The sequence below is a fragment of the Cyclobacterium salsum genome (genome assembly GCF_010119245.1).
In the GTDB taxonomy this organism is placed as follows: domain Bacteria; phylum Bacteroidota; class Bacteroidia; order Cytophagales; family Cyclobacteriaceae; genus Cyclobacterium; species Cyclobacterium salsum.
Genome location: NZ_WNKG01000018.1, coordinates 1 through 57,671, shown reverse-complemented (window position 1 = coordinate 57,671; position 57,671 = coordinate 1). Strand labels below are relative to the sequence as shown.

The 57,671-nt window shown below is 42.7% G+C and carries 50 protein-coding genes and 1 tRNA gene (1 of these 51 running past the window's edge); 24 read left to right on the top strand and 27 right to left on the bottom strand.

The features are described 5' to 3' along the window. Both rpsB and tsf read left to right on the top strand, forming a co-directional pair. On the top strand, nucleotides 1-541 hold the 3' portion of the coding sequence (rpsB, locus tag GJS45_RS22645; protein WP_162344169.1) for a 30S ribosomal protein S2. The gene continues 221 nt to the left of window position 1, outside the view; 541 of the gene's 762 nt are visible here — the last part of the coding sequence; the start codon falls outside the window, past its left edge; its stop codon occupies nucleotides 539-541. Between the two features lie 107 nt (nucleotides 542-648). Beyond that, nucleotides 649-1,476, top strand: a complete 828-nt coding sequence (tsf, locus tag GJS45_RS22640; RefSeq protein WP_162344168.1) for a translation elongation factor Ts — start codon at nucleotides 649-651, stop codon at nucleotides 1,474-1,476. A gap of 1,038 nt (nucleotides 1,477-2,514) precedes the next feature. On the opposite strand, the gene GJS45_RS22635 is transcribed toward tsf, so the two are convergent. The 4 genes from GJS45_RS22635 to GJS45_RS22620 all read right to left on the bottom strand — a co-directional run bounded on the left by GJS45_RS22635 (nucleotide 2,515) and on the right by GJS45_RS22620 (nucleotide 5,463). Beyond that, nucleotides 2,515-2,928, bottom strand: coding sequence for an NUDIX domain-containing protein (locus GJS45_RS22635; RefSeq protein ID WP_162344167.1), 414 nt, complete (start codon nucleotides 2,926-2,928; stop codon nucleotides 2,515-2,517). Nucleotides 2,929-3,078: 150 nt separating this feature from the next. Next, a complete protein-coding gene (locus GJS45_RS22630; protein WP_162344166.1) occupies nucleotides 3,079-3,516 on the bottom strand; it encodes a hypothetical protein in 438 nt (145 codons plus the stop codon). A 164-nt stretch (nucleotides 3,517-3,680) separates the two neighbouring features. Beyond that, nucleotides 3,681-4,529, bottom strand: a complete 849-nt coding sequence (locus tag GJS45_RS22625) for a lysylphosphatidylglycerol synthase transmembrane domain-containing protein (RefSeq protein WP_162344165.1) — start codon at nucleotides 4,527-4,529, stop codon at nucleotides 3,681-3,683. Continuing rightward, nucleotides 4,510-5,463 carry a glycosyltransferase family 2 protein gene (locus GJS45_RS22620; RefSeq protein ID WP_162344164.1) on the bottom strand — a complete coding sequence of 318 codons (954 nt, stop codon included), beginning with the start codon at nucleotides 5,461-5,463 and terminating at the stop codon, nucleotides 4,510-4,512. Before GJS45_RS22620 ends, GJS45_RS22625 begins: the two co-directional genes overlap by 20 nt. Before the next feature lie 184 nt (nucleotides 5,464-5,647). Between GJS45_RS22620 and GJS45_RS22615 the strand changes: the two genes are divergently transcribed. Then, entirely contained in the window at nucleotides 5,648-6,742 is a 1,095-nt protein-coding gene (locus GJS45_RS22615; protein ID WP_162344163.1) for a Gfo/Idh/MocA family protein, read from the top strand. 78 nt (nucleotides 6,743-6,820) lie between these two features. Beyond that, nucleotides 6,821-8,476 (top strand): ArnT family glycosyltransferase, encoded by a 1,656-nt coding sequence (locus GJS45_RS22610; RefSeq protein ID WP_162344162.1) that lies wholly within the window; start codon nucleotides 6,821-6,823, stop codon nucleotides 8,474-8,476. Between the two features lie 73 nt (nucleotides 8,477-8,549). On the opposite strand, the gene hpf is transcribed toward GJS45_RS22610, so the two are convergent. From hpf to rpsU, 3 genes are read right to left on the bottom strand one after another with little or no spacing between them, the layout of a single operon-like run. After that, on the bottom strand, nucleotides 8,550-8,855 hold the full coding sequence (hpf, locus tag GJS45_RS22605; protein WP_092176807.1) for a ribosome hibernation-promoting factor, HPF/YfiA family: 306 nt from the start codon (nucleotides 8,853-8,855) through the stop codon (nucleotides 8,550-8,552). 31 nt (nucleotides 8,856-8,886) lie between these two features. Continuing rightward, nucleotides 8,887-9,771, bottom strand: coding sequence for a tyrosine-type recombinase/integrase (locus tag GJS45_RS22600; protein ID WP_162344161.1), 885 nt, complete (start codon nucleotides 9,769-9,771; stop codon nucleotides 8,887-8,889). Between the two features lie 56 nt (nucleotides 9,772-9,827). Further along, nucleotides 9,828-10,022 carry a 30S ribosomal protein S21 gene (rpsU, locus tag GJS45_RS22595; protein ID WP_162344160.1) on the bottom strand — a complete coding sequence of 65 codons (195 nt, stop codon included), beginning with the start codon at nucleotides 10,020-10,022 and terminating at the stop codon, nucleotides 9,828-9,830. 158 nt (nucleotides 10,023-10,180) lie between these two features. On the opposite strand from rpsU, the gene galE reads away from it, so the two are divergent. Then, nucleotides 10,181-11,203, top strand: a complete 1,023-nt coding sequence (gene galE, locus GJS45_RS22590) for a UDP-glucose 4-epimerase GalE (protein ID WP_162344178.1) — start codon at nucleotides 10,181-10,183, stop codon at nucleotides 11,201-11,203. 14 nt (nucleotides 11,204-11,217) lie between these two features. After that, on the top strand, nucleotides 11,218-13,497 hold the full coding sequence (locus GJS45_RS22585) for a GH92 family glycosyl hydrolase (protein WP_162344159.1): 2,280 nt from the start codon (nucleotides 11,218-11,220) through the stop codon (nucleotides 13,495-13,497). A gap of 27 nt (nucleotides 13,498-13,524) precedes the next feature. On the opposite strand, the gene GJS45_RS22580 is transcribed toward GJS45_RS22585, so the two are convergent. From GJS45_RS22580 to GJS45_RS22560, 5 genes are all read right to left on the bottom strand, one after another. Next, nucleotides 13,525-14,820, bottom strand: a complete 1,296-nt coding sequence (locus tag GJS45_RS22580) for a hypothetical protein (protein WP_235954923.1) — start codon at nucleotides 14,818-14,820, stop codon at nucleotides 13,525-13,527. Continuing rightward, a complete protein-coding gene (locus GJS45_RS22575; RefSeq protein ID WP_162344158.1) occupies nucleotides 14,817-15,746 on the bottom strand; it encodes a hypothetical protein in 930 nt (309 codons plus the stop codon). Before GJS45_RS22575 ends, GJS45_RS22580 begins: the two co-directional genes overlap by 4 nt. Before the next feature lie 261 nt (nucleotides 15,747-16,007). Continuing rightward, nucleotides 16,008-18,533, bottom strand: coding sequence for an ATP-dependent Clp protease ATP-binding subunit (locus GJS45_RS22570; protein WP_162344157.1), 2,526 nt, complete (start codon nucleotides 18,531-18,533; stop codon nucleotides 16,008-16,010). 84 nt (nucleotides 18,534-18,617) lie between these two features. Beyond that, nucleotides 18,618-19,253, bottom strand: coding sequence for a WbqC family protein (locus GJS45_RS22565; RefSeq protein WP_162344156.1), 636 nt, complete (start codon nucleotides 19,251-19,253; stop codon nucleotides 18,618-18,620). A gap of 63 nt (nucleotides 19,254-19,316) precedes the next feature. After that, nucleotides 19,317-19,946: an L-threonylcarbamoyladenylate synthase gene (locus GJS45_RS22560; protein ID WP_162344176.1), complete on the bottom strand. Its 630-nt coding sequence runs from the start codon at nucleotides 19,944-19,946 to the stop codon at nucleotides 19,317-19,319. A gap of 225 nt (nucleotides 19,947-20,171) precedes the next feature. On the opposite strand from GJS45_RS22560, the gene mltG reads away from it, so the two are divergent. From mltG to GJS45_RS22540, 4 genes are all read left to right on the top strand, one after another. After that, nucleotides 20,172-21,218 carry an endolytic transglycosylase MltG gene (gene mltG / locus GJS45_RS22555; RefSeq protein ID WP_162344175.1) on the top strand — a complete coding sequence of 349 codons (1,047 nt, stop codon included), beginning with the start codon at nucleotides 20,172-20,174 and terminating at the stop codon, nucleotides 21,216-21,218. Continuing rightward, the gene (locus GJS45_RS22550) at nucleotides 21,218-21,646 is read left to right on the top strand and encodes an acyl-CoA thioesterase (RefSeq protein ID WP_162344155.1); all 429 of its coding nucleotides are present in this window, start codon (nucleotides 21,218-21,220) and stop codon (nucleotides 21,644-21,646) included. The genes mltG and GJS45_RS22550 overlap by 1 nt, the downstream gene beginning before the upstream one ends. Further along, on the top strand, nucleotides 21,643-22,602 hold the full coding sequence (locus tag GJS45_RS22545) for a YihY/virulence factor BrkB family protein (RefSeq protein WP_162344154.1): 960 nt from the start codon (nucleotides 21,643-21,645) through the stop codon (nucleotides 22,600-22,602). Before GJS45_RS22550 ends, GJS45_RS22545 begins: the two co-directional genes overlap by 4 nt. A 150-nt stretch (nucleotides 22,603-22,752) precedes the next feature. Further along, a tRNA-Ser gene (locus tag GJS45_RS22540) sits at nucleotides 22,753-22,837 on the top strand. 964 nt (nucleotides 22,838-23,801) lie between these two features. Here GJS45_RS22540 and GJS45_RS22535 read toward each other — a convergent pair. Together GJS45_RS22535 and GJS45_RS22530 are read right to left on the bottom strand one after the other, a co-directional pair. Beyond that, nucleotides 23,802-24,647, bottom strand: coding sequence for an agmatine deiminase family protein (locus tag GJS45_RS22535; protein ID WP_162344153.1), 846 nt, complete (start codon nucleotides 24,645-24,647; stop codon nucleotides 23,802-23,804). Next, complete coding sequence (locus GJS45_RS22530) at nucleotides 24,634-25,176, bottom strand: uracil-DNA glycosylase family protein (protein ID WP_162344152.1); 543 nt, start codon at nucleotides 25,174-25,176, stop codon at nucleotides 24,634-24,636. Before GJS45_RS22530 ends, GJS45_RS22535 begins: the two co-directional genes overlap by 14 nt. Before the next feature lie 180 nt (nucleotides 25,177-25,356). Here GJS45_RS22530 and GJS45_RS23750 point away from each other — a divergent pair, with 180 nt between their 5' ends. Continuing rightward, a complete protein-coding gene (locus GJS45_RS23750; protein WP_202928156.1) occupies nucleotides 25,357-25,743 on the top strand; it encodes a hypothetical protein in 387 nt (128 codons plus the stop codon). 259 nt (nucleotides 25,744-26,002) lie between these two features. Here GJS45_RS23750 and GJS45_RS22520 read toward each other — a convergent pair whose 3' ends face one another. Together GJS45_RS22520 and GJS45_RS22515 are read right to left on the bottom strand one after the other, a co-directional pair. Then, nucleotides 26,003-26,698: a hypothetical protein gene (locus GJS45_RS22520; protein WP_162344151.1), complete on the bottom strand. Its 696-nt coding sequence runs from the start codon at nucleotides 26,696-26,698 to the stop codon at nucleotides 26,003-26,005. A 413-nt stretch (nucleotides 26,699-27,111) separates the two neighbouring features. Further along, complete coding sequence (locus tag GJS45_RS22515) at nucleotides 27,112-27,369, bottom strand: hypothetical protein (protein WP_162344150.1); 258 nt, start codon at nucleotides 27,367-27,369, stop codon at nucleotides 27,112-27,114. 803 nt (nucleotides 27,370-28,172) lie between these two features. On the opposite strand from GJS45_RS22515, the gene GJS45_RS22510 reads away from it, so the two are divergent. Beyond that, nucleotides 28,173-29,321 carry a hypothetical protein gene (locus tag GJS45_RS22510; RefSeq protein ID WP_162344149.1) on the top strand — a complete coding sequence of 383 codons (1,149 nt, stop codon included), beginning with the start codon at nucleotides 28,173-28,175 and terminating at the stop codon, nucleotides 29,319-29,321. Nucleotides 29,322-29,508: 187 nt separating this feature from the next. Here the strand turns inward: GJS45_RS22510 and GJS45_RS22505 are convergent, their stop codons facing one another. From GJS45_RS22505 to GJS45_RS22495, 3 genes are all read right to left on the bottom strand, one after another. Beyond that, nucleotides 29,509-29,766 (bottom strand): hypothetical protein, encoded by a 258-nt coding sequence (locus GJS45_RS22505; protein ID WP_162344148.1) that lies wholly within the window; start codon nucleotides 29,764-29,766, stop codon nucleotides 29,509-29,511. Nucleotides 29,767-30,282: 516 nt separating this feature from the next. Continuing rightward, complete coding sequence (locus GJS45_RS22500; protein ID WP_235954922.1) at nucleotides 30,283-30,960, bottom strand: SOS response-associated peptidase; 678 nt, start codon at nucleotides 30,958-30,960, stop codon at nucleotides 30,283-30,285. Nucleotides 30,961-31,161: 201 nt separating this feature from the next. Then, entirely contained in the window at nucleotides 31,162-31,461 is a 300-nt protein-coding gene (locus GJS45_RS22495) for a hypothetical protein (protein ID WP_162344147.1), read from the bottom strand. Between the two features lie 277 nt (nucleotides 31,462-31,738). Between GJS45_RS22495 and GJS45_RS22490 the strand changes: the two genes are divergently transcribed. From GJS45_RS22490 to GJS45_RS22455, 8 genes are all read left to right on the top strand, one after another. Then, complete coding sequence (locus tag GJS45_RS22490) at nucleotides 31,739-32,173, top strand: helix-turn-helix transcriptional regulator (RefSeq protein ID WP_202928155.1); 435 nt, start codon at nucleotides 31,739-31,741, stop codon at nucleotides 32,171-32,173. A gap of 526 nt (nucleotides 32,174-32,699) precedes the next feature. Then, nucleotides 32,700-33,473: a DUF2971 domain-containing protein gene (locus tag GJS45_RS22485; RefSeq protein ID WP_162344146.1), complete on the top strand. Its 774-nt coding sequence runs from the start codon at nucleotides 32,700-32,702 to the stop codon at nucleotides 33,471-33,473. Nucleotides 33,474-33,942: 469 nt separating this feature from the next. Continuing rightward, entirely contained in the window at nucleotides 33,943-36,384 is a 2,442-nt protein-coding gene (locus GJS45_RS22480; RefSeq protein WP_162344145.1) for a type I restriction-modification system subunit M, read from the top strand. Then, nucleotides 36,378-37,658 carry a restriction endonuclease subunit S gene (locus GJS45_RS22475; RefSeq protein ID WP_162344144.1) on the top strand — a complete coding sequence of 427 codons (1,281 nt, stop codon included), beginning with the start codon at nucleotides 36,378-36,380 and terminating at the stop codon, nucleotides 37,656-37,658. The genes GJS45_RS22480 and GJS45_RS22475 overlap by 7 nt, the downstream gene beginning before the upstream one ends. Then, nucleotides 37,658-39,469: a DUF262 domain-containing protein gene (locus tag GJS45_RS22470; RefSeq protein WP_162344143.1), complete on the top strand. Its 1,812-nt coding sequence runs from the start codon at nucleotides 37,658-37,660 to the stop codon at nucleotides 39,467-39,469. Before GJS45_RS22475 ends, GJS45_RS22470 begins: the two co-directional genes overlap by 1 nt. Continuing rightward, a complete protein-coding gene (locus GJS45_RS22465) occupies nucleotides 39,469-41,850 on the top strand; it encodes a DUF262 domain-containing protein (RefSeq protein WP_162344142.1) in 2,382 nt (793 codons plus the stop codon). The genes GJS45_RS22470 and GJS45_RS22465 overlap by 1 nt, the downstream gene beginning before the upstream one ends. Beyond that, nucleotides 41,847-44,993 carry a type I restriction endonuclease subunit R gene (locus GJS45_RS22460; protein WP_162344141.1) on the top strand — a complete coding sequence of 1,049 codons (3,147 nt, stop codon included), beginning with the start codon at nucleotides 41,847-41,849 and terminating at the stop codon, nucleotides 44,991-44,993. The genes GJS45_RS22465 and GJS45_RS22460 overlap by 4 nt, the downstream gene beginning before the upstream one ends. Continuing rightward, nucleotides 44,993-45,709: a M48 family metallopeptidase gene (locus GJS45_RS22455; protein ID WP_162344140.1), complete on the top strand. Its 717-nt coding sequence runs from the start codon at nucleotides 44,993-44,995 to the stop codon at nucleotides 45,707-45,709. Before GJS45_RS22460 ends, GJS45_RS22455 begins: the two co-directional genes overlap by 1 nt. Before the next feature lie 2,257 nt (nucleotides 45,710-47,966). Here GJS45_RS22455 and GJS45_RS22450 read toward each other — a convergent pair. From GJS45_RS22450 to GJS45_RS22420, 6 genes are all read right to left on the bottom strand, one after another. Continuing rightward, nucleotides 47,967-48,983, bottom strand: a complete 1,017-nt coding sequence (locus GJS45_RS22450) for a hypothetical protein (RefSeq protein WP_162344139.1) — start codon at nucleotides 48,981-48,983, stop codon at nucleotides 47,967-47,969. A gap of 212 nt (nucleotides 48,984-49,195) precedes the next feature. Continuing rightward, nucleotides 49,196-49,453 carry a hypothetical protein gene (locus GJS45_RS22445; RefSeq protein ID WP_162344138.1) on the bottom strand — a complete coding sequence of 86 codons (258 nt, stop codon included), beginning with the start codon at nucleotides 49,451-49,453 and terminating at the stop codon, nucleotides 49,196-49,198. 195 nt (nucleotides 49,454-49,648) lie between these two features. Then, entirely contained in the window at nucleotides 49,649-51,997 is a 2,349-nt protein-coding gene (locus GJS45_RS22440) for a tetratricopeptide repeat protein (RefSeq protein ID WP_162344137.1), read from the bottom strand. A gap of 13 nt (nucleotides 51,998-52,010) precedes the next feature. Further along, nucleotides 52,011-52,976, bottom strand: coding sequence for a TIR domain-containing protein (locus tag GJS45_RS22435; protein WP_162344136.1), 966 nt, complete (start codon nucleotides 52,974-52,976; stop codon nucleotides 52,011-52,013). 748 nt (nucleotides 52,977-53,724) lie between these two features. Beyond that, nucleotides 53,725-54,264 (bottom strand): site-specific integrase, encoded by a 540-nt coding sequence (locus tag GJS45_RS22425; protein WP_162344134.1) that lies wholly within the window; start codon nucleotides 54,262-54,264, stop codon nucleotides 53,725-53,727. 467 nt (nucleotides 54,265-54,731) lie between these two features. Beyond that, nucleotides 54,732-54,962 carry a helix-turn-helix domain-containing protein gene (locus GJS45_RS22420; RefSeq protein WP_162344133.1) on the bottom strand — a complete coding sequence of 77 codons (231 nt, stop codon included), beginning with the start codon at nucleotides 54,960-54,962 and terminating at the stop codon, nucleotides 54,732-54,734. A 183-nt stretch (nucleotides 54,963-55,145) separates the two neighbouring features. Between GJS45_RS22420 and GJS45_RS22415 the strand changes: the two genes are divergently transcribed. Genes GJS45_RS22415 through GJS45_RS22400 form a run of 4 tightly spaced genes read left to right on the top strand, consistent with a single transcriptional unit; the run spans nucleotide 55,146 to nucleotide 56,908 of the window. Then, nucleotides 55,146-55,472 carry a hypothetical protein gene (locus tag GJS45_RS22415; protein WP_162344132.1) on the top strand — a complete coding sequence of 109 codons (327 nt, stop codon included), beginning with the start codon at nucleotides 55,146-55,148 and terminating at the stop codon, nucleotides 55,470-55,472. Nucleotides 55,473-55,496: 24 nt separating this feature from the next. Then, the gene (locus tag GJS45_RS22410; protein WP_162344131.1) at nucleotides 55,497-55,850 is read left to right on the top strand and encodes a hypothetical protein; all 354 of its coding nucleotides are present in this window, start codon (nucleotides 55,497-55,499) and stop codon (nucleotides 55,848-55,850) included. Between the two features lie 6 nt (nucleotides 55,851-55,856). Continuing rightward, complete coding sequence (locus GJS45_RS22405) at nucleotides 55,857-56,375, top strand: stage II sporulation protein M (RefSeq protein ID WP_162344130.1); 519 nt, start codon at nucleotides 55,857-55,859, stop codon at nucleotides 56,373-56,375. Further along, nucleotides 56,372-56,908: a hypothetical protein gene (locus GJS45_RS22400; protein ID WP_162344129.1), complete on the top strand. Its 537-nt coding sequence runs from the start codon at nucleotides 56,372-56,374 to the stop codon at nucleotides 56,906-56,908. Before GJS45_RS22405 ends, GJS45_RS22400 begins: the two co-directional genes overlap by 4 nt. Nucleotides 56,909-56,920: 12 nt before the next feature. Here GJS45_RS22400 and GJS45_RS22395 read toward each other — a convergent pair whose 3' ends face one another. Next, on the bottom strand, nucleotides 56,921-57,211 hold the full coding sequence (locus tag GJS45_RS22395) for a type II toxin-antitoxin system RelE/ParE family toxin (protein ID WP_162344128.1): 291 nt from the start codon (nucleotides 57,209-57,211) through the stop codon (nucleotides 56,921-56,923). Continuing rightward, a complete protein-coding gene (locus tag GJS45_RS22390; RefSeq protein ID WP_162344127.1) occupies nucleotides 57,199-57,378 on the bottom strand; it encodes a hypothetical protein in 180 nt (59 codons plus the stop codon). The genes GJS45_RS22395 and GJS45_RS22390 overlap by 13 nt, the downstream gene beginning before the upstream one ends. Between the last annotated feature and the right edge of the window lie 293 nt (nucleotides 57,379-57,671).

Genomic DNA, 57,671 nt, shown 5'->3' with positions numbered 1-57,671 from the left:
ACAAGCCAAGGACCTGGTAACGGAAGAAGCCAAAAGGCTCAAAATGCCATTCGTTACAGAAAGGTGGCTGGGAGGCATGATGACCAACTTCGCCACCATCCGTAAATCCTTGAAGAAAATGTCCACCATCGACAAGATGTCCAAGGACGATGCTTACAGCAACCTGGCGAAAAAAGAGCGGTTGATGATCAGCCGTCAACGGGAAAAACTGGAAAACGTACTGGGTGGCATCGCCGACCTTACCCGTCTTCCCGCGGCCCTGTTTATCGTAGATATCAAAAGGGAACACATTGCCCTTTCGGAAGCCAAAAAGCTGGGCATTCCGGTGTTTGCATTGGTGGATACCAATTCAAACCCAAACCTGGTGGACTTTCCTATTCCTGCCAATGACGATGCATTTAAATCCATTTCACTCCTGGTGAAAGCCTTCGGTGCAGCCATTGAAGAGGGTTTGTCTGAACGAAAGAAAGATAAAGACGAAGCCAAACTTTCCGAAGAGGAAGAAGCAAAAAAAGCAGCCGACGCTGAAACCAACGAATAATCCACTTTGACATTTTATATAAAATTGGACACGGGCAATGGCCTCGTGTTCAATTTTTGTTTTACTGTCAGCACCTAATTTTCAATCAAAAAAAAATACATAGACCAATGGCTATTACTGCACAAGAGGTAAACAAATTGAGACAAAAGACCGGCGCCGGTATGATGGACTGTAAAAAAGCCCTTACCGAAGCAGAAGGAGATTTTGAAAAAGCTATTGACATCCTGAGAAAAAAAGGACAGAAGGTTTCCGCTTCCAGAGCAGACAGGGAAACCAAAGAAGGAGTGGTCGCCACACATGTCAGTGCAGATGGCAAAACCGGTACTCTTATCTCCCTTACCTGTGAAACCGACTTTGTTGCCAAAAACGACGAATTCGTCAGCTTTGCCAATTCCATATTGGAAGCCACCGTAAAAGGAAATGCGGATTCTATTGATGCGGTAATGGCTTTGCCGTTTGACGGAAGCACCGTCGGCGAAAAAATCACTGAAATGACTGGTAAAATCGGTGAAAAAATCGAAGTTTCTCATCTGGAGAAAGTTTCCGGTGAAGCGGTAGAACCTTACATCCATTCCAATGGCAAATTGGGTGTACTCGTAGCACTCAACCAGTCCGGAGATGTGGTAACGGAGGCTGGAAAGGACGTGGCCATGCAGATTGCTGCCATGAACCCCGTCGCCATCGACAAAGACGGCGTAGATTCCACTGTAGTAGAAAGAGAAATTGAGGTCGGTAAAGACCAGGCAAGGCAAGAGGGAAAACCTGAAGCCATGCTGGAAAAAATTGCCCTGGGAAAATTGAATAAGTTTTACAAGGAGAACACCCTGCTTAGCCAGACTTTTGTAAAGGATCCCGGAAAGACCATCGCCCAGTACCTGGAAAGTGTCAATAAAGGCCTGACGGTAGTGGACTTCAAGCGTATTTCCATTGGCTAATCGCTTTTAACAAAGCATTATCAAATCAAAAACCTGGCCCTTTGTGGTCAGGTTTTTTTGTTTTCGGGTAAAATCCCAATCGAATTCTTCCGCTGCACCGGGATTCCATCCATTTCAGCTTTGCCGGGTATTATCCCTGCCTCCTAGGTTAGGTTGGCCCGATTAACCAATACCTGATCAGCCTGATATCTCAATTAAAGCAAATCCCCCTTTCAAAGAGGGCTGGGGGATTTTTTTCGTTCTCAACTAGCCAATCAATCAAATGTGAAAAATCAGAAAGGTACTTGACCGCTTCGATTAAACAATTTTGCCCTTAAACAATGAGTGGATTTTATTATTTAAATTTAAAAAAATAAAATTTTTTTGTGAATTAAAATGTGCATATCCCCCTTGCCCCCTTAAAAGGGGGATTTAGTTACAGTACCAGAAAGCGCTGGCAGTCCACTATTGCATGTGAATCGAATGGACGTTTACCCAATTAAAGCTGAATAAGTATCATTGAAACGGGCTGAAAAAGCTACTCATTAATACCGTTCCCGGTAAACCGCACGAATCCAAATCCCCCTTTTCCTCCGCCGCGGAGGGATTCTATATGCATTCGGGTTTACGGAATTTAGTAACCTTGGCGTTTATTAGCCCGATTGCATTACCCAATTTTAGCAAAAAATCTCAATTTCAGCAAATCCCCCTTTCAAAGGGGGCTGGGGGATTTAAAGACGAAAATAGCCCCGTCCTGAAATAGGCTTACGCAAAAAATGCGGTAAATGGAAAAAAGAGTAAACCTAATATAGGATAATGGTGCGTGAGCCGGCCTGAAACTGGTCAAAATACAAAAAAATCCCCCTTGCCCCCTTGATAAGGGGGAATGGTAGCCGTTTGGCTTTACGGAATTCAAAACCCTAACGGTCCTTCAGCCCGATTACATTTTCTAATTTTAGCAAAAAATCCCATTTTCAGCAATTCCCCCTTTCTCAAAGGGGGCTGGGGGATTTTGGGACGAAAATTGACTCGTCCTGAAAAAAGTTTACAACATACGATTTAAATCAACCCCGCCTCCTGAAGTATTTTGCCATGGTCAAAGGCAAGTTCCGGAAGCTCGGAGAGCGAAAACCATGCTGCCTCGCTGCTATCTGACCCTGCCCGGGCGGCCAGGGTATGTTCGATGAGGAACAAGAAAGCCACACTTACCATCCAGCCTCTGGGATCCCTGCCCTTTTCTGCAAAAACGCCCAGCATTTTACCTTCCGGCAATTCCAGGTCTGTTTCCTCTTTCAGCTCCCTTTTGCAGGCCTGTTCGGGTAATTCATACTTCTCGACAAATCCCCCGGGCAAGGCCCATTTTCCTTCAAAGGGTGGGTTTTTCCGCTTAATCAACAAGATTCGGTTTTCTGACCGATCGTATACCACCGCATCGGTGGTCAGCGCAGGTCGTGGATAGTCATAACGATACATATGCAGAAACGTTTGTATGGGGAACTTTTATTTCAAAAATTGTGCAACCTTTACTCATGGGGAAGTATAAAAAAAGGTTTCCCGCTACCTCTGCAACCAAAACAAAAAAAACTACCTTTCCCAAATTGAGAAAGGTAGTTCATTCACAATCTATTGTTCTGTATCAAGGTCAATCTGAATAATGTACGGTTTTGGATCTCCTTCCGAAACCTGTTCAAGATCTTCGCCATCGGAATCCGTTGCTTCGTAGGTATACACGTCACAACCGCTGGCGTCAGAAAGGGTAACTATGAAGTCAAAAGTTACCGAATGATCATCAGCCAATACCAATTGAAATTCCGTTTGGCCATCCAGGCTCTCTTCTGCCGCCTCCAGGGACTTAATAAAAGGCTGCTCATCAGAAGTCTCGTCTGCCTCCAGCGTAAGTTCAGTCATATCTGTGCCGTCCTGATAGTAAAGCTTGAAATCGGCTAGTTCGTAATCCGAACCTTCGTCCAGCAAGTTATTATCTTCCAGATCGGTAACCATCAATTGCAAGGGTGTCAGTGTTTGATCCGTGCAGGGTTCCTCCTCTTCATTGCAGCTCATTAAATTTATAATAAGCAAGCCGGAGCTTAATAAAAGCGTCATTTTTCTAAGAATAGTCGTCATTTTTTGATTTTTTTTGGTTAACTAAAAACAATTGAGCGCTCATTGTTTCCCATACGAGGTGAGCATGCAAAGTGCTACAGCAGTACCCTAAAAAACTTTTTTTATTTCCGGTACTTAAAAAAAATCCCACTTAGAGAGGTCAACACGGTGATCAGAAAAAACAGCAGGCTAAAGGCAACCGCCACGTTCCGATCGATACCCACCAGATCGTGGGCATACACGAATACCAGTTCCCTGGCCCCTACCCCACCGATGGTCAGGGGCAAAACCGATACCGTGCTGGATACCAGGAAGACAAACAGGTAGGTTACGAATTGTTGTTCCACCTCCAGGGCGGTCAGGATAAAGTAGGCACTGAAGAGCTGCAAGACCTGGTTTAAAAAGGAGTACCCTGTACTTGCCGGAATGGAGGACATAAAGGGTCTAAAAAAAAGATACATCACCAGGTAAAAACCAAAAGGAAGGGCTAACATGGCCAGCAGGCCCAACCAAAATAAGGAAATGGGGTATTCCCATGGCAGGTCCAGAAATAGCATCAACCCAAACATCAGCCACAGGAGTACGGCAAGCCCGTTCCCCCGGTCCAGCAACACGCAATGAATTAACTTTTTCACGGGCGCCTTATGGATTTTGTTCAACAGATAGACCTTATACCCGTCCCCCCCAATGCCTCCCGGCAGGAAAAGGTTGTAAAACATGCCGATGGCATATAATTTCAAATTTTCGATTTGGGGTAGGTTCAGGCCAATATCCTGAAAATACCGGTTTAACCGAAAGGCACTAAATACTTTAGAGACGACAAAAAATATCCAGGCCAATGCCAACCAGCCAATATGTGCTGACTGAATGACTCGCCAGGTGGTCTTGGTATCGATTTTGTTAAAAACCAAATACAGCGCTGCTCCGGTTAGGAGTATTTTTAGTAAAAGTTTAACTCGCTTCCTGACCACCTTGATGGGTTGCTTTCACGGTATAGGTTTTTTTATTTTGTGACTCAAAATAGGTACGGACGATAATTTCGGCCACGATGCCGGTAGTGATCAACTGTATACCTCCCAGCACCAAAATGGAGCCTACCAATAATATGGGTCTGCCCCAGATGTCTTCTCCCATTAATTTTACCACTAATAAGTAAAAGTTCACCAAAACACCCAAGGCCAGGGACAGTAATCCCAGGGTACCAAAAATATGGATGGGGCGCTGAAAATACTTCTGAAAGAAGAGCATCAGAATGAGGTCAGCGATCACTTTAAAAGTGCGGCTTAGCCCATATTTGGAAGTGCCGTGAATGCGTGGATGGTGTTTGACATCCACTTCGGTCATTCGGGCTCCTTCCTGCCGGGCAAGGACGGGGATGAAGCGGTGCAGCTCTCCGTACAAGCCCATGTTCTGGGCAATTTGAGCCTTGTAGATCCGCAAACTGCAGCCATAATCGGAAAGGTACACTTTAGTAGTGGTACGGATAAGCCAATTGGCCATTTTACTAGGCAGTTTTCGGAGCACAAAACCATCCTGCCGGTTAGCTCTTCTCCCGGCCACCACGTCCCAATCTTCCTTTTTAGCCATTTCCAGCATCATCGGAATATCGCTGGGGTCGTTTTGAAGATCACCGTCCATGGTCACAATATACTGGCCGTTGGAATGGTCTATCCCGGCTGCAAGAGCGGTAGTTTGGCCGTAATTTTTATTGAATACCAAAATTTTTGTCCGCTCATTGGCCAGGGCTTTCATCTTTTCCAAGGATCGGTCGGTGGAGCCATCGTCCACCAGAATCAGTTCGTAGCTAAGGGAGGAGAGGGCGGCATAAATCGCCTCCAATAAGGGAGGAATATTGCCTTCTTCGTTAAAAATGGTGACGACTACAGAGATCTCTGGGTGGGCCATAGGACAAAATTTTACCAAAATTACGTTTTTTTGAAAACGGGGACAAAAGAAGTCCTAAAAACATTCCTGACTAAATCTCCATTTGAACTCATTCGTGTCTATTGGCCCACCGATTTAAAATTCCTATATTGATGATGAAAAGCCAGGAATTCCTGGAAATTATCAAACCAAACTAGTAAACCCAATGAACACGCATTCCAGAAGAAATGCCCTCAAAACCATGGCGCTGGGCAGCAGCCTTGCCCTGGTCAGCCCCCTACAACTTTTGGCCCGTTCCAAAAAAGAAAAAATCGGAGTGGCTTTGGTGGGGCTGGGCTATTACAGCACCGACCTGTTGGCTCCTGCGCTGCAACAAACCGAGCACTGCTACCTGGCAGGGATTGTAACCGGCACGCCGTCTAAGGCGGTAGCCTGGAAGGAAAAGTACCAGCTGCCGGAGAAGAATATTTACAACTACGAGAACTTTGACAGTATTGCGGACAACCCGGATATCGACGTGGTGTACGTGGTGCTCCCTCCTTCCATGCATGCGGAGTACACCATACGGGCTGCAAATGCCGGAAAACATGTCTGGTGTGAAAAACCCATGGCGGTGACCAGCAAAGAATGTCAGGATATGATCGATGCCTGTGAGAAAAACAAGGTACAACTAACCATTGGCTACCGGCTGCAACATGAGCCCAATACCCAGGAATACCGCTCCATCGTTCGGCAAAATAAACTCGGGAAGGTCAACTATGTGGAATGCGCTGCCGGTTACCGGGAAAACAGAACCGACCACTGGAAGCAAAAGAAAGAAATGGGCGGAGGGGTCATCTACGATATGGGTGTCTATTCCATACAGGGTGCCCGCATGGGTACCAATATGGAGCCCATAGCGGTCGTTTCAGCTAAGGCCATCTCCACGCGTCCGGAAATATACCAGGACGGACTGGCAGATGTGGTGGAAGCCAAATTGGAGTTCCCCGGAGGCGTGCATGCGGACATCAAGACCAGTTTTGCGGAAAACATCAACTTCCTAACCATTGACTGTGCAGAGGGAGACATCGAAATGCAACCCTATTCGGCTTATGCAGGTGTGAAGGGCAAAAGCCCACTTGGAGAAATCAACCATCCCTACCAGGTTCCCTGGCAACAAGCGAATCAGATGGATGACGATGCCCTGGCCATCTTGGAAGATAAAGCCCCCCTGGTTCCCGGAGAAGAGGGATTGAGGGATATTAAAATAGTGGAAGCTATTTTGAAATCCGCCAAAAGTGGAAGAAGGGTAACGATTTAATTGAAAGCCTGCTTTTGGGAAGAAATGCCTTCCCAAAAGCGGTAATTTTTTCTACTTTCGTACTTTCTTTTTGATCATATGGAACTAACCCGACAATGGTACGAAGGCTACCAGTTACCTTTGGTGGCATTTCTGCTTTTAATTGCTCCGTTTGCGCTGGATTTTCATTTGCATTATCCCGACGAAATGTATTATACGGATGCAGCCATTCAAATGATGCAAAACGGGGATTACCTGACTACCTATCTGGGAAATGGTGACTTGCGCTTTAAAAAACCAATACTTACCTACTGGACGGTGCTAGTGGGATTCAAAACCCTGGGGGTTTCTGCCCTGTCTTCCAGACTGCTGTTTTTGATCGCCGGTGCAGCCCTGATTCCCCTTGTGTACCGGATTGCCAGCCTGATCAGCAACAGCAGCCGTCTGCCTCAAATTTCTGCCTGGATAGTGGCGACGCATCCTATTGTAATTTTTAGCAGTACCCGCTCCATTCCTGACATCTTATTGGTTTTTTTTATGACTGTTGCCGCCCTCGGTATTGGGGGGTTGATTCGATACGGAAAACAGGCACCAAAAAAATACCTCTGGCTATTTTACCTGAGTCTGGGACTAGCGTTTGAAGTGAAAGGCCTTCCCGCTGCTGCACTGGGAGTGATCGCCATCGCCTACCTGCGATTCAATCCCTGGCAGCCTTTATCCCTGAAGCAACTGCTGTATCCTCCCGCTCTTCTAAGTGGTGTCGTCATTGGCTTGTTTTGGTTTGTGGCCATGTATTTTAAATTCGGGCCAGTGTACCTGGACTCTTTTTATGAAGACCAACTGGGCATGCGCGTTGGTAGCAGGGTCTGGCAAATTATCCGGCATTTTTCCCTGGCGCTGCTTTTAATGCTGGTTTTGTTTGTTCCCTGGTTCATTCCGGCTCTTAAAAAAGTAAAAAAAAACACCCTCTCCGTTTTTCATGAAAACAAGGTGTTTTTTGGGTTTGTAGCCGTTTGGGTGGCATCTATAATCGCCATGACCGGATTGGTATCCACTTTTTACGAAAGGTACCTGCTACCGGTCACCCCTGTAGCCGCCATTGGATTGGCAGGAATCCTTCTTAAAAAACAAGGAAATCCGCTACATGCCAGCCTGAAAGTAGCCGCATGGATCTTTCTGGGAATCAATTGGCTATTGCTGACGGTAGCCCTGTTGCCGGTAATAGGCCTGGAAAATCCATTGCCCATTTATTTTCAATGGGCCGTCGGGCTAGGCTTGAGTATCTTCCTGGCATTAAAACTTGCCATTCCTGCTTACCGGCTACCGGTATTGGGTACCTCTATTTTGTTGGTATTCTTCAACCTTTCCTTGCTCTCACATCCCCTTTCGATCCCTCATCAGGGAGTTCAGATCCGAAGGCATATGGAGCACGCATCCGTTCCAGAAAACAGCCAAATCGCCTTTTTAGGCCATCCACATTACGCCAGTAAAATCCGAATTGGACTGGGAACGGGATATCAGATGAAAACGTTTAAAAATCTGGCGGAAGTACCTGAACAATACCGGTACCTAATCTGTGATGAGCCCCAGCTAAAGGAACTGCCAAACGGCGCGTTTTCCAGCGAGCTAGCCAGCTTGAATTGGGATCCAAAATATTGGCAGGAAATGATAACGGCCATTTTCAGGGGAGAAACAAAGGCCGCAAAGAAGGAATGGGGTAAAAAATATTATTGGGTCGAGCGATTAGCTCCATAAAAAAACCCTACAGAACGGTTTAAACGAAAAAAAGCTGCCCGAGAGCAGCTTTTTTTTACTTGAAAGGCACTTTTTATTGCTTGGCGATTACCAGCTTTTCCTTGAATTTCTTAATCTGCCTTCTCAAAGCCTCCACCGAATCGTCGGCAGCAGCTTCGAAGGAATCGTTTTGACTTTTAGCAAAAAGTTGTTTTCCGGGTACATTCAGCTTGATTTCCACGATTTTATTCTCACTCTTATCATTTTTATCCAGCCTCATAAAAACTTCTCCGTCAATGATCTGATCGTAATAGGTATCCAGCTTGTCAGCCTTTTTCTGGATAAAGTTGATCAACTTCTGATCGGCGTCGAAATGAATTGAATGCATTTGTAATTTCATAATAATCACTGTTTAAAAGTTTGACTTTTATTTACGCTTTAGGATGTGCCTGTTCGTACACAGCCTTCAGTTTCTCGATCGAATTATGGGTGTATACCTGGGTAGCGGCAAGGCTTGAATGGCCTAAAAGATCTTTGACCGCATTGAGGTCAGCTCCTTTATTCAGTAGATGGGTGGCAAAGGTATGTCGCATTAGGTGAGGACTTTTTTTGGTGGTCTGAATAAAAAGATCAAGGTACCTTTTGACAATTCGGTAAATCATCATCGGATAAGCTGCTTCCTTGTTGTTTCTAACGATAAAATAGTCATTTCCGTCTGCAAATGAAAATGTTTCCTCGAATACTTTTTTATAGGAAAGGATATTCTTTTGAAGCTGAGTAGCTATAGGAATAATTCGGTATTTTTTTCCTTTTCCCAGTACCTTTAGCTGCCCACTTCCCAGGTCCACCGCATGCCATCTCAAACCAATCAGTTCGGAAAGTCGCATACCTGTTAGGTACAATACCTGCAGCACCATCCGGTCACGCTGCCCTTCAAAACCGGCATCGAAATTTGCGGCCTTCAGCAGCAGTGCCATTTCATTTTCCGGAATAAATGTCGGGAGCTTTCTTCCTTTCTTGAGGGACTGTATTTTCACCGTGGGATCCCGGGTGATTACTTCAGATTTGAGCAAAAAGGTAAAAAAGGTTCGTAGCGTAGCCATTTTACGGTTGACGGTAGCCTCCGAAAGCCCTTCCTCAATCAGATGCACCATCCAGGCCCTGATTTCCGCATGGCTCGCTTCCTCCAGCCTATTCATGGCAAAAGCAGTTTCTAAAAATTCAGAAACCTGCTCCAGGTCCTTCTTATAAGCCAGCACGGTATGTGCACTCGCTCTCTTTTCGTTTTCCAGGTAATTTATAAATGAAAAAAGCATATCGGTGATTTAATACACCAATATGCTTATAAATTTTATGAAAACGAAAGGTTTTCTTATTTCCCTTCCTGTTCCTGCATTCTTTGTTTGTAGGCGGCTTTAATTACCTCCGTCCTTCTGCTTACGGAAGGCTTTTCGAAATGCTGCCTGCTTCTCAACTCACGGATGACTCCGGTTTTGTCAAATTTCTTCTTAAAACGCTTCAGCGCCTTTTCGATTGATTCGTTCTCTTTTACGTTTACTACGATCATATAATACACCTCCTTTCAGCCCGCAAAGTTAAATAAAGTAAATGGAAATACAAAGAAAATTGGGATCCCAAAGAATAATGGATGGGTACCATCGGCACATTTACCAGGTTTTTCTGGGGATTATTTCTCCCCGACGGGATTTAACTTTATATTTGGTCATGGAAAAAATTTTGATTACCGGAGGAGCCGGATACATCGGGTCACATACCGCCGTCGCCCTGGTGGATGCTGGCTACCAGCCCATCATTGTCGATGACTTTTCAAATGCCGAAAAAAGCGTTTTGGGTGGCTTGCAAAAAATTACCGGCCAGACCATCCCTTGCTACGAAGGGGACTGCAACGATAAGCGTTTAATGGAAAGAATATTTTCGGAAAATGAACTGTCCGGAGTAATCCATTTTGCTGCTTACAAGGCGGTAGGAGAAAGTACCAAGCATCCGCTAAACTATTACCGAAACAATATCTTTTCGCTTTTGGTCTTACTGGAAATCATGGAAATATACGGGGTGGAAAACCTGGTATTTTCGTCTTCCTGTACCGTCTACGGGCAGCCGGACGCGCTACCAGTCAAAGAAAGTACTCCCAGAAAGGATGCGGAAAGCCCCTACGGGAATACCAAAAAAATCTGCGAGGATATCTTAACCGACCAGGTTAAAAGCAAGGCCAGGCTGGCCGCCATCGCATTGCGGTATTTTAACCCCATTGGTGCCCATCCATCGGGGCTTATCGGGGAGTTGCCGACCGGAGTTCCATCCAATCTGGTTCCTTTTGTCACCCAAACGGGAGCAGGAATCCGTAAAGAATTAACTGTATTTGGGGATGACTACGACACTGCTGATGGCAGTTGTGTCCGCGATTACATCCATGTAATGGACCTGGCAGAAGCACATGTAAAATCGATCAGCTATCTCAAAAATAAAACCGCTCCTCTCTACGACCTATTCAATGTAGGCACCGGGACGGGAAACACCGTTCTGGAGGTAATCCGGGCTTTTGAAAAAGTCAGCGGTCAGGCTTTGAATTACAAAATTGGCCCCAGAAGACCGGGAGATGTGGAAAAAGTATGGGCGGATACCGAAAAAATAAATCGTGAACTTAACTGGCAGGCAAAATATTCCCTGGAAGATTCCCTCCGTGACAGCTGGAATTGGCAGTTAGCCCTCTCTAAAAACCCCGCATAACCCAATAGTCCCTTATGAATATCCGCTGGTCCAGATTAGTCATTTTTATCGCTCTTTTACCTCTTTTTAGCTTTCAGCTAAAACCCGATCCACAGCCAGCAGACATGGTCTACCCGCTGCTGGATGCCGCTAATTCCCGGTGGTTTTATTTTAGCTCGGCCACCCGTCCCTTTGGGATGGTTAATCTGAGTCCGGACCACGAAATAGACGGTGCCTGGAACAGTGGCTACCGCTACGATGCCGACAGCATCAAGGGGTTCAGTCACATACATGCCTGGCAACTGTCTGGAGTTTCGGTGATGCCCCTGAGCTATACAGATGCGCCAGAGGCTTTGCTAAACGACTACTATTCTTCTTACAGCCATGATAAGGAAACCATCCGCGTAGGCTACCATCAGGTTTACCTGGACCGTTTTGATATCGAAGCTGAACTTACAGCCACCCATCGGGTAGGCATGCATCGTTATCACTTTCCTTCCGGGAAGCAATCTGGTGTTCTGTTCCACCTGGGAGGCCCGTTGGGTCCCAGTGCAATGTTGGATGGGCACCTGGAAAAACGGGGAAACCGAACGCTGGTAGGGAGTGTCACGAATGCCCCTACCTCCAGACGACCCAAACCGATCACGGTCCATTTTCAGGTAGCCTTTGACCAGGATATTCAGAGCTGGGTGGAGCATCCGGATTCCCCTCATATCATTGTAGGCTTCGGAAACCTCGAGGCTAAACCACTGCAGATGAAGGTAAGTATTTCATACACCCATCCGGACAATGCCTTGGAAAATATGCAGCAGGAACTTCCCCACTGGGATTTTGAGCAGGTGGAGTCGGAAACCCGGGCGGTCTGGAACGAAATGCTAGGCAGGATTCAGATAGAAGGAAATACCGAAGCACAGCGAAGACGATTTTACACCGACCTCTGGAAGGCCTTGCAGGGAAGGCGTACCATCAGCGATGTTAACGGTGCCTACCCCGATCATACGGGGAGCAGCCTGCGCATCGGACAGGTACCGCTGGACGAAGCGGGCAACCCGCGTTTCAGGCATTTTAATTCCGACTCTTTCTGGGGTGCGCAGTGGACCATTAGTGTGCTATGGGCGTTGGTCTATCCGGATATTGCCGAGGAATTTGCCCATAGTTTTCTGCAGTATTATCAGGATGGAGGCTTGATTCCAAGGGGCCCTTCCGGCGGCAATTACACCAATGTCATGACCGGAGCTTCTTCCACGCCATTTTTTGTCGGTCTGTACCAAAAAGGGATACGAGGGTTTGACGTGGAGCTGGCTTATCAGGGACTAAAGAAAAACCACCTTCCCGGGGGAATGATGGGCAGATCCGGATACGAACACCTTACAGCCAAGGGCGGCAACGTGGAAGATTATATAGACAAAGGATACGTTCCTTACCCCAACCCGAGGGGTAGGTTTGGCGGGCACGAGCAAGGTGCCGGGCAAACACTGGAATACAGTTTTCAGGACTGGACCCTGGCGCAATTGGCCAAGGCCCTTTCGAAAAAAGAAGATGCGGCCCGTTTTCTATCCCGATCAAACCATTATCAAAACGTCTACAATCCCGAATCCGGTTGGATGCGGCCCAAAAACGAAGAAGGAGAATGGATGGAGCCTTTCGACCCTTATGATTATGGAAAGGGTTTTGTGGAAGCCAATGCCGCTCAGTTTACCTGGTTTGTGCCGCACGACTTGCCTGGCCTGGCCGAACTTATGGGCGGAAAAGACAAAGCCGTAGAAAAACTTCAGGAACAGTTTTTAGCTGCAGAAAAACTGGGCTTCACCTCGGGCACTTCTCATGCCGTAGAAACGCATCCCGAATACCGGAGAATCCCAGTAAACTACGGCAATCAGCCTTCCATGCAGATGGCCTATGTCTTCAATTACCTGGACCGGCCGGATCTCACGCAGTATTGGTCCAGAAAAGTGTTAGACAAGGCTTTTTCTGCACTCACCCCCCACCTGGGCTTCAATGGCGATGAGGACCAGGGTCTTATGGGTTCGCTGGCAGTATTAATGAAGCTGGGCTTGTTTCAGATGAATGCGGGAACGGATGAAAACCCTATCTATGAATTGGGAAGTCCCATTTTTGACAAAGCCGTGATCCAGTTACATCCGGATTATTATCCGGGCGAAACGGTCACCATCCGGGCAGAGAATAATGGACCCGAACACTATTATATCCAAGGTAAACGTTTCAATGGAAAACCATTGCAAGAGATGGGCGTTCGTCACAATGACCTGGTCAAGGGTGGGATACTTCGATTGCAAATGAGCGAAAATCCTTAATTTTCCTAAGCGCTTCCAATGCTTTTCCTATGCGGAGTCGTGGGCCTGCAATTTGATCAGATCCTGAATTTCTCCCCAGGGTTTTTTCATTCTTGCGAGGGAATATACCTGCTGATCCTCGTCCAGGGCAAGCGAATTCACATAGGTGGGAATACTGCCATCCGAATAATAAACAGGACCGTGATCCGTATACTTCCCAGAAGGGATGTGGTAGGTTACCCAATGCAGGTTTTCTAGTTCTTTGGCCGCTCCTTTGGCAATTTTCTTTCTTTCGTACAGGCCGTCTCCTACAGGTCCTCCGGTGAGGTAGTGAAGGGTTTCCCCGTCGGGTGCCAAATCAAAGCCCAGGTAGCCATAACTAAACTGATCAAACATGCCACTTCTCTTCGAAGGCAGGGAACACAAGCGGTCGATAACCTCTAATTCTTCTTTTTTAGGATCAAAACGAAAGAGGTAACCCGAGTTCCCGTGAATGCCATAAGCTGCATTTTCTGACCGGTGCCAAAGAATTTTACGCCAGTGATATCCCATATCTCCGGGTATTTTAGGATCGTATTCGCCAAAGTAATCCCGGCGCATATGGACGTTTCGGAGCTTTTCAGGCCTGGATTTCAGGTAGGGACTATAGGAGAAGATATCGCCTTCCGCATTGGTAAAATATACCTTCCCATTATCGGGATCCACCAGCATGGAGCGACACAATACCCGGTAATCCTTGCCCGGAAACCCGGCTTCGCCTTTTTCTGAGACGGAGGCGACCTGCATGATTTCTTTGCTTTCCGGATCAAAATGGATGAAATTCCCGTAGGGCCAGGTAAGGGCGTACAATTGGTTGCGGTGGGTATCCATGGCCAGGGTTAGGATACCTTCTCCATTGGGAACCTTCCCCAGGTCTTCCAGCGTTTCCGTTTCCATATTCCAGCATAAAAAATGCCCACCTGGATACAATTTCAGGCCATTGGGAGGATTTTCCGGTAACCGTTCCATACCCTGAATCATTTCGTAGTGACCTACGTGGGTCCCAAAATACAGCTTCCTTCCGCTTTCGAAAAAGGGCACATGGCTTTTGCCCTGAGGGATCGCATTTAGTTTGGCTTCGCCGCAAGCTTCGGTCAAATCACCCAAGCGGTCTATTTGCTCCGTCACAGGATCAAAGCGAAAAAGCTGTCCGCCTTTTTCCAGTGATTCGGATGAAAGCACGTAATACAACCTGCCGTCGCTAGCCCTACTTAATGATTGGTAGGAATCGTGAGCCAGTTCAAAACCGGAATCGTACGCTTTGGCCGACAGGCCTTTTGGGGTATCGTTTTCAGTCAATTTCAATCTGTCTTTTTCATTTTCTCGTAACGGTAAAGAACCGGGTCCACTCGCAATTTCTTTTCGCTAAGGGTAAAATAACTTTTACCGTCGGGGCTAAATGCGAGCGCTTCACCCTGGGGTTCGGGATCGTAGGGAAGAAGCTTGGGTTTTTGCATCAGGCATTCTTCCAGGGACATACCTGGTGCTCTTTCCCAGTAATACACTACCCAATAGTTTTTGATAGCCACTTGTAAACCGTCCTGCGATATATCCCCACCTACCGAAAGCATTATGGGTAACTCCATCACTTTTTCCAATACCACGGTATCACCATCGCTCAGGTCTGTAGCCGACGCTTTATACAGCGTGTTTCGGGCATCTCTTTTGGTCAACACAAACAAATCCCCACTAATAGGATCTATTAGCAATGTTTCCGAATCTTTGGCTCCATCGGGATACCTCAGCATTATCTTCTCAGGCACGACCGTCGATTCGGCACTAAACTCCCTGGGCTCCGGAATTCTATAAATAATCAATTCTTCGTATTTGCCAAAGTTATCCCCAATATCTCCAATATACAGGTAGGATTCCTCCTCTTTGGGACCCGGGCCCATAGCAAGGTCTTCCCAATCCCGGTTAACCACACCTTCCAGCCGAATCTTCCCCTTATACTTGCCAAGCGTATCCAACACGTATATTTCGGGAGATCCATCGCTATCATTGTGTACGTAAATCAACTCCGGAAACCTTCGGGAGACCGCCATTCCACTGGTTTCGTCCATAAAGTTCTCCTCAATCCTGGCAACCTCTTTCGGCCCGGTAAAAATCGAATAAGCTACCTGGGGGTTGATTATTAGGTCATACTTCTGCTGAAGCTTTTCGGATAGCAAAAAGGGAATGATTGACAACAGGAAGAAAAGCTTCATCAATTTTTCAATAAAAATACTCATTTTCGTACTTGTTAATCGCGATAGGCCGTATAAGCGACAAAGCGTACACCAGCTATTGTTCTGCTGTACACCCAAACTTGCAGCTCACTGCTTAATTGCGTAATACCTGATTAAAAAACCAATCAATCGACCATTGATTTAACTTAATTTTACGAATAAAAACCCATCCATGTTTTTAAAATCGGCTCCATCTAAAGAAAAATGAAAGGACAGCCATAATGGCTGCCCCAAATAAATGAATCGTTATAAACTTCCACCGAATTAATCGGCCTTTTCTTTCTTCGTTACTTTGATTTCCAGTTCCTCTCCTTCTCCGGAATAATCTGCTATGATCACGTCTCCCTCCGAAAGCTCACCTTTTAGAATCTCTTCTGCCAGTGCATCTTCCAGGTACTTCTGGATGGCCCTGTTCAGAGGTCGGGCACCATATTGCTTGTCGTAGCCTTTTTCCGAAAGGAAGTCTTTGGCCTTATCTGTCAACTCGATGTCATAACCCAAGTCGGTAATTCGGGTGAACAATTTCTTCAGACTAATATCAATGATCTGATGAATATGTTCTTTGGTAAGGGAATTGAATATAACCACATCGTCCAATCTGTTCAGGAATTCCGGACTGAATGCTTTCTTAAGAGCATTTTGAATGGTGGATTTCATCACCTCATCCATGTTCTCTTCTTTGGCTTTGGAAGCAAAACCGATGCCCGCACCAAAGTCTTTCAAATCCCTGACACCAATATTGGATGTCATGATAATGATCGTATTTCGAAAGTCCACCCTTCTACCAAGTCCGTCCGTCAATACCCCGTCATCCAGTACCTGAAGTAAAATATTGAAGACATCTGGGTGTGCTTTCTCAATCTCATCAAGCAAAACGACAGAATACGGCTTTCTACGGACTTTTTCCGTCAACTGACCGCCTTCTTCATACCCCACGTAGCCTGGAGGCGCTCCAACTAACCTGGATACGGAGAATTTCTCCATGTATTCAGACATGTCGATACGGATTAGCGAATCGTCTTTGTCAAACAGGTAGGTCGCCAGCATTTTTGCCAATTCTGTTTTTCCCACCCCAGTTGGGCCCAGGAATACAAAGGAACCAATGGGTTTCTTGGGATCTTTCAAGCCTACCCTGGTTCGTTGGATCGCTTTGGTCAATTTCTTAATGGCTTCATCCTGTCCGACCACTTTTCCTTTCAGCTCCTCGCCCATGTTGAGCAACTTGGCTCCTTCATTTTGGGCGATTCGTCTGGCAGGAATACCGGTCATCATAGCAATCACCTCGGCTACATTATCTTCTTCTACCGTGTAACGTTTGGTCTTGCTATCTTCTTCCCACTTGGCTTTGGCATTCTCCAATTGTTCCAGAAGTTTCTTTTCTTTATCTCTGAGTTGGGCAGCTTCTTCGTATTTCTGACTTTTAACTACCCTGTTCTTTTCTACTTTGATTTTTTCTACTTCATCTTCCAGTTTCAGGATGTTATCCGGCACATGAATATTGTTGATATGCACCCGGGCACCGGCTTCATCCAGGATATCAATGGCCTTATCCGGAAGAAAACGATCTGAAATATACCGGTCTGACAGGTTTACGCATGCCTGAATGGCTTCATGGGTATAATTCACATTGTGGTGATCCTCGTACTTGTCTTTGATGTTTTCCAAAATCTGCACGGTCTCTTCAGGAGAGGTAGCATCTACCATCACCATTTGAAACCTTCGGGCCAGGGCACCATCTTTTTCAATGTACTGCCGGTACTCATCCAGGGTAGTAGCTCCAATGCATTGGATCTCTCCTCTTGCCAAAGCAGGCTTGAACATATTGGAAGCATCCAGAGAGCCACTAGCGCCACCGGCACCCACAATAGTGTGCAACTCATCTATAAACAAGATTACGTTTGGTGATTTCTCCAATTCGTTCATCACCGCTTTCATACGCTCTTCAAACTGTCCGCGGTACTTGGTACCAGCCACCAATGAGGCCAAATCCAGGGTTACCACCCTTTTATTGAACAGAACCCTGGAAACTTTTTTCTGTATGATTCTCAAGGCAAGGCCTTCGGCAATGGCCGTTTTACCCACTCCTGGCTCACCGATCAGAATGGGATTGTTTTTCTTTCTTCTGGAAAGAATTTGCGCCACCCGTTCAATCTCTTTCTCCCTACCAATAATGGGATCTAACTTATCTTCCTCTGCCATTCGGGTTAAGTCTCGACCGAAATTATCCAATACAGGTGTTCGAGACTTTTCCGCCGAACCTTTAGTACTTCCGGAAGAACCGCTGGAAGAGCCAAATAACTTGGATCCTTCCTCATCCGAATCATCTGCCTCGGTACCCGACCGGGGAGATTGATCTGTTTGAAATTCCAGCATTTCTTTTACCGAATCGTAGGTGGCATCAAATTTCTGAAGTATTTGAGTGGCGATATTATCCTCGTCCCGAAGGATCGAAAGCAACAGGTGTTCGGTACCTATCAGCTGACTTTTAAATATTTTCGCTTCTAAATACGTTATTTTCAGCACTTTTTCGGATTGCCTGGTCAAGGGAATATTGGCCAGGTTTTTAACATTATGGTTTGCTGTACCTTTTACAGCCCGCTCCACGGAATTTCTCAGTTCGTCCAAAGGGACTCCAAGCTTCTTAAGAATGGAAACAGCCACACCTTCTCCTTCGCGAATCATTCCTAACAAGAGGTGCTCTGTACCGATGTAATCATGCCCCAATCGCAAAGCTTCTTCGCGGCTGAGGGATATCACCTCTTTAACTCTGTTTGAAAATTTTGCTTCCATTATATCCTTTCTTATGGTATTATTTCAAATCGTTGACTAATGTTATCGAATTTGTTTTAAAAACACAATACTTTTGCATATTGTTCAATTACTTTTTTCTGACAAGTACAAAATGCGGTTGGCACCCGGACCTTCACAGAACAACAAATCCACAATAGACAAATCAGGCACAAAGTCTGCGCCAAATATTTGCTGATAAGGGTAAGGCGTATAGATGTTACCCCTATCTTTCAGCCGTTTAGGGTGAATAAGCCCCCGAATATCGCGACAGGAGAATTCCTCCCCCTTTTTTTCACTTACCTCCAATATGACATTCCATCTCAAAAATGTGAGACAAAGTGTCAGTAGTTCCCGATTCAAATCCAATAAATACGGGTGCTTTCGTAAATATACACGCTCCAGGTCAGCATAAAAATACTCAAAAAAAGGAGACTTTCCATAGGCACTCTGGATTCCCTTTAAGTGAACATTCAGCCACTTTTGCTGGTAATCGATCCGGACATCCCTGATCGGCTGCTTTTTCCGGACTCCATGCACCGGCACGCTTAGCACCTCCGTCTTATTTGCCAACAAAACTACGGTTTTATTTACAAACGATTGCCTTCTCATCAAGTCCCCACCCGGTAGAATAATTTTCCGGCAATCCCCTACCCCAACAAAATAGGAAAGAGGCGGTAAATACAAGGCATCTGTTAGAACTTCGGGCGATTCCTGATTCATTCAACTTGATTTCCCTAAAGTTAGGTCAAAGTCAGGCTTATCACAAAAGAAACGCCATATTCCTCAGACGATTTCACTCATTTCCCCCAGACCTTGCCGCACTACTTCGATTTGATCACCGGTACAATCAACGACGGTAGAGGCTACATTGTTGCCGTATCCACCATCTATGACCAGGTCTACCAAATCTTTGTACTTTTCGTAGATTAATTCCGGATCGGTACTGTATTCGATCACATCATCCTCGTCCCGGATCGAAGTGGTGAGGATTGGTTGCCCCAGCTCCTTTACCAACGTTCGGGGAATACTGTGATCCGGCACCCGAATACCAACGGTTTTCTTTTTGTTATTCAACATTTTAGGCACTTTATTATTGGCATCCAAAATAAAGGTAAACGGACCGGGAAGGGCCTTTTTCATCATTTTGAATACCGGGGTACTGAGCGCCCTGGTATACTCAGCAATATTGCTTAGATCATAGCATATAAACGAAAAATTTTGCTTTTTGGGTTTAACTCCTTTGATCAAACAGACCCTTTCGATCGCTTTCTGGTTGAAAATATCGCATCCCATACCGTAAATGGTATCGGTGGGATAAATAATTATCCCCCCCTGTCTCAGGACCTCCACGATTTGGTTAACCCTCCTGGGGTCTGGATTTTCCGGATATAGTTTGATAAATGCCGCAGCCATAATTTTTGGATAATAAAGCCCTTCCGGCAACCTTTTCCCGATGCCAAATAAACCAATAAAATAAATCATTTAATCTTCAATATGAAAGCACAGCAGCGTTTTTATCCTGATTTTATTTGTCCATAAAACCAAGTCCCTGTTTTAATAGTATATTTGTCGAAAACATTGAAAACAAGACCTGCCTGCGAAAAACACGCTATGCCAGCAGGTCAAGCAAAGGATCGCATGCTTACAGACAAAAAAAAGAAATACCTACTGGTGGGGTTAGTAGCATTTTCTGTTCTACTTACCTCGCTGAGTTTTTATTTTTATCAGGCTTTTTTTTCGCCAAATACCTTGGTAGACCGTGACAATCCGGAAATCTTTACCATTCCTACCGGTAGTTCATTCGACGAAGTGCGGGATCGCCTGATAGCAACAGGTGTCGTTAATGAAATCATCACTTTTAGCTTTGTGGCGAAGGTGATGAGCTATCCCGAATCCGTAAAACCGGGTAGGTACACCATTCAGCCGAAGATGTCGAACCGGGAGCTGGTAACCTTGCTGCGTTCAGGCAGGCAGACTCCCGTAAACATTACCTTTAACAACATCCGGCTTCCGGAGGAGTTGGCCGAAAAGATCACCTCCAATCTGGAAATGGATCAAGCTGATTTCTTATCCTTGCTGGAGGACGGAGCATTTTTGGGAAAATACGATTTTGACACTTTATCTGTGATGTCTATGTTTATACCCAATACCTATGAGGTATACTGGAACGAAAGTCCTGTAGCGCTATTTGATCGCATGTATCGGGAATACAATCAATTTTGGACGGAGGAGCGTAAAGCCAAGGCAGAACAACTCCAAATGAGTCCGTTGGAGGTATCCACGTTGGCCTCCATTGTGCAGGCCGAGACGAATAAAGCCGACGAGAGACCGGTAGTCGCAGGCGTATACATCAATCGACTGGATCGGAGCATGCCTTTGCAGGCCGATCCCACCCTGCTATTTGCCTTGGGTGATTTCAGTATCCGACGGGTATTGAATGTGCACAAAGAGGTGGAAAGCCCTTATAACACCTATAAATATGCTGGCCTGCCTCCTGGCCCGATTAATCTTCCGGAAATCAGCTCCCTGGAAGCGGTGCTTAATTACCAGGAGCACAATTATTTGTATTTTTGTGCCAAGGAAGATTTCTCCGGTTACCATGCCTTTGCGAGGACCCTTCGAGAGCATCTAAACAATGCCCGACGATACCAAAACGCGTTAAATGCTTCAAAAATCTACCGATAATGTTTACAAAAGACCATCAACTCCGGGTTAGGTATGCGGAAACAGATCAAATGGGCTACGTGTACTATGGCAACTACGCCACGTACTACGAGGTAGCCCGCGTGGAAGCCTTGAGAAGTATTGGGTTTTCTTATAAAGAAATGGAAGAAAACGGAATCATGATGCCCGTACTGGAAAACCAGAGTCGGTTTATTTTACCGGGAAAATACGATGAAGAGCTGACCATCCGTACCAGCATCCGGGAGATCCCGGGAGTACGCATCCGGTTTCATTACGAAATTTTCAACGAGCAGCAGGTATTGATCCATATTGGAGAAACCCTGTTGACTTTTCTCAAAACAGATACGCACCGCCCCTGTCGTCCTCCCGAAAAACTGCTGGAAATGATGCGACCCTATTTTGAAACCTCAGTCAAAAATAACTCGTGAAAAAGCGTATTGACGGATTTCTGGATAATCTACACGAGCAGGCCTTAAAACTCCGGCCGATCCATTTTGGCAATCCGGACCAGAATCTTTACGATGTGGGGAAGATCTTTTTTTACCATCTCCAAAAAGACGATGTTTTCGAAAGGGCCAGTGCAATGGCGTTTAATTTTACGGTGGCCATGTTCCCCTTGCTGCTATTTTTGCTAAATACCATTCCTTTTATTCAGTTCTTTTTTCCGGAGGTAACGACAGCCAACATATTGTTATTTGTGCGCGATATTTTACCGGATAATATTTACGATGAAGCCGCTCCCACTATTATGGATATTGTCAGCAAACCCAGGCAAAGTTTATTGTCCCTGGGTTTTTTCCTGGCCTTATACCTATCGACCAATGGCGTGATATCCATGATGAATGCCTTTAATGCCGTATACCGGACCAAAGAATACCGGGGCTTTTTCCGCACCCGGATGATAGCCGTCAGTATCATTTTGGTATTGGTAGTGAGCATTTGCGGGGCCGTTTTGGTGATGTTGGTGGGTAGCGAATTATTACTACGAATCTCTGAGTTCGACTTTGTAAGCAACAGCATTTATTACTACTCCCTTGCTTTTTTCCGCTTTTTCGTGTTGCTCACCTTATTTATGATTGCCACGGCCTTTATTTTCCGTTTTGCGCCAGCCGTGCACGACAAATGGAAGTTTTTTTCTACCGGGTCGGTGGTAGCTGGCTTATTGATTACGCTGGGGTTTTTCCTATTTACCTTCTATCTGAACAATTTTGACAGTTATAATAAATTATACGGGTCGATTGGCACCATGATCGCGGTCATGTTTTGGTTATGGATCACTTCCATTCTGGTATTGATTGGTTTTGAGATCAATGTGAGTTTGGATAAGGCCAGCAGCAAAAAGCGGTCGAAAAAGGTCTTATTGCAAGGAGAAAAAAATAACTGATTCAGCTATTTTTTCAGCGGTAATTATTTGTAAAAGCTAGAATATGACCTACCTTTGCAGACCGAAACCTGATAAATTGTTCAGGAAGAGTAAAAATCCGGCGAATTGTGGCGGTTGTGCTGAGGGGCTGGAACGAGTTATTAAACAATTAGAGGAGTGGCAGAGTGGTCGATTGCGGCGGTCTTGAAAACCGTTGAACCGCGAGGTTCCGGGGGTTCGAATCCCTCCTCCTCTGCACAAAAATAGCCAAGCAGACTGCTTGGCTATTTTTATTTCGAGTCGTCGGGAGCCGCCCTGCAGCCTGGCCCTTCGCTAAAACAGTCCACCGGACTGTTTTTTAACGCTCAGTCCTCTCCTCCTCTGCTGAGCAAAACCCTAACTACTTGAAATATAGTAGGTTAGGGTTTTTATTTTTTAATCAGGGGCGAATTCAGGGGCGATTTTGCTTATCTTTTAGACTCTAAATCTTAATAAATTAAAATTTCCGCTCATTCAAATCCTCCAGGAATGAATGTTGCCTCTTCAAGTTTCAGCCCTTTTGTGTTTATCTGAAGTAGTCTGTAATCTGACAGACTTTATCAGATATGTCAAAATAAGGTAACCTCTCCCCTGCCCTGATCCTTTCATCCAAGCTTTTTGCCTCTTTAGTCCTTTTCTGTGTAATGTTGGGGTGGTTTTAAAATATAATCGCTGCTTAATATATTTTGTGATTATTACTTTTTGCTGCAGAGCGTGTCCCGGGCAGCGAAGCGAGTCGGGATCAAAAAGTAATCAACCTGTCCTGATAACTCAGGGAAACCCCGCCCGGCCACGGCGGACACGCGCTATTGTGCATCTTCAAATCCAGACACCACCCGCACAGAGGCAAACTCCTCATGGTTTTGGTTTAAAGGATTTTTTAATTAAAAGGTTTATCTTCCCAAAACCTCTCGTCAAATTGCCTTTGCCAACCCGCAGTCTTGATTTCTTAACGCCAAAATCTGCAAGGCGGAAGTGAAAAGCGCTCTCCTATTCTTGTCACAACCTTTATGGTAATTATTTTGGGAGGACTCCACTTTCCAGTCAAGTATAAGCGTAGTGAGGGATTTCGGAGCAATTCACTGCCCGCCCTACGGTCAGTTTCTTAGGAGCAATGCTCAATTTTAGCAGTTCAGCCCCCATTACCCTAATACAATTTTATTGTGCGTTTTTATTCATTTTCAGTCTTTTATCGTCCACGTTGTACAGTTCAATAGACCGCCAAGAAGTCCGATTTCATAGCAATTAATCGTCTCAATTTTCCTGTCTGGAAAAATCTCCTTGAACTTGTTGTAAACTTCTTGGTCTTTGTTTTTTTCTGTTTCAAATATTGGCAGTACGATCAGGTCATGGACTTCCAAGTAGTTTACATAGCACCCAATTGCATGGTCAGGGTAAGTTTTTTCTTTGTGGTCAAGAAATGGAATATCGATATAGTCAATTCCTTTCTCTTTTAGGACTTTGTTAATTCCGTCCTTCCAATATTTATATTCTTGTTCTCGGTCATTTCCAAGTAGTGTATTTTTGTCAACGAATCGAACCATCCCATCTGCATGACCTGTCATATCAGATCTAATTTGTGGAATAACGATTATTTCGACTTCAAGAAGTTTTTCAATTTCAGCAATTAGGCCGTTTTTACTTGAATATTCTGGGTTCTCGTCAAAAATTCGGTCAGTAATAATTGCTCTATCTGACCAATTCACGACATTTCCACCGTCAAGGTTGATTTTGGAAAATTGAGGCTTCAGGTTGTTGGCGTTACAAACTACTTTTGGATTTGATTGAAGTTCTAACTCGCCTTTTAGGTAAGAGGGTTCATAACGGAATTGTAAAAACTTTCCCTTTTCAATCTGAATAGGCATATAGTCTCTGCACCAAATATCTTTTGTGGCTTTTAAGAAATCATACTTTATTAAATGCTTTTCAAGAAGGTCGGTTAAAGTATTGCAGGTCTTTGTAAACCTCCTGTCAACCAGCAGATTTTCTGAAAAATAAACCGTATCTGTTTCTTTACCTGTGACCATTCAAGAGAAATTTTGTCCATTCGGTTTGTTTGTCTTCTCGGTAAAATCTGGCTGGAGTGGTTAAAGCCTTGAAAGCAATCCCTTTGTTGTCACAATGCTTTTGGATGTTTAAAAGCCGGCTTTTCATGTTCGGTATATCAGAGAACGTTTTTCTTGTAAAGCAAACCCTTTTCAGGTTTGGAAGAGTGTCAATAAGTGCTATGATGTCTTTCCATCGAGTTACTTTGTTATCGATGTAGCCGTCATAGTAATTGGCTTCTTGACCTTCTTCAACTTTAATTTCATCAATCAGGTCAGTAAGGTCAATTTTATGTTGCTTAATAAAATCTAATTTTTCCTGCTTAGAAGCACCTTTTAAGTCTGCCTTGCCAAAAGCTGTTGGAAGGAGTCTCCACAAATAGTTTCTGGTTCTACCATAGAAAAATTCAGCGTCATTGTCCGCTGTTTCTGGATTAAAGGTTCCGATTATCAGCGTTTCTGCTTTTGGATTTATTTGGTGGTCTAAAAATCTATGTTGAACTGTAATCATGTCGTTTCTTTAAATGCACTACAAAATTCAAATTTAATACAAAATAATTAACTAGCCTTGAGCAACGAATAATTTTAAATCATTGATAACAAGATATTTATATACATATTATCAACTAAATTACTTTTAATTTATCGAAAATTTGGTTAAATTAAGGTATCATTTTTAACTGTCGAAGCTATGAGATTCCTAATCAAATTAATCCTTGTATCCTTTATTGGCACTGTCGCCATGTTCGGTGCTTTGGGCAGTGATAACGAATGGCCGGGTCTGATTGCGGCCATTACCGTTTGGGTCTGGTTTATTTATTCCCTATCTAAACCGAAGGAATACAATTCCGACAGAAAGATTAGAGAGCTGGAGCGCAGAAACGAGGAACTTCTAAGGGAACTGGAACGAAGAGGTCAGCGATCATATATAATTTTGCCTTCAAAACTCCAAAAAGCGGCAATACCATCAAAAATCCAGATTCAAGCCCTCAATTTCCAATTCCTTGATATGCATGCCTGCCAGGATCAAGTCGTCTCCTTCAATGGCTTGCAGGATCTTATGAATCAATTCATTTAGCTTTTTTCCTTTTTCCAACCTTTCATATGATCCAGGTTCTGGTCTATCAGCTGGTTTATTTTTCGGACGACCTGGGTTTGCCTGTTTTTTAATTGCATTACAATCAACGAGATGTCCTTCATTGTCTATTAAATTAACATTTTACCGTTAATGATTTAAACATATTTTTTGATATTGGATGATATTAATTAAAAATTTTAATTATTTTTCATTTCTCAACAGCCAAATTTTCTGGTAATACAGGCTTGGGTAGTAGAATTCAGTATTTTATGCCATGGCCCTTGGTTCTGGAAACTTTTAACACCTTGTGAATTCTACTTTTCTGTGGTATCTTTTTATTTTGGTCAAGTATTTCGATCCTTTCCAAAAAGGTATCGATCATTGCATTCATCCTATTTTTTAATAATTTAAAATTTGTTCTTAATGGAGGAATTTTGACCGCAGGTAATTCCTCTTGCCCCCACTCCTTCCAGAATATTTCGAAATTACCGAAATTCCATAAATCAACTACTTGCCGCGAATATCGGAGATCATAAAGCGAATTTTCGTCAACCTGGTTTGCGTAATCTGTAAATAAGTTAATAAAATCGACACACTGGTAAACTGACGCTTTGGTAAATTCTCCAATATCCAATGATCTTTCAATATGGCCAACATCGTATTTTGTGATGGAAATGGTAGTCAAACCCTCCACTTCATTTAACCATGTGAAAGTATTTACAGGGTCTGGTATCTCAATTTTGTGATTTTTTAAATATTGAAACAACAGGGTATGATCAAATGCACCGACAATTTGATTGGTTTTGGTAAGCACCATCTTATCAATACAATCGTCAGTCTTGTCTGTCATCCAAATGATATGAACCGGTGTACCTAACTTCCGGGAGTAAATTTTAAGGATCCATTTCCAATAAATCTGACTCTTATCATAGAAAATTTGTTCTGATTCGCTCATAATCAATGTATTGTAAATTTGATAGAAAAGCTTCAACCAAATAATAATATATGCTAAAAAAATGGCTGATCCAATGGTTATAATTAAGAGTAATTCAGCACAGGTTCTCCGGTAGGCGCAATTTATATCATGCTCCTATAGAATGTCGTTCTATTTGTACCTGGTTTCACCAGGGATAGAGCCCTATTCAGTGATTCAAAAGGATTCAGTTGGTTGAAAAAAATGAATCCAAAAAATGATATTTTGCAATTCTGGACTGGGCATCTTTTGGGGGCCAAATTTTGTTGATTTTGGTTTTGCCTTATTACTCAGGTTTATTTATCCTAACCAAAATTTATCATAAGTGAATCTTTGCTTAGAATTCATATAATATTCAAAAATAGTAAGCAAAAAAAGCCCCTTAGGGCTCTTTTCTACGATTTCGATTTCCTGGACTTCCCCACTTTCGGAGCAGCTACGTTTTTGCTGATATAGGCCGCATGGGTTTTCCCACATTGCTCCGGCTCTTTCAGCGAGGCGACTTCAAATACCAGGTATTCTTTGCCATCGTAGTCGACCATGTGGTCCTTAAAAATTTTCTCTAGGGTTTCTTTGGAGATGGATACCCGGATGATGTTGAGGTCCTTTACCTGGGTTCCTTTGCCGATGTAGGTTTTTTCAAATTGTGACATGACGTTAACTGTTTAAGGTTTGAAATTTGATTGAGAGAACGGGGGCTGCCAGGGGCACCCAAGCCAAGGGCCGGGCAAAAAAATGGTGGTCTTTGGAAAACCCTATTTTTTTGATCGGGCGAAGTGTACCCTTGGCGGGTGGACCGCTGCCCCCATCTTTGCATGAATCATAATTCAGAACCGGGAACAGGATGGGCCATGGCATTGGAAAAGCTGGAATAAAAAGCAATCAAGGAATGGGCTTTAGCACTAAAAGGGTTTATCCAGCTGTAGAAAACAAGGGAATTTGAGGGCCATGGACGAAGGGCTATTAAAAATTCTAATATTTGGAGATACTACGGAAAGGATGAAAAGGTGAAATAGGAAAACCCATCCAGCTTATACAGAAAACTGTCTGATAGTGCATAGAGGCATAATTAATCTATTCCGAAACCAAGTTAAATAATGCATTTTTGTATTTCGAGTTTGAGGAAAATGCCTTTGGTCTTCTTCAAATTTTTACTTAGCTTTTTAATACTTTTTAAAAAAATCCTCTTGATCGATTTTTTGAGCAAATCCAAAGGTGAAAATTGTAAAGAGAAAGGCAAATGAAATTCCCAAACAGAGGAGATAACATATTTTTGCCTGGTTTACGATTTTAATCATTTTTTCTTTGTTGATAAATTCGTTGTCTCCCATTAAGGGTTCCCCAAGTGGTTTTTCTGCTCTTGCAAGATTGATCAATTAAGATAAATTAAGAGTTATGTATTCCTTTTTAACATAACTTAACAAGCCTGAAATTTTCAATTCCATTATATTTGGACATGAAAAATTTTATATGCCTAATTCTTGTTGTAGCATTAATTGGTTGCGCAAAAGATAAAAACACAGATCAATCCATTTCAACAAATTATAAATTTGAAATTACGGATTCAATCAGAGTCGATGAATTGGAAGAATTGACATTAATTGATATTGAAGACGGAATGTTCTTGGCAAAAAAAGAGGGGCTTTCATCCTACATTATTTTTGACAAGACCGGTAAAATCACATCTCATATTGAGCTCAAATCAGACGGACCAAATGCCATAAACATGGCCTATTCAGCAGGCTTTTTTGATGGAAAATTTACAATTATGGAATTACATAGAGGATTGATACAGTTTTCAAATGAAGGAGAGATAATCAATAGTATCCCTATACCTGAGAATTATACTTATATGCATCCTTATAATAGACCAGCCTTTAAATTGGGTAATAAATTAGCATACTACCGCCCTGAAAGAGATCTAAAAGATTGGGAAGACCAAGAAAAATTCTATCGAAAATATTACAATGAGCCATTGTTGGAGGTAATAGATCCTATTACAAAAGAAGTAGAGTTGAAAATGGAAATCCCTGAAACTTCAATCTACAAAGACGGCGATTTTCATTTCTTATATCATCCTAAAATCATAAAAAAAGGAAAACATTGGTATTTATTCCTAATGGCTGAAATGAAGTTTTATGTATATGAAGAACAGGACGAAGATCTAATTTTCAAAGAAAGTGTCAGTCTAAATGTGAAAGATCAAATCCCTTTTCCACAAGTCAGTTTACAAAACACATCTGAATTATTTTCTAAGCTAGAAATGGTAGTCCCATCCATGATAGAACAACTTTATTTGATTGAAGACAAAATAATTCTTATTTACAAAAAGGGAGCTATCGAAAATATCGTAAAGAATTACGACAGGGAAAATCAAGTTGAATGGATGGATTTCTTTGAATCCTTACCAAAATATGCCGCAGTTTTTGATTCAGATTACAAATTGCTCCAAGACGATATTGAATTGCCATCAGGTACAATTTCAACTCCTATTGTAAACAAAGAAGGACAAATTTTTATCCATAAAAATCAAAGGCTTCTTGGGGAAGAAGATTGGAATACATACTATTCATTAAAGCTAAATGATGGAAACAAAACGAATTGATCATTTCAGTTTGGAAACAAAAAAATAAAAAACATAGGAGTTATGATAAATTAAAAAATCATCACTCCATTTTTCGGATGACAGTAATATCTTTTTTCAAATAATAAAATATCCGTGACCCCAATTGGGAGAAGAAAAATTAAATAGAAAATAAAAGTGCATAAAAAAAACCCCGGAGGGCTTTCTATCATGGTTTTGATTTCCTGGCCTTCCCCCCTTTCGGAGCAGCGACCTTTTTCCTGATATAGGCGGTATGGGTTTTACCAAATTGGTCCGGCTCTTTCAGCGAGGCGACTTCAAATACCAGGTATTCTTTGCCATCGTAGTCGACCATGTGGTCCTTAAAAATTTTCTCTAGGGTTTCTTTGGAGATGGATACCCGGATGATGTTGAGGTCCTTTACCTGGGTTCCTTTGCCGATGTAGGATTTTTCAAATTGTGACATGACTTTTATTGTTTAAGGTTTGAAATTTGATTGTGCCTAAGAATTCGGGGGCTGCGAGGATACCCAAGCCAAGGACCGGGCAAAAAAAAATTGTGGAAGGCTTCCTTAGGAAAACCCAATTTTTTTGAAAGGGCGAAGCGTATCCTTGGCGGGTGGACCGCTGCCCCCAACTTTGCATGGATCATAATTCACAACCGGGAACAGGATAGGCCATGGCATTGGAAAAGCTGGAATAAAAAGGAATCAAGGAATGGTCTTTAGCACTAAAAGGGTTTATCCAGCTGTAGAGAACAGGGGAATTTTAAGGACCTGGACGAACGGCTATTAAACATTCTGAAATTTGATGTCACTGGTAAAGGCAAAATAAGAATACCCCATTCATCTTATTAATAAAAGCTGCCTAAAAAGTCCATAGAGGCTTATATTATCTAATCTGAAACTGGATCCAGAATTCCAGGCTGATTGTTTCCAGGTTTGTTGACCTCCTTGGATATTTAATGTGTTTTTAATTGTTTCTTAATGGTCACATTGAATCTCGCATGGATTATATTCATTCCACTTTTTGTCGCTTGCGTCATGCTCGATTTCATATGCCTTCATGGAATCAGCAGGGTAAGCGTTCAACAATTTTAACAGATCCTTGGGGTTTTGATCGGGATCCAACCATAATTTTTCTTCTTCCCTGGTCAAAATCACTGGCATTCTGTCATGAATTTTTTCCATCAATTTATTAGGGGAAGTAGTAATGATCGAGAAAGAATTATACGCTTCCCCCTCAGGATCCTTCCAACTCGAGCAGAGCCCGGCGAAAAAAAAGATTTCCCTTTCTGGAAGGTAAATCCTGAAGGGCTGTTTTTCCTTGCCCTCCTTTTTCCATTCAAAAAAACTGTCAGCCAGGACCAGGCATCTTTTATTGTTTACCACAAGGGGTTTATAGGAAGGTTTTTCAAGCAGGGTCTCCGAGCGGGCATTGATCATTTTGTACCCGACTTTTTTGTCTTTTGCCCAGTGTGGCACCAAACCGAAATGGAAGACATCTATTTGATCAGGCTTATCCGAGGTGACCACCGGAGCCAACTGCGAAGGAGCAATATTGAATGAAGGCTTCCAGTTTTTTGCTTTTTCGGACAACCTCAACTTCAATTGATCTTCAACTATCTTTAGGTCTTGTTTTTCGGAGTATCTGCCACACATGGTTTATTATTTATGGTAATCATTCAATTTACAAATAAAATGGGTAGGTTTTTATCTTACCCTCCTGGTATTTGGCTTAGGGATAGCAATGGAAATCCTTTTTTTGGGGAAGGAAGTGCTGGGGGAAAAAAGATTGGAATGGAAGCAAAGCGATAGCCCGACCCAAAGGGTAAGCCCCAAAAAATTAAACCTAATTCCTGCCTATCTCTTTATCTTTCCTTTTAATTTTTCATAACATTCTGTGGCCAATATCCTGAGTTCTTCCCCGGAACGCGAAATCGGAAATTCCAGGCTCCGATGCATGGTAGCCATATAGATTGCCGAAAACTCATCCATTTCGTCATCCGAAACCCCCATCAATTTTTGAATCAAATCCATAATACCCAAAAAATGACAATAACCGGCATCCAGGTTCAACCTGTCCAGACCCAAAATTAACTGATTGTGTTTCAGGTCTTGATGGATCAACTCAATAATCAATTCGTCCAAAGTCATATTCATCTTAACATCCTGGTTTTCGGTTGAAAGGAGGCCACTCTCTATTTGCGGTCAAATTTGATGCAGCCATACAAAATTCAAAAATTCCTTACCCCTACCCTATTCTTATCAGGCATAACTTATTTTCAAAACATGAATGAAAAGGTGGTGGGGAAAAAAGATGAAACTCCCAACCAATTCCAGATGGTCACCAGCATAAATTATCCCTTCTACGGATATTTAATTTAAAAATCCCTTATTACCTTATAGCCATATCTAAGGAAATGGTTAATTTTGATCAATGACAGATAGTAACAACATGCCGGGAAAAATCCATCAAGGCCGCAATATCAAGCGTTTCCGTGAAATGCTGGGCATCAAGCAGGAAGCCCTGGCCCATGAGCTGGGTGCCGACTGGTCCCAAAAGAAAATTTCCCTGCTGGAGCAAAAGGAAACGGTAGAAGATGCCATCCTGACCCAGGTTTCCGAAATCTTAAAAATCCCGGTGGAAGCCATTCAGAATTTTGAGGAAGAGCCGGCAGTAAATATCATTTCAAATACTTTCCACGATTTCAAGGATAATGCAATTGCTTCAGCAATGAATTATCAATGCTCTTTTAATCCAATAGATAAGATTGTTCAATTGTATGATGAGAAAATCGCCTTGTATGAAAGGATGTTGAAAGAGAAGGATGAGATGATGGTACTGTTGGAGAGGTTGATGGAGGGGAAATAGTTAAAACACAAGATTATTTATTAAAATAAAAAAAAAGCCCAGGTGGGCCCACGATGATGCTGATTATCAGCTAGTTATAGGATTTTGGTGCAAAAACGTGCAAAAAACACCAAGATACTTTAGGAGGGAATTGGTCCTGTCGGGATTGTCTGGCAGAACTTTTTATTTAATCCCCATTCCAAAGTTAGGGAACATTCCAAACAGTCAATTCAATTTCACCTAACGCCTGGCAACCTTTGGGCAGGTAAAGGCGGTTTTTTGGAGAACGGTTCTGATTTGCAATACTTTCAGATCCCGTTGAAACACAAAAGCAGTAAGAACACTGAGACTAATACCTTTGTCATAATGCACTTTTTACAGCTGAATAAACCTCCCTACGATGATCGTTAGAGAAATTATTTGTATTATTAAAAGCTGACAGCATGGCAAATGTATTATAGTAGTCCAAAAGGGATTGGTGATACAACTCCGTCACACACTTTCAATTATTCATAAAAGTATAGGTTATATTAACAAGCAATAAACCATGTTCAAGTTTTATACAATTCCAACTATCGACATTATTGACAAGCTAATTGGCGAACAAGCGACCATAAAAATATCTTCCGCTTTTACCTTAAATGACCCTTTTGAATTAAAATTCAACATGGACTTAGAACCATTGGCAGAAGAACACAAAGAATTATTCATTAAAAACAATCCGGGTAGCACAGAAAAAGATTTTAAAGATTGGCAAAGGCACGTCTTAGAAGGAGATAACTACACTTGGTATTTAGAACAACAGCAGAGAGAAAGAATAGCTATGAATATCGCACTATGTTCATTCACAGAGACCAATAAAAATAACTTAATGTGGTCTCACTATACTAATAATCATAAAGGAATTTGTGTCGAATACAAACCTGAAATGTTTGAATATTTGAATAATTTACAGAATTTCCTTGTATTTTGGAAGGTAATATATTCAAAAAAACCACCGACAGTTAAGACTCTTGAAACTCTTACTTCAAAAGTTGAAAAAATGATGTTTAATAAACAAATAGAATGGAAATATGAAAAAGAACATAGAGTTGTTTTTCAAAGTGACAAGGACACAGAGTTCATTCCAATAGACAGAAAATTTATAAAGTCTGTTTATATCGGGTCAAGGGCTGACACAGAAATTGATAATAAAATATTGGCTGTATGTAACAATACCCACATTGATATCTATTACGGAATTACACTTGGCAAATCATATGATGTGAATTTCGAAAAGCATAAAGATAGAACGATTTATACACGTGCATTCTATGGGTAAGACTACCGCAAACACGTTTTTGAGGTTGGGTAGGGTGACCTGCAAACGTTGAGCCTATCTCTTTAATTCAAATTTATTCCTTAGTTATTTTTTTGTTTGGTTGTCGCAGGTAAGTGCTTTCGTGAAATTCTCTCTCTTACTAATTGCGGAACTTTAGGGCATATGCTAAAAATACTAACGATCAATCAAGCAAATTTTCATTTTGGCTACTTAAAAGCACAGAACTATAAAACAGCCTTTATTAGGGTTCCTGAGGGACTTACTTGCAAAGTAAAGTACGAAAAGTACATTTATCATTGAGATAAACGAGATTTTTGGGCTATTATAGCAACTGAAATAGGGACGAATTTGGCTCTGTAGCTACCGTTTTCAGGTCAACTAAGATTGTAAGGGCTTATAGAGATTGCAGAAATACTCGACGTTGACGTGAAAGAGCTGATAGTATCTAACAAGGAATCAAAAAAATAAAATGGCAGTAAAAAAATCAGAATTATACAGTTCCCTCTGGAAAAGCTGTGATGAATTACGAGGTAGTATGGATGCCAGCCAATATAAAGACTATGTATTGGTTTTACTCTTCATGAAATACGTCTCCGATAAAGGTGACCGATTAGTGGATATCCCGGAAGGCGGGAGTTTCAAGGATATGGTGAAACTCAAAGGCCAGTCGGATATTGGGGACAAAATAAACAAAATCATTGGCGCATTAGCCAAGGCTAACGACTTGAACGGAATTATTACGGTCGCGGACTTTAATGATGATGAAAAACTTGGAAAGGGTAAAGATAAGGTTGACCGGCTGAGTAATCTCATTGAGATTTTCGAAAACGAAAATCTGGATTTTAGTGGCAACCGAGCGGAAAATGACGATCTGCTCGGGGATGCTTATGAGTATCTGATGCGCCATTTCGCCACCGAAAGCGGAAAAAGCAAGGGGCAATTCTATACGCCCTCGGAAGTCTCTCGCATCATGGCCAAAGTGATCGGGATTGAGCACTCTACCAGCCAATCCGATACATTGTACGACCCCACTTGCGGATCCGGCTCGTTGCTTCTTAAAGCCGCGGATGAAACCCCGCACGGCATTTCCATTTACGGACAGGAAAAAGACAATGCCACCCGCGCCCTGGCGGTCATGAATATGTGGCTGCACAGCAAACCCTCCGCAGAGATTGTCCAGGGCAATACCTTGGCCGAGCCGCTGTTTTTGGATGAGCAGACGGGGCATCTGAAAACCTTTAACTATGCCGTAGCCAATCCCCCGTTCAGCGACAAGGCGTGGGGTAATGGGCTGGATGCCGAAAACGATATTTTCCAACGTTTTGCCGGCTTTGGCCAACCGCCTAAAAAGAACGGGGACTTTGCTTACCTCCTGCACCTGATCAAATCCCTGAAGAGTACCGGCAAAGCTGCCATTATTCTACCATTAGGTGTGCTGTTTAGGGGCAACGCTGAAGCAACCATCCGGAAGCAAATCATCGATAGAGGTTACATCAAAGGCATCATTGGGCTGCCGGCAAACTTATTTTATGGCACCGGAATAGCCGCTTCCATCATTGTCATAGATAAGGAAAGAGCAGACCAGCGCAAGGGTATTTTCATGATTGATGCCTGCAAGGGCTACATGAAAGATGGCAATAAAAACCGTCTCCGCTCCCAGGACATTCACAAGATCGTGGATGTGTTCAATAAGCAATTGGAGGTTGAAAAATACAGTAGACTTGTACCGTTTGAAGAAATAACCGACCCCAAGAACGACTACAACCTCAACATCCCCAGATACATCGACAGTCAGGAAGAAGAAGACCTACAAGACATAGTCGCCCACTTACAAGGTGGCATTCCCGACCGGGATGTTGAAGGCTTGAATGAATACTGGAAGGTGTACCAAACCATGAAAAACGATTTATTTCAAACTAATTCAAGGCCGGGTTACTGGGAACTCACCGTTGAAAAAGACGAGATCAAAAACACCATCTTCGGCCATGCTGAATTCGAGGCCTACAGCGCGGAAATGCAAAAGGTGTTTGACGGATGGAATGAAACCAACGCCACCTACCTCAAGACCCTGGAAGAAGCCTGCCCTCCCAAAGAAGTTATTCATCGTATTTCAGAAGACCTGCTAAGTACCTACCACGGCAAGGCCCTGGTGAGTAAGTATGACGTGTACCAGATAATCATGGACTATTGGGCCGAAGAAATGCAAGACGATCTCTACGAACTATCTGCCGATGGCTGGAAGGCCGGAAATGAAGTAACTCGACTCATGAAAAAAGCCACCAAGAAAGGTGGAAAGGACAAGGAAATTGAGGGAATGGAAGGTTTGGAAGGCCGCCTGATACCTCCACAACTCATCATACAGGAATACTTTGCGGAAGAAAAGGTGGCCTTAGATGAACTGAACAACCAACTGGAAAGCGCCAAAGCCGAAATGGATGAAATGGCAGAAGAGCACAGCGGCGACGAAGGCCTGCTAAGCGATGCCACCACCGAAAAAGGCAGCCTCACCAAAGGTTCGGTGAATACCCGTATCAAAGCATTGGGAAAAAGGGATGCCGACAATGCCGAAGAGTGGGAACTACTGGCGAAATACAAAAAGCTGTTGGATAAGGAAACCAAGCTGAAAGCCGCCATCAAAAAAGCTGAACAAGCCTTGGAGGTCAAAGTGATCAGGCAGTATCCCAAGTTAAGTGAGGAAGAAATCAAGACCATTGTTGTAGATAAAAAATGGATGGCTGCCCTAGAAAGCCGCATCGCTGCGGAAATGGATGCCATCAGCTACCGCCTTACCGAACGCATTAAGGAGCTGGCCGAGCGCTATGAAAACCCTTTGCCGAAGTTGACTGGCGAAGTAGCTGCCTTGAAATCCAAAGTAGAACAACACCTGGAAAAAATGGGATACGCATGGTAGAAGTAACAGAAAATAAAACGGGTGATACCCTAAGCTTGCCGAAGGGCTTGAAACAAACCGAAGTGGGAATGATACCGGTGGATTGGGAGGTGAAATCTATTGGTAATCATTTTGAGTTCAAAAATGGATTAAACAAAGAGAAAAAGTATTTCGGGTCAGGCACCCCTATAGTCAATTATATGGATGTATTTGAAAATACTGCTATTACAAGAAATGTGATTCATGGAAAGGTACAACTGTCGCGAGAAGAAATAAAAAGATATAGTGTTAAGGTTAATGATGTATTCTTTACCCGTACTTCTGAAACCAGAGAGGAAATAGGGATTTCAGCAGTTTGTATAGAAGACTTAGAGGATACTGTTTTTAGTGGCTTTGTACTTAGGGCTAGACCTAAATCATCAGATTTCAATTCTGATTTTTGTCGCTTTTGCTTCAGTTCAAGCATCGCACGTGAGCAAATTGAGCGAACGGCATCAATTACAACAAGAGCTTTGACAAATGGGAGATTGTTATCCGATATCCACATCCCCCTCCCCCCAACCCTCACCGAACAACGCGCCATTGCCACCGCCCTGAGCGATATGGATGACCTCATCCAAGCCCAGGAGCAGCTCATCGCCAAAAAACGCGCCATCAAACAAGGGGCGACACAGGAATTGTTGAGGCCGAAGGAGGGGTGGGAGGTGAAAAAACTACATGAGATATTGGCATCTACTCAACTAGGTGGGAACTATCAAAATTCTAAAAAAGCTTCAGGTCCTCCATTGATTAAAATGGGAAATATTCAAAGAGGTTATATCTCTTTAGAAAAAGTCGAGCAAATCATAAGTCAACAATTAGATGAAAGGGACAAGTTGCGGTTCCATGATTTACTGTTTAACACGAGAAACACATTGGAACTAGTCGGAAAAGTAGCTATCTGGAAAAATGAATTACCATTAGCATATTTTAATTCCAACTTGATGAGAATGGTTTTTAAGGATGAATTCATTTCATCAAATTACTTCATGAATAGCCTTTTCAACACAGAAGGAGTGATTAAATCGCTAAAAGATATAGCAACAGGCACGACAAGTGTGGCAGCAATTTATACTAAGGACTTGCTTCATTTATCTATTTCTTATCCAGATAAAACCGAACAAACCCGCATCGCCCGCATCCTCTCCAACATGGACACTGAGATCGAGCAACTGGAAGCGCAACTGACCAAGTACCGGCAGTTGAAGGTGGGGATGATGCAGGAGTTGTTGACGGGGAAAAAAAGATTGGTTTGATGGGGGAAAACTGGAACCATATAGACTTGGATAAAATTGGTTTTCATTCCGCTGGAGCATTAATACAGGCGATTGGTAATACTCCGTTTTATGTGGCTCCCTACCAACGCGGCTATCGCTGGGGTGAGTCAGAAATCAATTATTTGCTCAATGATATTTGGCAGGCTACTGAAAACCGTAAATACAGCCTCCAGCCCATTGCAGTGGTTGAAAGTAAAGTAGGTGGAAAATCATGGGAATTGGTGGATGGTCAGCAACGGCTTACCACGCTTTACCTGATTTTGGCGACTCTGAATAAGCGGCTGCATAAACAATTACCGTCTTATAGCATCAACTATAACACACGCGAAACAACGGCTGAATTCCTTAAACAAATCAGGGAGAACGCCCTACTGGATGAATGGCTGAAAAAGGAAGAAAGCCCGGAAGAACTTTGGGAAGGCTTTACCGAAAATAATCCCCAAAGAGATAATATTGATAATTTCCATTTATTCCAGGCCTATGTTCTCATCCATCGCTGGTTTTCAGATAAAGACCAGGAGACAGCAGAAAAGCTGACTGCCAAAATATTAGAAAATACTTACCTAATCTGGCATCCGATTAATTTGCAGGGTCAATCGGTTGAAGACCGTTTCATCAATATCAATGCCGGTAAAATAAAGCTTACCGATGCAGAATTGATAAAAGCACTGTTCATTTTAAAGCTCCAGCGAAATCGTGATGCATGGGACATCAAACAATACAAGATCAAACAGTTGGCAGAAGAATGGGATGCCATCGAAAAACAGTTGCATGACGATGACTTTTGGTACTTCATCAATCAAAAAGAGACAGATTCCTATCAGACACGCGTTGGCTTACTGTTTGATATTCTTTCCTCAGGAAGAACTAAAGCTCAAAGTCCGTACGATTGGTTTGCGGAGAAAGAGGAGCGCTTAGCCTGGGATGACTTACTGAACCTCTATCATAGACTGACAGAATGGTACAATGATCTGGAGGTGTATCATAAAGTGGGCTTTCTCATCAATGCCGGTATAAAGCAATTGGAAGAATTAGTAGAAAAAACGAAGGGTCTTCGTAAGTCAAAAATAAAGGAAACGCTTAACGCCTTCATTCATGAAACGATGAAATCTACCAAGCAAAGAGACAGGCAACGCCTTCCACGCTTCAGTTTTGACCAGTTGAGTTACGAAGACGATAAAAATGATTGCCAGATCTTTTTGCTGTTGTACAATATTAAACTGCTGGAAAACACTTTTCCGGGGCAACGGTTCCCGTTTCACTTGTACCGCAATGAGTCCTGGTCACTGGAGCATATTCATCCGCAAAACCCAAAGGCCATCAAGAGTAAAAAACATGCACTGCCATGGCTAACTGATTTCTCAGAAAGAGCCAATGAACTGGAAGTGGATCAAAAGGGGGTGTTTGAGGAAACCATTACTCAACTTCAGAATAGAATAAGTGAAATTGATACAGACAATATTTCCCTAGAAATACAGGACGAACTAACTGAGTTTACGGAGAAGTATAAGGATGATTTCGACTTACACGGTATTCTGAATTTGGCTTTGCTAGACAAGGAAACGAATAGTGGCTTGAACAATAAGCCCTTCAAAGAAAAAAGGGATTCGATTCTCAGGCATGAAACCCGGAGATATATCCCATTGGGTACCTTGGATTGTTTTTTGAAAAAGGCAAGCGCCAAAGAAAATATACAGTTGGAGTATTGGTCATCCCATGATATGGAAGGCTACCAGCAGTCTATCGCAAGCGTATTAAAAGAGTTTTTTCCTGATGAAAAGGAGGCATAATGGAACAAACTTTTTGGCAAATCATAGATAACAGCAAAATCGAAATCCCGGAAATTCAACGTGATTATGCTCAGGGGCGTGATACGCCAAAAGCCAATGCCATCAGAAAGAAGTTTGTTTCCGACCTGATTAACTCCTGTCGGCATGCAAGTCAACCTCTTCATTTAGATTTTATATTCGGTCAATCTATCCATAAGGAAAGCATCGCCCAATTCGAAAAAAGCAAAGAGAGCCTACAGCAAATGGCAGAAGTTTTGGAACGTTTTAGCAGTGACCACGGCATTGATTTCCAACACCAAATTGGAGAGAGCCCGGTGGAGACCGGCAATGACCGCACGCTTATCCCAATAGACGGCCAACAGCGTTTGACAACCCTATTTCTTTTCCATTTATATATAGGTGCTCGAGTTTCTGCAAATGCGGTTCAAAAATTGAAAAGCTTTCAATATAAGACCCGGAAAAGCTCTACAAGTTTTATCAACCAATTAGTAGAAAACGCACAGGTTTTAAAACGGAGTGACGATATTCAACTGTCAGCGGAAATTAGAGATCAAGCTTGGTTTTTTGAGTTTTGGGACAAAGACCCTACTGTTGCCGGAATGTTGATGGCATTAGATGAGATCCAAAATCAATGCAGGGCATTGTGGGATGATGACTTAGGGATAATCTGGCAGAGCCTGACTGAATCAAAGCGGGTTTCATTCGATTTTTTTGATCTAAAGGAAGAGGGGCTTGAGGATGACCTGTACGTGAAAATGAATGCCAGGGGTAAGCCTTTATCTGATTTCGAGAACTTTAAAGCCTGGCTGGAAAAGCAGTACAAAGCTTCTGAAGAAATCAAGGTTACGGATTGGCTTAATAAGTTGGACAAGGAATGGCTGGATATATTCTGGTCAGAACGGATGGATGTTGAAGGCGTGGATCAACACTATTTGGCCTTTTTTAACACCCTGGCCTTGTTCAAAAAATTAGAAATGGCCTCAATAAGTAATGATAGAATTGATGAAGACATAATAGGATTGATCAATCGCCTTGGTTCTGATAAATTTATCCCTACTGCCTTTTATGAGGAAAAGGAAGTGCATACCGTTGATTCCGTCAATTGGTGTTTCTCCGTGCTTGAAATTTTGAGTAGTAAGGAAGACAGGAATTTTTTGAATGAACTCATTGAGGAAGTTTGGACAGATACATTCTATAATATTGAGGAGGATAACGGTAAATTCACTTCGGCCTTGTTACGCCACTTTCCCGATCTAAGTAACCTGTATCATAAAGTATTTGTGTATGCGGTGCTTATTTTTTTACGTCATATTTCAAAGCCTGTAAATAAGTTTTCTGAAGACGATAAGATCAATTTTCTAGCTTGGCTGCGGGTAAGCCGCAATATCATTTATAACTCAAGAATTGATGATAACGTACCTTATATAAATGCAATCCAGTCGCTCAATAAATTCGATGCGAAGGCAATACTAAATATCAATGAATTTCTTCAAATACAATTACGTGATAAATCATGGATCAGCTTTTTCAGCCAAAAGCAGCAAAGCGAAGAAATACAGAAAGCTAAAATGGATCCAGAATGGAATGAGGTATTGCATGAGGCAGAGAACCACTTCTACTTTTACGGACAGGTAGGGTTCATCATTGAGCTATCAAAACAAGAGGGCGTAGCCAACCTCGAACTTTTTAAGAAGTACTGGCAAAGATTAAATCAGTTATTCACCCCTGATCATTTAGATAATGGTCAATTTTTGATACAAAGAGCTCTTTTAACCATTGGTGACCATGAAACCCATTGGATGAGACCACTAACGTCAAATCGTTGGAGCTTCTATCGTTCCATTAGAAGTAACAGTAGACAGCGAGACGAAAATTGGCGGTATTTATTTGTAAATGATGATAATGGGCAAAGATTGTCCATGCTCAAAAAACTATTGGATGAATGTGAATGCTCTACAGGTTCATTAGAGAAGCTTATTAAGGGCAAGGAAGCAGAAATTCGCGATTGGAGAATCTATTTTATCAAGGAGCCGGCGCTATTTAGGTACTGTGGTCAGATGTTAATGAATTGGGAGGGAAAGGAACATATCAGGTTGCTTGGCAATTCAAGGCTTAGCCATTACCATAGCGAACTTAGAATAACCGCCTTGCATGAATGGCTTAAAGGCAAGGAGATAGCCTCTAAACTAATAAAAGTAAAAAAAGGCTCAGACAGAAGTTTCCTTGAAGTCGGAGATAACCAGTCTAAGTGCCAAGTTAGATATGCACGAGATACCCAATCATTTGAATATAAATTAAACGAAGATACTGATTATAAAGCGATAGACGACAACTGTGTCTATTTAAGCTATATACAGGAATTTAATAATTTAGAAACATGAGCAAAGTCGGCCAAAAAGAACGCATCACCCAAAACCGGGTCGTGAAGCTTTTTCAGGAAAAGCTCGGCTACCGCTACCTGGGCAACTGGGAAGAAAGAGAAGCAAATAGCAACATCGAAGAAGGAATCCTTAAAGACTGGCTGACTAAACAGGGTTATTCCGAAAACCTCATTACCAAAGCACTCTATGAGTTCACCAAAACGGCCAGCGACCAAAGCAAAAAGCCCTACTACATCAATCAGGAGGTGTATACGCTGCTGCGCTATGGGGTAAACGTGCAGCCTGAGATCGGTCAAAACAAGAAAACAGTATGGCTAATAGATTGGAACAACCCGGAGAACAACGATTTTGCTATTGCGGAGGAGGTTACTATCAGAGGCGTACACAAAAAACGCCCTGATATTGTGGTGTATGTGAACGGCATTGCCCTGGGTGTGATCGAACTCAAGCGCAGCACAGTAAGTATCTCTGAAGGCATACGACAAAACCTGGACAACCAAAAGCACTTGTTCATCGGGCCTTTCTTCACTACCATGCAGTTCATCATGGCCGGCAATGATTTGGAAGGTTTGGCCTATGGTTCTATAGAAACATCGGAGCGGTACTATTTGCAATGGAAGGAAGTCAGCCCGCAACGTAATCCCAATGATAATTACCTACTGGAATTAACCAAGCCCATACGTGACCTAGCCGCTACGGTTGAGGACAAGCTGGATAAAAACATTATCGAAATGCTCGACAAAGAGCGATTTCTTGAAATTATCCATGATTTTGTGGTTTTTGATCGGGGACAAAAAAAGCTATGCCGTGCCAATCAGTACTTTGGGGTAAAAGCTGCACAGGAACACGTTCGCACCAAGGAAGGTGGTGTCATCTGGCACACACAAGGTAGCGGTAAAAGCCTTACCATGGTTTGGCTTACCAAGTGGATAAGAGAGTACAGCCCAAATGCCAGGGTATTGGTCATTACCGACCGTACGGAGTTGGATGAACAGATTGAAAAGGTATTTAAAGGGGTTGATGAACATATTTACCGTACTAGCAGTGGAGAGGATTTAATAAATAAACTGAATAGCCATTCGCCCTGGCTTATCTGTTCGCTAGTGCACAAGTTTGGCGGCAAGGAAGAAATCAATGAAAAGGACGTAGATAACTATCTCGAAGGGCTTAAAAATCAACTCCCTTCCGACTTCAAAGCCAAGGGAGATATTTATGTTTTTGTAGACGAATGCCATCGCACCCAAAGCGGAAAACTGCATGAAGGCATGACAACATTGTTACCTAACGCCATCTTCATAGGTTTTACCGGAACGCCTCTGTTAAAAAAAGACAAGCAGACCAGCCTGGAGGTCTTTGGTAAATACATTCACACCTACAAGTTTGATGAAGCCGTGGCCGACAAGGTTGTGCTGGACTTGCGTTATGAAGCAAGAGACATTGAGCAGAAGATCACCAGCATGGACAAGATCGATCAATGGTTTGATGCTAAAACCAAAGGCTTGACTGACTTGGCCAAAACGGAGCTCAAGCAACGCTGGGGCACAATGAAGAAAGTATTCAGTTCCATTGACCGACTGGAAAAGATTGTCAGCGATGTAATGATTGACATGGCTACCAAAGAGCGCCTGCAAAACGGAAGGGGAAATGCGATGCTGGTTTCAGAAAGTGTTTATAACGCTTGCCGGTACTATGAGGTATTTCAAAAGACGGGATTAAAGCAATGTGCGGTAATCACCTCCTACGCACCCCATCATGGTGATATTAAAGGCGAGGAAACAGGAGAAGGAACCACCGAAAAACTGCTTAAATACGATGTATACCGTAAAATGATCGCGAATTACTTCAATATTTCTGAAGATGAAGCGCAAAACAAAGCGGAGGAATTTGAGAAGGAGGTTAAAAAGAAGTTTGTGGATGACCCCGCACAGATGAAACTGCTCATTGTAGTGGATAAATTGCTTACTGGCTTTGATGCGCCTTCGGCTACCTATTTGTATATTGATAAGAGCATGAAAGATCACGGCCTGTTTCAGGCCATTTGCCGTGTAAATCGCCTGGATGGAGAAGACAAAGAATACGGTTACATTGTCGATTATAAAGATTTATTCAATAGTTTGGATAAGTCTATCAAAGACTACACCTCTGAAGCCTTTGATGCTTATGAAAAAGAAGATGTGGCCGGTTTGCTTCAGGATCGCTTGAAGAAAGGCAAAGAGCGTTTAGATGAAGCCTTGGAAGAAATAAAGGCATTGGTAGAACCGGTCGAACCACCAAAAGAGCAGATGCAATTCCAGCGGTATTTTGTTGGAGACCCGGAAAACAAGGATGAATTAAAAGATACCGAACCAAGAAGGGTGGCACTCTACAAAGCCGTTATCAAGCTGATCCGCTCCTATGCCAACATTGCCGATGAAATGAAAGAAGCAGGATACCATGAAGCGACTGCTCAGCGTATTCGGGAGGAAGTGAAGTACTTCGAGAACATTCGTAAGGAAGTTCAAATTTCCAGTGGTGATTATGTTGATTTGAAGCAATATGAACCTGCCATGCGTCATTTGATTGATGCGTACCTGGGAGCAGATGAAAGTCGGGTGTTATCGAAATTTGACGATTTGAGCTTGGTGGAACTTATTGTTGAGAAAGGAAAAGATGCCCTGAACGAATTGCCGGAAAAGACAAGGCGCAACAAAGAAGCCATGGCAGAAACTATTGAGAATAACTTACGAAAAGTCATCATTGAGGAAAGCCCCACAAACCCAGCGTACTACGAAAAAATGAGTACGCTACTTGATGAACTCATCAAACGCAGGAAAGAACAAGCTGAAAAATACGAAGCATATTTAAATGAAATAGTTGAGCTTACGAAAAAGATTAAAAAACCGGAAAAGTCCAGCTCCTACCCGGAGATAATTAACACCAGCGCGAAAAGAGCTTTATACGATAATTTAGGGCAAAACGAAAGCCTTGCGGAAGAGCTTGACCAAGCAATTCAGTATACCAAAAAAGATGCCTGGCGTGATAATAAATTTAAGACCAAAGAAGTTCGCTTGAAAATAGAGGAGATACTTAATAAAAATGGTATTGTCACCCCCGATGAAGTCGAACGGATATTGGACATTGTAAAAAATCAGCAGGAGTATTAATGGATCAGATAAGCATTAGCAATATCACCGTTGATGTTATTCGAAAAAACATTAAAAACATGCACTTAGCGGTTTACCCGCCAACAGGTAGGGTGAGGATTGCTGCTCCACTGAGCGTTAATGAAGAAGCTATAAGGCTATTTGCAATTTCCAAATTGGGCTGGATAAAGCGGCATCAAAGGAAATTCGAAAAACAACAACGGGAAACACCCAGAGAATACATAGAGCGTGAAAGTCATTATTTTCAGGGTAAGCGATACTTACTTCGGGTTAAAGAAACAAATGGTGTCGGATATGTTGACCTGAAAGGTAAGACCTACGTGGAATTGTACGTGAAAGAAGATGCGACATGGGAATACAAACGCAACATATTGAACGAATGGTATCGGGTAGAACTTAAAAAGATAATTCCTGAAATGGTCCAAAAGTGGGAAAAGAAGCTGGGAGTTACTGTGAAGGATTGGGGGGTAAAGAAAATGAAAACCAAGTGGGGCTCCTGCAATATTGAGGCACAAAGAATTTGGCTGAATTTAGAATTGGCTAAAAAGCCGATTCAGTGCTTGGAATATATCATTGTTCATGAAATGGTTCATTTGCTTGAAAGACATCACAGCGATAAGTTTCTCTCATTAATGGACTATTATTTACCAAACTGGAAACATTTAAAAGAAGAGCTTAACAGAATTCCGGTAAGCCATGCAGATTGGAGTTACTAGCTGAAAAGGTCTACACACACTTATGAGTAAGAGATTGGAATGATTATTCCTGATCGTCCTACTTTCTCTCTCTAACTGCCATCAGCCGGGAGGATCAGACATTCCAGCGAATGGAATATTTAGTGGTTCTGCTCCTCCTTTAAGGAACGCTGAAAGCTGGGTTGGTGGATCTAACTCTCCTGCTACTATCGCACTGTTCCATTTTTTCTTGGGCTTAGAGTGTAATGCATCGGAAACAGCATATTGCACCCTATTCCTAAAGCACTTCCCACAGGTGCGTTGGACACTTTCCCTCTGGTTCCCGATGGGAGGATCAGCCACTGCTTAGGTTATCGATAGGGACGGATACAGCTTCACTTCTCCTATTAAGGAAGGCTGAAACCGGGATCGTCAGCCTGTTCGTCCTGCTTTTTAGAAAGTGTCCCATATTTTCCGTGGAGTTATATCTACACTATGTCCGCGCAAAATATGGGACAGCCGGGTGGATTGCCTCTCCGTTACCTACCGCACTTTCTCCAACTGCTTTCGGACGGGTATAGCAACCACCGATCAGTTAACGGCAGGGAAGGTCACCGCTTCACTTCTCCTATTAGGGAAGGTTGAAACCGGAATATCCATCAGCTGCAGATTGGTCGTGGGCGGTATTAGCAACCGCAGTTCAAGTGAATAATATCAGGAATGCCACATATTTACTCCTTCTTTATAAAAAAGGTTGAAAGCCATTTTGGCTATGTGCCTTTCTTGCTTCCTTCAAACTGATTCATTTCTATCCTGGAGATATATAAGCAGCAGAGATAAAGTATTACATCCTATTCCTGGAACACTTCCTACAGCTGCGGTACGCTTTCCGAAACCTTATATGGGAGGATTAGCCATTGCCCGGGTTGGCGACAGGTCAAAGCAGCGGTTTTGCTCCTCCTTTAAGCAAGGTTGAATCCGGATCCACTTTCCCTCAACGCCAGTTGCACACCCCTGAACTGCTGCAGAGTTTTAGTAATTCCTCATTCTTTTCGCAGACCATTGTACCAATAGTTGGGTAAAGCAATCCACAGGGCTGCCGTAGGGTCCTGAGTTAATTGCAGCACGCCACAGGGCTGCCTTACGCTCTCATCGCCCCGTCTAGGTAACCCCTTATAAAGACCGTTTGATTATTGGAAAATCTGAAACCCCTACTTTTCCCAGGTTTTGATAAATTCTTACACACTTTAGGGCGAAAACTTGGGTTTTGACGCACATCTTTTAACGGTTTGGTTTATGAAGTGGTCCTGAATCTTCACGGTTGCAGCAAATCAATTTAATTCAAGCCAGGTAAATCGGAGAATCTGCGGTACTCAAAATGTTCTTCATTACGTTAAAAGCAAATTCACCCACCTTAAAACGCTCCACAAAAAAATGGTACCGTGATGTATTTTATGGTTGCATAACACTCCTGAAAAAGGAGAGTTTTGTAAGGTATCACCGAACCATTTTTTTGCTCCACTTTTTTACCCCCGCTCAGCCCAATTTGCTTTTATCTCCATTCGACATTCCTGCGCTCCTCGATTCGGCTGTTCCCAATTTTATTTTAGTTTGTAGGGCCTCCGGCAGGTAGGAAAAATAAAATCCCACAGCCAGAGTTAGGCTCGCCTGCGCCCCTCATTCCGCACGTTCAGTCGTATATATGCTTCTCCTGAACGGCTCGCATTCAGCCCACGGCCCTGCCGCCTATTGTCTAACCCCCGGCCCCGGAATCATCCGGGGATTTTAAAGCCCGCTTCATCAGCAAAAAGAAAACTAACGATAGTATAAAGCCATAAATAGATCATCGTTTTTTCTTCTCAAATGCAAAGGTAACAGCCATCCGGAACCCCTCAAGGGTAAAATGAACGGCCTGCCGCAGGCGCAACACAGGCCGCCCTTGACTGAACCCGTCTGACTTGTTGGTCCGCATTTAAGAGCTGATAAAACTAAAAGAGTATTCAAATAGGGATAAATGGGAGGTGACATAGCGAACATTGATCCAGGGAAATTCTCTGACTTCGGAAGGCAGGTTTCACAAGGTTGTTGACCACTTGATCTTACTGGGATTTAAACTACCCACGGTTAAATTGTCCGACAACATGAGACTAGGGTATGAATCCATGCTTTCCTATTACCTCAAAACACAACCTACAATCCAGTGAACCTCCGTATACGAGACCCGTCCGTACGGTGGTGGGAGAGCCTCATCCTGAGCCATTTGGCTCAGGCCGGGCTACTCGATTGGCATACGTTTTTATTATTCAAATTTCATTGGTAAATAATCTGGACTTACTCCTTTGCCAAAATGATGTCCTCTTTCATGACGAGTTTCCATAAATTGCTTTAATCCTGGATACTTTATTTCGTCAAATTTGTTTGAAGCAAATTCTAGTCTGATAGTTGTGTATTTAAAACTCATGTCAGGCCCTGTAATGATGAGCAAGACACCTTCTTCCATTCTAAATGAGCTTGATAGATATTTTCGTATCTGGTCGCATAAGTAGTTTGCTGAACGTGTTAATTCGCAACCCAAATCTTGTACTAAATCAACGTGAAAGTCGAATTTGTCTGATAATCTTTGGTACGCGCTTTCATCATAATTTGATAGTCGCTTATAAATTTTTTCTGTATTGTAAATTGGGTAGTCATCGGTTCCAATTTTCTCTCTGTATTTGCTGAAAACCGTAAGGAAATCATTAAGTACAACTCGAAAATTGATAAATGCTCTTTCCAACTTATCATACCTCTTGGGCCAAGTTCTTGAAAGTAGATATTCATTTAATGATGCTAATTTGTCAAATCGTTCAACTGGGATTTGAGGTTGACCATTGCCAAAGATATCAGAGGTCCAATTTTTCCAATTCTCAAAATCCGCCATGTCTGCAACCTTGTCCACATAGGTAGCATAAATCTCCTCATCCTTTTGTTTATCCTTGTCAGGGTTTAGATTTGCATCTATCCAATCTAGGTGGTCTTGCTTTATTTGATGAAGTCGTTCAACAGTATATTCTTTAGGTTGGTCATCAATTACTTTATGATGTATTTTACACATCAGGACAAGGTTATCAAATTTATCCCTTTGCTCTGGGCTTAGATCTGAATGACCTCTTGGTCCATCTTCTTCTCTAGCAACTATGTGTGCCTCATCCCCAACAATGGAAGGGTCATCTGTTTCAGTTTCATCCTCTACTAAAGTACGTCTGCATTCAGGCATTGCACAGCGGTTAGCTGATCGCCCCCAAAGCATTTTTCTATTTTTTAATGATATTCCCATGTCTTGTTTTCAATGTATGCCAACGTACGAATAAAGTGCACAGTGCACTTTATTTGCCCTGCAATAATATGTCAATCTAACGGGTTTTAAAGGTTTTTAAAAGAGTTTAATGCAATATGTGTGTGGATTCCATGGATTACCTAAAATAACACATAAATGAACAGCAAATCTGTTCTGGCTTCAAGTGAATAGCCCCCCAATTTTCGGACGCCTTAAACTCGCTCCAATATATTCAAGGGTTTGATCAGTACTTGAATGTTGGAGCGGACATCCTCCAGGCTAAGGTTATGCTCCCGGTAACAGATGGAGGCAAAGGTCCGTCTGGCATCATGCGTGGTTATGGTTTGATGAAGTTCGAATTCACCCTCCCTGTATTTTTTTTCCACCACGCAGGAGGTATACACGATCCTGTTTAATTCTGCCCGTTTAGCCAGCCTCTTAATCAGAACGTTTTCGCTTTGTTGGCTCAAGGAGGGAAGCTTTCCTTTGTTCTTTGCAAAATGTTAACTGCTGGTTGAGAGAGCTCAATGATCTCAATACTCCTTTTCTTGGTATCGTTGATGTCGATGAACCCGTCGAGGATCTTCTTGATATCCACTTGGTTTTCCAACATGTGTGTAATGAGAAAGGAGGCACAGTAAAATTGGGAATAATAGCAAAGCGGATTACTCAGGCAATGTTTCAAGCAGAGAGGTAAGCTCACCCTGTAATTTCTCTAAATCCCGCTCAATAGCAGGTTTGTTTTCTTGAAGGAGTGCATCGAAGAAGGCCAGCAACCAATTTCGATAGGGTGTTAAAATATTACTTTGTGCTATAAAATATTTTGTGCCGTATAATACCCATTGAACGGTGAAATCATTTTCCTGCATCGCTATCTCTTCTCGTAAAGCCGCAAATTCCTTTGCCACCATTGATCCAGAAAGCTGGGAAGCAAAAGCATTAGCAATTTGAATCCCTTGGAGTGCAATCTTGGAGCTCACAGGTAATTCTTGTTCTTTAAGTAATAACCGAATTTGTTGGGCGCATGCTGAAAATCGAGCAGTAGTGAAATGTTTTTCGGCAAAATCCGTACGGGCAGAAAGATCGAGGGGGAATTGTTCCAGCCATCGTTGGTTAAGTGTAAATGCTTGGGAGAATTCAAAAACAACTTCATGATAATAATATACAAGGTATGAATATGCTTCTTCGTACCTTGGATACACTTCCAGTACTTTTGTGTAGGCGAGGGTGGCCTCATCATATTTTTTTAGGTAAATATAGGCTTTAGCCAAATTAATTTGTGTTATAGCCCAATTCTGGGGCAGTTCTGCTTGGGTATATTCTTCCAATACTTTATGGAAAGCCTCCACTGCCTGTTGCAGATAATCAAGGCCTTGCCGGCCACCTGCCCGTGTGCCCAAATCCCTGAGGACAATACCTAAATTGTTTTGTGTCATAGCCCAATCCTGGGGCAGTTCTTCTTGGGTCATTACTTCCAATGCTTTCTGGTAAGCCCCCACTGCCTGTTGCAGATAATCCACGCCCTGCCGGCCACCTGCCCGTGTGCCCAAATCAGAGAGGACAACACCTAAATTGTTTTGTGTTATAGCCCAATTCTGGGGCAGTTCTGCTTGTGTCCTTACTTCCAATGCTTTCTGGTAAGCCCCCACTGCCTGTTGCAGATAATCCAGGCCCTGCTGACCACCTGCCCGTGTGCCCAGACCCGAGAGGACATTGCCTAAATTGTTTTGTGTCATAGCCCAATCCTGGGGCAGTTCTGCCTGGGTATATTCTTCCAATGCTTTCTGGTAAGCCTCTACTGCCTGTTGCAGATAATCCAGGCCCTGCCGGCCACCTGCCCGTGTGCCCAAATCAGAGAGGACACTGCCTAAATTGTTTTGTGTCATAGCCCAATCCTGTGGCAGTTCTGCTTGTGTCCTTACTTCCAATGCTTTCTGGTAAGCCTCCACTGCCTGTTGCAGATAATCCAGGCCCTGCCGGCCACCTGCCCGTGTGCCCAAATCCCTGAGGACATTGCCTAAATTGTTTTGTGTCCCCGCCCAATCCTGGGGCAGTTCTTCTTGGATATATTCTTCCAATAGTTGGTTATATATATTTTGCGAGCTTATTAAAAATTTAATTGCCTCCTCACCCTTTACTCTGACTCCTAACTGACGTCGTGTGTTCCCAATCTGCATTTGAATTTCCGCCCAAAGGACCGGATGGTTGTTTTTCGTTACCAATGCTGCGGCATTTTGAAAGCGTAACAAGGCGGTATCAAACTGATTGGCAAGATATCTTGCTTCTCCGGCACTTTTCCAGTCTTCATAGGCTACAAGCCTTTTATTCTCAGCAGCTTTCTCCAAATCTCTAAAGGCGTCTTGGTTTTGACGGGCTGCCTGTTCAAAATTCTCAGCTGCTTCCGTAAAATTCTTCTGGTAAAAGGCAGCCAATCCTAGTTTTCGGAAATCATTACTTTTATTAGCCTCAGTAGCCCATTGGTCGAAAGCATTTTTCACCTGGTCTACCGAAAAACCATATTGCTCCGCCCAGTCCTGCAAATAGTAGGTAAAATCAATGGGTGCCGGTTCCGAGGATGTGGTTATTATTTGTTGTTCGGAGTCAGCTTTCATTTTGGTAATTTGATTTGAAAGTTGAGCTACATATTTTTCGATACGGCCATGGGTCCACAGCGCCATGGAGCCATGTGGCACCATTACCACACGGGTAGTATGTACTTTTTGATATTGTATATTGGGCAGATTCCAATGTCCGTCCAAGGGGTGGTTGATCACCCAACCATCTTTAGGTACTTGAAGTACTACCCGTTCCCCGGAAATAAATTCATTGGAAAGGTCAATGTTGAATGCTCCCTCGTCATCAGTATTATCCCCCAATATACCGTTTACAGAAATGCGGACATTAGCCATTGGATTTTCATCATCAGCAATTACATTTCCCTTCAAGGTAATAATTTGGGCCGGAAGCGAGGCTGCTAAAATCTGCATGATAAGGATGAGGTACCAGGCTTTCATAGCTGCTGTCAATTTATTTTGATAGTATTTGTTTCTTTAAACGCAGTTCAATGGGACCTGGTAATGTTTTATACTCGTTCCTAGATTCATAACCAGAAGCATCGACATAAACCCGAACTGCATCACCCGCCTCACCGGGTACATTTTTAAATATAAAGCCACCTTCATTTGTTGTAACAGTAGATTCACCAGGAAGCTTATCTAATTTAACTATTGCTCCAGCAACAGGTTGATTTTCCTCATTGTAAATTATTCCCTTTACAGAGAAAGACGCAATTACCTTTTCAGTTTCGGTTTCCAAAGGAAATGCCTCTCTCCATTTCTTTGGAATATCAAGCAAAATCACTAAAATGCCCAAAATCCCCGCAATCAAAGCAATATAGGTTTGCCAAAGCTCGTACCACTTTTTAGAACTAGAAGGACTACCGGAAGGATTATGGATTGTTATATTTTCCCCATGAACCTGGTATACATTTCCTTGTACGGTCCATCCTTCTTGCCGGTAAATCATCTTAGCCTCGGCTACCACTGCTTTGGGAGATTTTTCCTTAATTTCATTCAATTTATCCAGCACTTCTTTTCGAGGATTAACCTGATGCATTGCAGATTGCTCGACCTTCTCTTTAATATTATCTACAGAGGCAGATAGTAAATCATACTCAATGGCTTGTATAGCCTGTAATGAAGGAGGCAATGGGGAACCATCCAGCAAAACCGGAAAAATTTTCTTTTTGAGTGCTAATGCCGTATTCCATTCAAATTCGACAAAGTGGGATTTAGCAGCATGTTCTGACCAAAGCAGCATAAAGATATTTTGTTTGGCAATACCTTCACCAATAGCTTTTGGCCAATTTTCACCAGCATAAATGCTTTCCTTATCGATCCACACTTGAACCCCCTGTTCCCGGAAAAGAGTCTGAATTTGCAGGACTGTGCTGATATCATTCCTGCTGTAGCTAAGGAAAATGCTGGATTCCATGGATATTACTATTATAATTTAAATTTAATTATATTCTTATAAAAAACAGCACCTATGAAGAATAAAATGTCTCTAGTTACTTGCTGTGCATTCACCTGGTAATCAGTAGCAATAGAAGTTGCTACCAACTGATTGTCCCAGAATTGTAAAAACCATGTCCATCCGTATAGAACCAAAGGCTATCTGGTAACTGGAGACAGCTACCTGTAAAAGCATAATGTTGGCTTCCGCCAAGAACATCATGCTCTGTCATCCCCCATGATCCTGCGAACCTCTCGCAAATGAATCTTGTGCGGCCAGTTTTCATTATTAGTAAATTCGTCCTTTGGAAGTCCCCAATCATTCATTTCTTCTCTAACCCAGGCAGGTAGGGTTGGATTATTGGTGAAACTACATCAGTCCGTTCGAATAACCCTCGGGATCATTCGTGTTTTCTCGCCTTCTTTTGTAGGAGGGTTCGGGATAGTCATAGTTCATACCCATACAATTTATAGAAGGGAATCGATAGAAATTATCGAACGCCCAATAGGTGGTGTAAATAGGAGCGTTTTTGGCTTTCAAGGCCGAGGTTGGCAAGGGATAGATTATCTGAATAACCCCCCAATTTTCGGACGCCCTAAACTCGCTCCTATATATTCAAGGGTTTGATCAGTACTTGAATGTTGGAGGAGCTCCCTGACTACCTCCAAACTAAGGTTAAACTCTCTATAGCAAATGGAGGCAAAGGTTCGTCTGGCATCATGAGTGGTTATGGTTTGATGAAGCTCGAATTCTCCTTCCGTGTATTTTTTTCCACCACACAGGAGGTATAGACGATCCTCTTTAGTTTTGCCCGTTCAGCCAGCCTCTTAATCAGAACGTTTTCGCTTTGTTGGCTTAGTAAGGGAAGTTTTCCCTTGTTCCGTTCCAATATCCTTACTGCTGGTGGTGGAACCTCAATGCTCTTTGTGCTCCTTTTCTTGGTATCGTTGATGTCGATAAACCCGTCGAGAACCTTTTTTATATCCACCTGGTTCATTTCATTGTGCCGGAGGCCGGTGTAGGCCCGGAATAACCAACAGTCTAGAGCTTTCTTTTCCATAAGGGACAGCGTTTCCACGTTTTCCAGGCTTCCTAATTCCTGGAGGCTCAGCCATACGACCTTTTTCTTTTGGGCAGGTGGGTTCCTGAGTTCATCTTCGTTAATATTAAGGGTATATCCGGACCTACGGGCCTCTCTAAGGACCCGTTTTAAGATTTTGACGTGGTCCCTGCGTGTATTATCAGCCAGGTGAGAGATAATGCCCATATATTCCGAAAACCATTTCCGATCAATCTGGTACAGTATAAGAGCGGGAAAATGTTTATCGATCCAGTTTCGTTTAACACATTTGGGAAAGAAAATTTATCCTCGGGATGAGCTCTCAAAGTACCTAAATAACTGGCTTAGAATTCTTAAAAATGATTTTTCATATTTCTATATAGCTATGGATTTAGCAAAATATGCTATCTATTGGCTTTTCGAAAAAACGGATGTTTATCCTTACGATTTGAAAAAGCAGGAGCCTAAACTTCCAAGCAAGAAATTTTTGGAAAAGCTTCAATCAGATTTTCAATAATCCTATATTCTCGAAATTCTTAGAAGAATTTCTTAAAAACTTCATTATTAAATACTGGATATTTTTGCCCAAGACGAACCGTTATATCCAATGCAAAAAATATTTAAGCAAGATAGCTATATTATATAATTCGACTGGGACCCAGAATAGAGGTTGGTTAAGCACCATTATTTTTCCTCTTTAATCCCAACCCCTTATGCAGCTCTATAAAAATCTCCCCGGGATCCACATTGATGGCCAGGGCAATCAGGTAAAGTTCGTCAGCCCGGAGTTTGGCGGAATCATTGGAGGTAAGCTGGGTGAGGCGGGATTTGCTGATGCCAGTGCGCCTGGAAACTTCTGCTTTGTTTACCGTCCTTTTGGCTAAATACAAGCCCAAATCTGTCATGGATGTATCGTTTAAGAATACATCAATTTAGCTATCCGATACTTTTGTTACTAAAAATCAAATAATTGTTTTGAAAATAGGTTTATTTTCTATATTATTGTTTAGAAAATAGAAACAATCGTTTTATATTTTAATACACCTAAGGTTCGGGATCTTAGGGTCCAGCGGTCCTGATTAAAAGTTATGGAGAAAAAAGAATCGTTTACCTGCCCGCATTGTGACAAAAAGCTGCCTTTTAGGGTAATCCTGAAAGTAAAAAACGATCATGCCTTTGCCTGTCCCCGTTGCGGAGGTGCTGTGGTTCCGCAGAAAACCAAATCCTTTACCTGGGGCTATGTGATCGGATTTTTGTCGTTTGTGGTACCCGAACAAATTGTATTCTACCTGCACGAAGATATTGTAATGGCATTCCTGGTCGGATTCGTCCATGCCCTCACCGCATTTGGTCTGGTATCCCTATACCTCTATTACACTACCAAATTTTCAAAAGCCATTTCCTTTTTTATTTGATTCATTCACTAAAACAAAATAACTATGAAATCGAGCATTATGCAAGCGACACACGAAGCGAAGATTATTAAACACGCGAGATTCCATGTGACCACTAAAAACAATTATAATCACATGAAAACTAAAATGAAAAGTCTGCTTATCCTGATTGCCATTTGTGGCAGTTTTACGATGGGAGGTTTGAAACAAGCCGCGCCTAAAGAAGGAGAAGTTTGGGCGGGTATTAGTTACCTGGCCGCACGAAGAGGTGCTTCGGCCGAAGCTGGATTGGCGATCAATGCCATTGGCCTTATCGATGCTGCCGCATGGGGCTTTGGTGTTGGTATGGTGGCTGGCCCTGCAGGAGGGATGATCGCAGGAGCCACTGCCGGTATGTAGTGAGCCATGAACGCTAAACCCCTTACCCTATCAGCTGCCGCCGTCTACCTGACCGGGCTGCTGGTAGGGTATTATATGGATTCTGATTTTGATTTTAGCCTATCGGAAGCCAATCCTCCGGTGGCAATGATGGATAATGCCAAATCAAAGTTGTTCTGTTCCATTGCTGGAAACAATATATCGGTCGCCCTGATCAATATAGGTGGTGGTTTTTCCCTGGGGGCCATTTCCTTGCTGAATACTTTCTACAATGGTGTCGTATTGGGTTATGCCCTTTCTGTGGCAGGGGATAATTTTTCGTTTGCCTTAATTATAAGACACCTGCTCCCCCATGCCATTGAAATCGTGGCCATCGTTCTTTCGGGTTCACTGGGGTTTTACCTCGGACTATATCTACTTAAAAAAATTATCCTTGGAAGGAGTCATCAATTTGACTTCGAAAAATTTTTGATCCTGTCAGCCACTACCCTGGTCATCCTATTATTAGCCGCTGTTTTGGAAGTATATGTCAGTTTCTCCGGATGAAAAAATACCTGCCCTATATCGTTCTATTTACCCTTTCCATCCTGTTTTACTGGATATCCAGCAGGTCCTATGCTCTTCAGTCCGGTGAACTGGAAAATATGGAACTGTTCCGATTGTTCCGGGGGATCAGCAATCTAATTGCCCTTTTTGTTCCGGTGATGCTTTTTGTATTTTACATGCTGACCTCCGGACTAATGTTTACCCTGCTAGATGAAAAAATCAATCCCGAGAAGCTGGGCTTTGTTCTTTCCATTTCGTTTATTCCTATCCTCCTCAATTGCCTGATTTACCTTCTTGTGTTGTATGGAATCGAAGAAGGCGGAACGCTTTCTGAAATGTTACGGCAACGGTCTTTTTTGGGGTTGGGACTGTCGGATATGGAGGACCTGAGTTATATTTTCTGGTTGGGGTTTTACCTGTTTTTTGCCATTTTGTTAGGGCATGAGTTTGACCTGGGAGTTAGTAAAGCCCTAGCCATTAGCTGTATGCCTACTTTATTGGTAGTATTGGGTAAGTGGTTGGTTGGATTTTAAAGTAATTTATAATTAAATATTTCCCAACGGTCTAGACGCATGATGCACCATTAGTATTTCTATTCTGTCTTCACCTCGAAGTTCATAGATGATTCTGTAATTGCCTTCAATCAATTCCCGAATATTTTCTTCATTCTTTTCAGGCACTTTCCTTCCGATCTTCGGCATCTTCTTCAAGATTTCCACTTTATCGAAGAGTTTTGAGACAATAAAAGATGCATATTTTTCAGAAAATTTGTTGCTATATTCTGCTATACTGGTTAAATCATCTATGGCCCGTTCCGCCCATATTATTTTAACCATTTTTCCAATTTCTTTTTAGCTTCTTCCTCCGTATAGAATTGTCCTGCCTGTATTTGGTGTTGGCCTTCTTCGATTTTCTGCAAAATCATTAATCTTTCCATTAATTCATCTACAGAAAACTCCTCAGGCATATCTTGAATAGTTTCTAATAATTGCGTCTTCTTCATGAGTCTTAATCTGTTTCAATCACAATATACGAAATACAACCTTCCTTGTCCATTTTTTTTGATCACCACCAACGTTACGGTCAATAAACTAGAGATAATATCCCTGGTTTTGAGCTAATTTGGCATCTTCCCATTCCTTTTCTTGTCACTTTTTTGCTGCAGAGCCAGTCCCGAGCTGCGAAGCAAATCGGGATCAAAAAAGTAACTAACCTGTCCTGAGAATTCAGGAAAAACCCCGCTCCGTATTCTAAGGTTAAAACAAGGACAAAAGGAAATTTTATGCGGCATATTTG

Bases quoted from the DNA above. Each gene is read 5' to 3' on its own strand.
- rpsU (WP_162344160.1), bottom strand. From the start codon at position 10,022: ATGATCGTAGTAAACGTAAAAGAGAACGAATCAATCGAAAAGGCGCTG.
- GJS45_RS22515 (WP_162344150.1), bottom strand. From the start codon at position 27,369: ATGTCACAATTTGAAAAAACCTACATCGGCAAAGGAACCCAGGTAAAG.
- mltG (WP_162344175.1), top strand. From the start codon at position 20,172: ATGCTTACAGACAAAAAAAAGAAATACCTACTGGTGGGGTTAGTAGCA.
- GJS45_RS22575 (WP_162344158.1), bottom strand. From the start codon at position 15,746: ATGAGTATTTTTATTGAAAAATTGATGAAGCTTTTCTTCCTGTTGTCA.
- GJS45_RS22500 (WP_235954922.1), bottom strand. From the start codon at position 30,960: ATGTGTGGCAGATACTCCGAAAAACAAGACCTAAAGATAGTTGAAGAT.
- GJS45_RS23750 (WP_202928156.1), top strand. From the start codon at position 25,357: ATGAGATTCCTAATCAAATTAATCCTTGTATCCTTTATTGGCACTGTC.
- GJS45_RS22435 (WP_162344136.1), bottom strand. From the start codon at position 52,976: ATGGAATCCAGCATTTTCCTTAGCTACAGCAGGAATGATATCAGCACA.
- GJS45_RS22630 (WP_162344166.1), bottom strand. From the start codon at position 3,516: ATGAGCTGCAATGAAGAGGAGGAACCCTGCACGGATCAAACACTGACA.
- GJS45_RS22495 (WP_162344147.1), bottom strand. From the start codon at position 31,461: ATGAATATGACTTTGGACGAATTGATTATTGAGTTGATCCATCAAGAC.
- GJS45_RS22395 (WP_162344128.1), bottom strand. From the start codon at position 57,211: ATGGTTAAAATAATATGGGCGGAACGGGCCATAGATGATTTAACCAGT.
- GJS45_RS22620 (WP_162344164.1), bottom strand. From the start codon at position 5,463: ATGGCCCACCCAGAGATCTCTGTAGTCGTCACCATTTTTAACGAAGAA.
- GJS45_RS22635 (WP_162344167.1), bottom strand. From the start codon at position 2,928: ATGTATCGTTATGACTATCCACGACCTGCGCTGACCACCGATGCGGTG.
- GJS45_RS22420 (WP_162344133.1), bottom strand. From the start codon at position 54,962: ATGACAGATTTGGGCTTGTATTTAGCCAAAAGGACGGTAAACAAAGCA.
- GJS45_RS22400 (WP_162344129.1), top strand. From the start codon at position 56,372: ATGAAAAAATACCTGCCCTATATCGTTCTATTTACCCTTTCCATCCTG.
- GJS45_RS22550 (WP_162344155.1), top strand. From the start codon at position 21,218: ATGTTTACAAAAGACCATCAACTCCGGGTTAGGTATGCGGAAACAGAT.
- galE (WP_162344178.1), top strand. From the start codon at position 10,181: ATGGAAAAAATTTTGATTACCGGAGGAGCCGGATACATCGGGTCACAT.
- GJS45_RS22390 (WP_162344127.1), bottom strand. From the start codon at position 57,378: ATGAAGAAGACGCAATTATTAGAAACTATTCAAGATATGCCTGAGGAG.
- GJS45_RS22585 (WP_162344159.1), top strand. From the start codon at position 11,218: ATGAATATCCGCTGGTCCAGATTAGTCATTTTTATCGCTCTTTTACCT.
- GJS45_RS22470 (WP_162344143.1), top strand. From the start codon at position 37,658: ATGGGGGAAAACTGGAACCATATAGACTTGGATAAAATTGGTTTTCAT.
- GJS45_RS22600 (WP_162344161.1), bottom strand. From the start codon at position 9,771: ATGCTTTTTTCATTTATAAATTACCTGGAAAACGAAAAGAGAGCGAGT.
- GJS45_RS22520 (WP_162344151.1), bottom strand. From the start codon at position 26,698: ATGAGCGAATCAGAACAAATTTTCTATGATAAGAGTCAGATTTATTGG.
- GJS45_RS22440 (WP_162344137.1), bottom strand. From the start codon at position 51,997: ATGAAAGCCTGGTACCTCATCCTTATCATGCAGATTTTAGCAGCCTCG.
- hpf (WP_092176807.1), bottom strand. From the start codon at position 8,855: ATGAAATTACAAATGCATTCAATTCATTTCGACGCCGATCAGAAGTTG.
- GJS45_RS22505 (WP_162344148.1), bottom strand. From the start codon at position 29,766: ATGTCACAATTTGAAAAATCCTACATCGGCAAAGGAACCCAGGTAAAG.
- GJS45_RS22570 (WP_162344157.1), bottom strand. From the start codon at position 18,533: ATGGAAGCAAAATTTTCAAACAGAGTTAAAGAGGTGATATCCCTCAGC.
- GJS45_RS22410 (WP_162344131.1), top strand. From the start codon at position 55,497: ATGAAATCGAGCATTATGCAAGCGACACACGAAGCGAAGATTATTAAA.
- GJS45_RS22465 (WP_162344142.1), top strand. From the start codon at position 39,469: ATGGAACAAACTTTTTGGCAAATCATAGATAACAGCAAAATCGAAATC.
- GJS45_RS22405 (WP_162344130.1), top strand. From the start codon at position 55,857: ATGAACGCTAAACCCCTTACCCTATCAGCTGCCGCCGTCTACCTGACC.
- GJS45_RS22480 (WP_162344145.1), top strand. From the start codon at position 33,943: ATGGCAGTAAAAAAATCAGAATTATACAGTTCCCTCTGGAAAAGCTGT.
- GJS45_RS22450 (WP_162344139.1), bottom strand. From the start codon at position 48,983: ATGGGAATATCATTAAAAAATAGAAAAATGCTTTGGGGGCGATCAGCT.
- GJS45_RS22475 (WP_162344144.1), top strand. From the start codon at position 36,378: ATGGTAGAAGTAACAGAAAATAAAACGGGTGATACCCTAAGCTTGCCG.
- GJS45_RS22610 (WP_162344162.1), top strand. From the start codon at position 6,821: ATGGAACTAACCCGACAATGGTACGAAGGCTACCAGTTACCTTTGGTG.
- GJS45_RS22425 (WP_162344134.1), bottom strand. From the start codon at position 54,264: ATGGGCATTATCTCTCACCTGGCTGATAATACACGCAGGGACCACGTC.
- GJS45_RS22565 (WP_162344156.1), bottom strand. From the start codon at position 19,253: ATGAATCAGGAATCGCCCGAAGTTCTAACAGATGCCTTGTATTTACCG.
- GJS45_RS22510 (WP_162344149.1), top strand. From the start codon at position 28,173: ATGAAAAATTTTATATGCCTAATTCTTGTTGTAGCATTAATTGGTTGC.
- GJS45_RS22455 (WP_162344140.1), top strand. From the start codon at position 44,993: ATGGATCAGATAAGCATTAGCAATATCACCGTTGATGTTATTCGAAAA.
- GJS45_RS22490 (WP_202928155.1), top strand. From the start codon at position 31,739: ATGACAGATAGTAACAACATGCCGGGAAAAATCCATCAAGGCCGCAAT.
- GJS45_RS22415 (WP_162344132.1), top strand. From the start codon at position 55,146: ATGGAGAAAAAAGAATCGTTTACCTGCCCGCATTGTGACAAAAAGCTG.
- GJS45_RS22460 (WP_162344141.1), top strand. From the start codon at position 41,847: ATGAGCAAAGTCGGCCAAAAAGAACGCATCACCCAAAACCGGGTCGTG.
- GJS45_RS22535 (WP_162344153.1), bottom strand. From the start codon at position 24,647: ATGGTCACAGGTAAAGAAACAGATACGGTTTATTTTTCAGAAAATCTG.
- GJS45_RS22560 (WP_162344176.1), bottom strand. From the start codon at position 19,946: ATGGCTGCGGCATTTATCAAACTATATCCGGAAAATCCAGACCCCAGG.
- tsf (WP_162344168.1), top strand. From the start codon at position 649: ATGGCTATTACTGCACAAGAGGTAAACAAATTGAGACAAAAGACCGGC.
- GJS45_RS22530 (WP_162344152.1), bottom strand. From the start codon at position 25,176: ATGATTACAGTTCAACATAGATTTTTAGACCACCAAATAAATCCAAAA.
- GJS45_RS22615 (WP_162344163.1), top strand. From the start codon at position 5,648: ATGAACACGCATTCCAGAAGAAATGCCCTCAAAACCATGGCGCTGGGC.
- GJS45_RS22485 (WP_162344146.1), top strand. From the start codon at position 32,700: ATGTTCAAGTTTTATACAATTCCAACTATCGACATTATTGACAAGCTA.